The 57,671-nt window shown below is 64.9% G+C and carries 50 protein-coding genes and 1 pseudogene (1 of these 51 running past the window's edge); 19 read left to right on the top strand and 32 right to left on the bottom strand.

Annotation, left to right across the window (positions count from 1 at the left end):
• The 4 genes from ligA to ACLMAJ_RS16080 form a co-directional block, all read right to left on the bottom strand.
• Positions 1-682: the 5' portion of an NAD-dependent DNA ligase LigA gene (gene ligA / locus ACLMAJ_RS16095; RefSeq protein WP_412014501.1), read on the bottom strand. 1,442 nt of this gene lie to the left of the window's left edge; the window shows 682 of its 2,124 coding nt (coding positions 1-682); the start codon lies at positions 680-682; the stop codon falls past the left edge of the window.
• Between the two features lie 106 nt (positions 683-788).
• Positions 789-1,850, bottom strand: coding sequence for a methionine synthase (locus ACLMAJ_RS16090; RefSeq protein ID WP_412014791.1), 1,062 nt, complete (start codon positions 1,848-1,850; stop codon positions 789-791).
• Positions 1,851-1,970: 120 nt separating this feature from the next.
• The gene (gene mnmA / locus ACLMAJ_RS16085) at positions 1,971-3,086 is read right to left on the bottom strand and encodes a tRNA 2-thiouridine(34) synthase MnmA (RefSeq protein WP_412014500.1); all 1,116 of its coding nucleotides are present in this window, start codon (positions 3,084-3,086) and stop codon (positions 1,971-1,973) included.
• A 3-nt stretch (positions 3,087-3,089) separates the two neighbouring features.
• Positions 3,090-4,316, bottom strand: a complete 1,227-nt coding sequence (locus ACLMAJ_RS16080) for a cysteine desulfurase family protein (protein ID WP_412014499.1) — start codon at positions 4,314-4,316, stop codon at positions 3,090-3,092.
• Positions 4,317-5,069: 753 nt separating this feature from the next.
• Here ACLMAJ_RS16080 and ACLMAJ_RS16075 point away from each other — a divergent pair.
• Positions 5,070-5,423, top strand: coding sequence for a hypothetical protein (locus ACLMAJ_RS16075; protein ID WP_412014498.1), 354 nt, complete (start codon positions 5,070-5,072; stop codon positions 5,421-5,423).
• A 36-nt stretch (positions 5,424-5,459) separates the two neighbouring features.
• On the opposite strand, the gene ACLMAJ_RS16070 is transcribed toward ACLMAJ_RS16075, so the two are convergent.
• Positions 5,460-5,969, bottom strand: coding sequence for a hypothetical protein (locus tag ACLMAJ_RS16070; RefSeq protein WP_412014497.1), 510 nt, complete (start codon positions 5,967-5,969; stop codon positions 5,460-5,462).
• Positions 5,966-6,253: a hypothetical protein gene (locus ACLMAJ_RS16065; protein ID WP_412014496.1), complete on the bottom strand. Its 288-nt coding sequence runs from the start codon at positions 6,251-6,253 to the stop codon at positions 5,966-5,968. Before ACLMAJ_RS16065 ends, ACLMAJ_RS16070 begins: the two co-directional genes overlap by 4 nt.
• 517 nt (positions 6,254-6,770) lie before the next feature.
• Between ACLMAJ_RS16065 and ACLMAJ_RS16060 the strand changes: the two genes are divergently transcribed.
• Entirely contained in the window at positions 6,771-7,685 is a 915-nt protein-coding gene (locus ACLMAJ_RS16060) for a pentapeptide repeat-containing protein (protein ID WP_412014495.1), read from the top strand.
• Between the two features lie 965 nt (positions 7,686-8,650).
• Here the strand turns inward: ACLMAJ_RS16060 and ACLMAJ_RS16055 are convergent.
• A complete protein-coding gene (locus ACLMAJ_RS16055; RefSeq protein ID WP_412014494.1) occupies positions 8,651-9,097 on the bottom strand; it encodes a MarR family winged helix-turn-helix transcriptional regulator in 447 nt (148 codons plus the stop codon).
• A 145-nt stretch (positions 9,098-9,242) separates the two neighbouring features.
• Between ACLMAJ_RS16055 and ACLMAJ_RS16050 the strand changes: the two genes are divergently transcribed.
• On the top strand, positions 9,243-9,746 hold the full coding sequence (locus tag ACLMAJ_RS16050; protein WP_412014493.1) for an SPW repeat protein: 504 nt from the start codon (positions 9,243-9,245) through the stop codon (positions 9,744-9,746).
• Positions 9,747-10,128: 382 nt separating this feature from the next.
• On the top strand, positions 10,129-10,380 hold the full coding sequence (locus ACLMAJ_RS16045) for a hypothetical protein (protein WP_412014492.1): 252 nt from the start codon (positions 10,129-10,131) through the stop codon (positions 10,378-10,380).
• A 202-nt stretch (positions 10,381-10,582) separates the two neighbouring features.
• On the opposite strand, the gene ACLMAJ_RS16040 is transcribed toward ACLMAJ_RS16045, so the two are convergent.
• The 9 genes and pseudogenes from ACLMAJ_RS16040 to ACLMAJ_RS16000 all read right to left on the bottom strand — a co-directional run bounded on the left by ACLMAJ_RS16040 (position 10,583) and on the right by ACLMAJ_RS16000 (position 18,636).
• Positions 10,583-11,308, bottom strand: coding sequence for an aspartate/glutamate racemase family protein (locus ACLMAJ_RS16040; RefSeq protein WP_412014491.1), 726 nt, complete (start codon positions 11,306-11,308; stop codon positions 10,583-10,585).
• Positions 11,309-11,920: 612 nt separating this feature from the next.
• Positions 11,921-12,046 (bottom strand): hypothetical protein, encoded by a 126-nt coding sequence (locus tag ACLMAJ_RS16035; protein WP_412014490.1) that lies wholly within the window; start codon positions 12,044-12,046, stop codon positions 11,921-11,923.
• 12 nt (positions 12,047-12,058) lie between these two features.
• Positions 12,059-12,886 carry an alpha/beta fold hydrolase gene (locus ACLMAJ_RS16030; protein WP_412014489.1) on the bottom strand — a complete coding sequence of 276 codons (828 nt, stop codon included), beginning with the start codon at positions 12,884-12,886 and terminating at the stop codon, positions 12,059-12,061.
• A 50-nt stretch (positions 12,887-12,936) separates the two neighbouring features.
• Positions 12,937-13,302: pseudogene (locus ACLMAJ_RS16025) on the bottom strand (cupin domain-containing protein); the annotation flags it as partial.
• A gap of 8 nt (positions 13,303-13,310) precedes the next feature.
• Positions 13,311-14,303, bottom strand: coding sequence for an amidohydrolase family protein (locus ACLMAJ_RS16020; protein ID WP_412014488.1), 993 nt, complete (start codon positions 14,301-14,303; stop codon positions 13,311-13,313).
• A gap of 56 nt (positions 14,304-14,359) precedes the next feature.
• Entirely contained in the window at positions 14,360-14,842 is a 483-nt protein-coding gene (locus tag ACLMAJ_RS16015) for a (2Fe-2S)-binding protein (RefSeq protein WP_412014487.1), read from the bottom strand.
• Complete coding sequence (locus ACLMAJ_RS16010) at positions 14,839-15,768, bottom strand: FAD binding domain-containing protein (RefSeq protein WP_412014486.1); 930 nt, start codon at positions 15,766-15,768, stop codon at positions 14,839-14,841. The genes ACLMAJ_RS16015 and ACLMAJ_RS16010 overlap by 4 nt, the downstream gene beginning before the upstream one ends.
• Positions 15,765-18,080, bottom strand: a complete 2,316-nt coding sequence (locus ACLMAJ_RS16005) for a xanthine dehydrogenase family protein molybdopterin-binding subunit (protein ID WP_412014485.1) — start codon at positions 18,078-18,080, stop codon at positions 15,765-15,767. The genes ACLMAJ_RS16010 and ACLMAJ_RS16005 overlap by 4 nt, the downstream gene beginning before the upstream one ends.
• Before the next feature lie 397 nt (positions 18,081-18,477).
• Positions 18,478-18,636, bottom strand: a complete 159-nt coding sequence (locus ACLMAJ_RS16000; RefSeq protein ID WP_412014484.1) for a hypothetical protein — start codon at positions 18,634-18,636, stop codon at positions 18,478-18,480.
• A 27-nt stretch (positions 18,637-18,663) separates the two neighbouring features.
• Between ACLMAJ_RS16000 and ACLMAJ_RS15995 the strand changes: the two genes are divergently transcribed.
• A complete protein-coding gene (locus tag ACLMAJ_RS15995) occupies positions 18,664-19,236 on the top strand; it encodes a TetR/AcrR family transcriptional regulator (protein ID WP_412014483.1) in 573 nt (190 codons plus the stop codon).
• A 407-nt stretch (positions 19,237-19,643) separates the two neighbouring features.
• Here ACLMAJ_RS15995 and ACLMAJ_RS15990 read toward each other — a convergent pair whose 3' ends face one another.
• Positions 19,644-20,339: an MBL fold metallo-hydrolase gene (locus tag ACLMAJ_RS15990; RefSeq protein ID WP_412014482.1), complete on the bottom strand. Its 696-nt coding sequence runs from the start codon at positions 20,337-20,339 to the stop codon at positions 19,644-19,646.
• 791 nt (positions 20,340-21,130) lie between these two features.
• On the opposite strand from ACLMAJ_RS15990, the gene ACLMAJ_RS15985 reads away from it, so the two are divergent.
• The 3 genes from ACLMAJ_RS15985 (at position 21,131) to ACLMAJ_RS15975 (ending at position 25,655) form a co-directional block, all read left to right on the top strand.
• Entirely contained in the window at positions 21,131-21,640 is a 510-nt protein-coding gene (locus ACLMAJ_RS15985) for a hypothetical protein (RefSeq protein WP_412014481.1), read from the top strand.
• Positions 21,641-23,501: 1,861 nt separating this feature from the next.
• The gene (locus tag ACLMAJ_RS15980; protein WP_412014480.1) at positions 23,502-23,891 is read left to right on the top strand and encodes a hypothetical protein; all 390 of its coding nucleotides are present in this window, start codon (positions 23,502-23,504) and stop codon (positions 23,889-23,891) included.
• Between the two features lie 1,587 nt (positions 23,892-25,478).
• Positions 25,479-25,655, top strand: coding sequence for a hypothetical protein (locus tag ACLMAJ_RS15975; protein ID WP_412014479.1), 177 nt, complete (start codon positions 25,479-25,481; stop codon positions 25,653-25,655).
• A gap of 188 nt (positions 25,656-25,843) precedes the next feature.
• Here ACLMAJ_RS15975 and ACLMAJ_RS15970 read toward each other — a convergent pair whose 3' ends face one another.
• The 3 genes from ACLMAJ_RS15970 to ACLMAJ_RS15960 all read right to left on the bottom strand — a co-directional run bounded on the left by ACLMAJ_RS15970 (position 25,844) and on the right by ACLMAJ_RS15960 (position 27,797).
• Positions 25,844-26,422 carry a hypothetical protein gene (locus ACLMAJ_RS15970; RefSeq protein WP_412014478.1) on the bottom strand — a complete coding sequence of 193 codons (579 nt, stop codon included), beginning with the start codon at positions 26,420-26,422 and terminating at the stop codon, positions 25,844-25,846.
• A 196-nt stretch (positions 26,423-26,618) separates the two neighbouring features.
• Positions 26,619-27,383 (bottom strand): pentapeptide repeat-containing protein, encoded by a 765-nt coding sequence (locus tag ACLMAJ_RS15965; protein ID WP_412014790.1) that lies wholly within the window; start codon positions 27,381-27,383, stop codon positions 26,619-26,621.
• Positions 27,384-27,443: 60 nt separating this feature from the next.
• Entirely contained in the window at positions 27,444-27,797 is a 354-nt protein-coding gene (locus ACLMAJ_RS15960) for a hypothetical protein (protein ID WP_412014477.1), read from the bottom strand.
• A 576-nt stretch (positions 27,798-28,373) separates the two neighbouring features.
• Here ACLMAJ_RS15960 and ACLMAJ_RS15955 point away from each other — a divergent pair.
• Positions 28,374-28,895 carry a hypothetical protein gene (locus ACLMAJ_RS15955; RefSeq protein WP_412014476.1) on the top strand — a complete coding sequence of 174 codons (522 nt, stop codon included), beginning with the start codon at positions 28,374-28,376 and terminating at the stop codon, positions 28,893-28,895.
• Between the two features lie 116 nt (positions 28,896-29,011).
• Here the strand turns inward: ACLMAJ_RS15955 and ACLMAJ_RS15950 are convergent, their stop codons facing one another.
• The 4 genes from ACLMAJ_RS15950 to ACLMAJ_RS15935 all read right to left on the bottom strand — a co-directional run bounded on the left by ACLMAJ_RS15950 (position 29,012) and on the right by ACLMAJ_RS15935 (position 32,987).
• The gene (locus ACLMAJ_RS15950; RefSeq protein WP_412014475.1) at positions 29,012-29,572 is read right to left on the bottom strand and encodes a recombinase family protein; all 561 of its coding nucleotides are present in this window, start codon (positions 29,570-29,572) and stop codon (positions 29,012-29,014) included.
• 153 nt (positions 29,573-29,725) lie between these two features.
• Positions 29,726-31,621 carry an SEL1-like repeat protein gene (locus ACLMAJ_RS15945; RefSeq protein WP_412014474.1) on the bottom strand — a complete coding sequence of 632 codons (1,896 nt, stop codon included), beginning with the start codon at positions 31,619-31,621 and terminating at the stop codon, positions 29,726-29,728.
• A gap of 35 nt (positions 31,622-31,656) precedes the next feature.
• Complete coding sequence (locus tag ACLMAJ_RS15940; protein WP_412014473.1) at positions 31,657-32,121, bottom strand: hypothetical protein; 465 nt, start codon at positions 32,119-32,121, stop codon at positions 31,657-31,659.
• 461 nt (positions 32,122-32,582) lie between these two features.
• Entirely contained in the window at positions 32,583-32,987 is a 405-nt protein-coding gene (locus tag ACLMAJ_RS15935; protein WP_412014472.1) for a hypothetical protein, read from the bottom strand.
• Positions 32,988-33,309: 322 nt separating this feature from the next.
• On the opposite strand from ACLMAJ_RS15935, the gene ACLMAJ_RS15930 reads away from it, so the two are divergent.
• Positions 33,310-33,795 carry a hypothetical protein gene (locus ACLMAJ_RS15930; protein ID WP_412014471.1) on the top strand — a complete coding sequence of 162 codons (486 nt, stop codon included), beginning with the start codon at positions 33,310-33,312 and terminating at the stop codon, positions 33,793-33,795.
• A gap of 159 nt (positions 33,796-33,954) precedes the next feature.
• Here the strand turns inward: ACLMAJ_RS15930 and ACLMAJ_RS15925 are convergent, their stop codons facing one another.
• Together ACLMAJ_RS15925 and ACLMAJ_RS15920 are read right to left on the bottom strand one after the other, a co-directional pair.
• Positions 33,955-34,386, bottom strand: coding sequence for a hypothetical protein (locus tag ACLMAJ_RS15925; protein ID WP_412014470.1), 432 nt, complete (start codon positions 34,384-34,386; stop codon positions 33,955-33,957).
• 719 nt (positions 34,387-35,105) lie between these two features.
• On the bottom strand, positions 35,106-35,285 hold the full coding sequence (locus ACLMAJ_RS15920) for a hypothetical protein (protein WP_412014469.1): 180 nt from the start codon (positions 35,283-35,285) through the stop codon (positions 35,106-35,108).
• A 35-nt stretch (positions 35,286-35,320) separates the two neighbouring features.
• Here ACLMAJ_RS15920 and ACLMAJ_RS15915 point away from each other — a divergent pair, with 35 nt between their 5' ends.
• The 7 genes from ACLMAJ_RS15915 to ACLMAJ_RS15885 all read left to right on the top strand — a co-directional run bounded on the left by ACLMAJ_RS15915 (position 35,321) and on the right by ACLMAJ_RS15885 (position 49,164).
• Positions 35,321-35,686 (top strand): hypothetical protein, encoded by a 366-nt coding sequence (locus tag ACLMAJ_RS15915; protein ID WP_412014468.1) that lies wholly within the window; start codon positions 35,321-35,323, stop codon positions 35,684-35,686.
• Complete coding sequence (locus tag ACLMAJ_RS15910) at positions 35,683-35,916, top strand: hypothetical protein (RefSeq protein WP_412014467.1); 234 nt, start codon at positions 35,683-35,685, stop codon at positions 35,914-35,916. The genes ACLMAJ_RS15915 and ACLMAJ_RS15910 overlap by 4 nt, the downstream gene beginning before the upstream one ends.
• Before the next feature lie 147 nt (positions 35,917-36,063).
• Positions 36,064-37,479 (top strand): hypothetical protein, encoded by a 1,416-nt coding sequence (locus ACLMAJ_RS15905; RefSeq protein WP_412014466.1) that lies wholly within the window; start codon positions 36,064-36,066, stop codon positions 37,477-37,479.
• 2 nt (positions 37,480-37,481) lie between these two features.
• Positions 37,482-37,925 (top strand): YbaB/EbfC family nucleoid-associated protein, encoded by a 444-nt coding sequence (locus ACLMAJ_RS15900; RefSeq protein ID WP_412014465.1) that lies wholly within the window; start codon positions 37,482-37,484, stop codon positions 37,923-37,925.
• 78 nt (positions 37,926-38,003) lie between these two features.
• Complete coding sequence (locus tag ACLMAJ_RS15895) at positions 38,004-39,680, top strand: WXG100 family type VII secretion target (RefSeq protein ID WP_412014464.1); 1,677 nt, start codon at positions 38,004-38,006, stop codon at positions 39,678-39,680.
• Entirely contained in the window at positions 39,677-48,754 is a 9,078-nt protein-coding gene (locus ACLMAJ_RS15890; RefSeq protein WP_412014463.1) for a hypothetical protein, read from the top strand. The genes ACLMAJ_RS15895 and ACLMAJ_RS15890 overlap by 4 nt, the downstream gene beginning before the upstream one ends.
• A gap of 116 nt (positions 48,755-48,870) precedes the next feature.
• The gene (locus ACLMAJ_RS15885) at positions 48,871-49,164 is read left to right on the top strand and encodes a hypothetical protein (RefSeq protein ID WP_412014462.1); all 294 of its coding nucleotides are present in this window, start codon (positions 48,871-48,873) and stop codon (positions 49,162-49,164) included.
• Here ACLMAJ_RS15885 and ACLMAJ_RS15880 read toward each other — a convergent pair.
• The 3 genes from ACLMAJ_RS15880 to ACLMAJ_RS15870 form a co-directional block, all read right to left on the bottom strand.
• Positions 49,161-50,285 (bottom strand): lysophospholipid acyltransferase family protein, encoded by a 1,125-nt coding sequence (locus ACLMAJ_RS15880; RefSeq protein WP_412014461.1) that lies wholly within the window; start codon positions 50,283-50,285, stop codon positions 49,161-49,163. The genes ACLMAJ_RS15885 and ACLMAJ_RS15880 overlap by 4 nt on opposite strands.
• Positions 50,286-50,290: 5 nt before the next feature.
• Positions 50,291-51,118: a GNAT family N-acetyltransferase gene (locus tag ACLMAJ_RS15875; protein ID WP_412014460.1), complete on the bottom strand. Its 828-nt coding sequence runs from the start codon at positions 51,116-51,118 to the stop codon at positions 50,291-50,293.
• Between the two features lie 282 nt (positions 51,119-51,400).
• Complete coding sequence (locus ACLMAJ_RS15870; RefSeq protein WP_412014459.1) at positions 51,401-52,666, bottom strand: NAD(P)/FAD-dependent oxidoreductase; 1,266 nt, start codon at positions 52,664-52,666, stop codon at positions 51,401-51,403.
• Between the two features lie 111 nt (positions 52,667-52,777).
• Here ACLMAJ_RS15870 and ACLMAJ_RS15865 point away from each other — a divergent pair, with 111 nt between their 5' ends.
• Entirely contained in the window at positions 52,778-53,635 is an 858-nt protein-coding gene (locus tag ACLMAJ_RS15865) for a LysR family transcriptional regulator (RefSeq protein ID WP_412014458.1), read from the top strand.
• Between the two features lie 85 nt (positions 53,636-53,720).
• Here the strand turns inward: ACLMAJ_RS15865 and ACLMAJ_RS15860 are convergent, their stop codons facing one another.
• Genes ACLMAJ_RS15860 through ACLMAJ_RS15850 form a run of 3 tightly spaced genes read right to left on the bottom strand, consistent with a single transcriptional unit; the run spans position 53,721 to position 56,160 of the window.
• Positions 53,721-54,482, bottom strand: coding sequence for an ABC transporter permease (locus tag ACLMAJ_RS15860; protein ID WP_412014457.1), 762 nt, complete (start codon positions 54,480-54,482; stop codon positions 53,721-53,723).
• Positions 54,479-55,492 carry an ABC transporter ATP-binding protein gene (locus ACLMAJ_RS15855; protein ID WP_412014456.1) on the bottom strand — a complete coding sequence of 338 codons (1,014 nt, stop codon included), beginning with the start codon at positions 55,490-55,492 and terminating at the stop codon, positions 54,479-54,481. Before ACLMAJ_RS15855 ends, ACLMAJ_RS15860 begins: the two co-directional genes overlap by 4 nt.
• 56 nt (positions 55,493-55,548) lie before the next feature.
• Positions 55,549-56,160 (bottom strand): PadR family transcriptional regulator, encoded by a 612-nt coding sequence (locus ACLMAJ_RS15850; RefSeq protein ID WP_412014455.1) that lies wholly within the window; start codon positions 56,158-56,160, stop codon positions 55,549-55,551.
• A 277-nt stretch (positions 56,161-56,437) separates the two neighbouring features.
• On the opposite strand from ACLMAJ_RS15850, the gene ACLMAJ_RS15845 reads away from it, so the two are divergent.
• Positions 56,438-56,950: a GNAT family N-acetyltransferase gene (locus tag ACLMAJ_RS15845; RefSeq protein WP_412014454.1), complete on the top strand. Its 513-nt coding sequence runs from the start codon at positions 56,438-56,440 to the stop codon at positions 56,948-56,950.
• Positions 56,951-57,671: the final 721 nt, after the last annotated feature.

The raw sequence follows: 57,671 nt of genomic DNA, 5'->3' as shown, positions 1-57,671 counted from the left end.
CGGTCACCGCAGGATCCTTCTGCCGCAGCGATCCCGCCGCGGTGTTGCGCGGGTTCGCGTACGGCGGCTTGCCCTCCGCCACGATGGCGGCATTGAGCGTCTGGAAATCCTCCAGCCGGAAATACACCTCGCCGCGCACCTCGAGCAGGTCGGGAACCGGGAACTCGGCGCTCGACCGCAGCTCGCCGGGGATGTCCTCGATGGTGCGGGCGTTGAGCGTGACGTCCTCACCGGTGCGTCCATCACCACGAGTCGCACCACGCACCAGCCGCCCCTTCTCGTACACCAGGTTCAGGGCGACACCGTCGATCTTCACCTCGCACAGATAGTGCAGGTTCGGCCCGGTCTCGGCCTCCACCCGGCTCGCCCAGGTGCGCAGCTCATCGAAGTCGAACACGTTGTCCAGCGACAGCATCCGCTCGAGGTGGTCGACCGCGGTGAAATCCGTCGCGAACCCGCCGCCGACCAGCTGGGTCGGCGAATCGGGTGTACGCAGATCGGGATGGCGCTCCTCCAACGCCTGCAACTGCCGCAACAAAGCGTCGAACTCGCCGTCGGTGATGATCGGCGCATCCCGCACGTAGTAGCGGAACTGGTGCTCGCGAACCTCATCTGCAAGCCGCTGCCACTCCACCCGCTGCTCCGCCGCCGCCGGGACCGCCACATCGTCGCTGTCGTTCACGCAACGCACATTAGCCGAGCCCACCGACATCTCGATGGCACGTTCCCGCACGTCGCCGCCCCGATCGCAGGATTTTCGATGAACGTCCGGCACGTGGCACACCGGGTCAGTCGAAGGTCAGCGATTCCGGTTCTTCGGCGTAGGCGCGGGCCACTTCGGCGGACAAGCGGAGCGCTTTGCGTGCCCACTCGAGCGGAGCACCCGCCAAGCCGCAAGCGGGGCTGACCACTATCTGATCGGCGAGGGTCTTACGCGTGAAGCCGAGCCGGTCGACGAGGCGGACGCCGGGTTCGGCGAAATTACGCCAGGTGACCGGATCGGAGGGAGCCGCCGATGGCACCAGTCCGAGCACCAATCGCTTTCCGGTGTCGAGGATTTCGCCGATCTGGTCGAGTTCGCGAGTGCCGATGGTCGCCATATCGAAGCCGATGGCCGCGGCGGCGCTGCCGCGCAGGAAGGCCAGTGCGGGCGGTGCGGCGCAGCTGTGCAGCAATACCGGTGCGGATTGTGCGGTGATCACGGCATCCAGCACCGCGAGTGCCTCGGGTTCCGGCATCGCGCGAACGGTATTCAGGATGCTCGGTCCGCTCAGCGAACCCTCCAACACCACGTTCAACGACGGTTCGTCCAGTTGCAGAACCACTTCCGCGCCGAGCCGCTTGCGGACCTCGGCCACATGCTGGGCGAGTCCCTCGGCCAGCGATTCCGAAACATCGCGCACCGCACCGGGATCGGTGAGGATGCGGTGTCCGCCGGGTAGCTCGACCTGGGCTGCGAGGGTCAGTGGTCCGGTGGCCTGCACCTTGACCATGCGGCCGGTCCCCGCCGAACCCGATGTCTCCCAAGCTTCTTCGAGCGCGTCGAGATCCGCCCTGAGCAGGTCCTTGGCGCGACGGGACGCGGCTCCCGGTCGCGCGGCCAGCCGATAGCCACGGGTGGTGGTATCGAATCGCATATCGACGAGCAGGGCGGAAACCCGGCCGAGCATGTCCGATCCGACGCCGCGGCCAGGCAACTCCACCAGATGCGCGAGGTCGGGCAACTCACCGATGATGGTGGCCGCTGCCTCGCGCGGATCGGTACCAGGCCATGAGCCGACAGCCGTCGCGATGCCGCCGGGGATGCGCACCGGTCGCTTCGCGTCGACTTCGCCTGTTTTCTGGGCGATCTCGCTCACCGTGCCACCTCTGTACAAGGCTCGCGCCTCATCGTGTGTTGCACCCCGACGCATGCCTGGGTGACGAAAAGGATGCCTGTGCATGTCGCCGGTGCGGTGCACCGGCGACGGTCACCGCGTCGCGCTCGCGCCGCTCACCACGTCGGACTCGTCGCGAACCGTGCCGGAGATAGTGCCACTGCCGATCACCTGATCGCCCTCGGTATCGGGCTGGTACAGCACGACGGCCTGACCGCGGGCTACACCGGTGAGCGGCTCGCGCAGGCGCACCGTCAGACCGTCGCCGACGGCTTCGGCGATCGCGGGCGCCATGCCGCCGTGGGCACGCACCTGCACAACGCACTCGATCGGCCCGACCGGCGCAGCACCCGAAGTCCAGATCGCGCGATCGGCCTGAACGCCCCAGACCTGAAGGTCCTCGGCCGAGCCGACGCGCACAGTGCCCGAGCCGGGATCAATATCGGTGACGTAGCGCGGCTTGCCGTCGGCGGCGGGACCCGGCAGACCGAGACCCTTGCGCTGGCCGATCGTAAACCCGTGCACGCCTTCGTGGTTCGCGAGTACCTGGCCGTCATTGTCGACGACGGCACCGGGCCGGATGCCGATCTTGGCGCCGAGGAACGCGCGCGTGTCACCGGAGGGGATGAAGCAGATGTCGTGACTGTCGGGCTTGTTCGCCACCGCGAGGCCACGCTCGGCGGCTTCTTCGCGGATCTGCGGCTTGGGCGTATCGCCCACCGGGAACATAGCCCGCGAAAGCTGTTGCGCGGTCAACACGGCCAGCACGTAGGACTGATCCTTGTCGGCGTCGACAGCACGGCGCAACACACCGTCCTCGAGCCGCGCGTAGTGCCCGGTGACCACGGCGTCGAAGCCGAGCGCCTCCGCGCGGTCCGCGAGCGCGGAGAACTTGATCTTCTCGTTGCAGCGCAGGCACGGATTCGGCGTCTCGCCCGCCGCGTAGGCCGCGACGAAATCGTCGATCACGTCTTCCTTGAAGCGATCGGCGAAATCCCAGACGTAGAAAGGGATTCCGAGCACGTCGGCGGCGCGTCGCGCGTCACCGGCGTCCTCCTTCGAGCAGCAGCCGCGCGCACCGGTGCGCAGCGTGCCCGGTGTCGCCGACAGCGCGAGATGCACACCGACCACCTCGTGACCAGCGTCGACAGCACGTGCCGCCGCCACAGCCGAATCCACGCCACCACTCATTGCGGCAAGTACTCGCATAAGTCAGACACCTCCCTTCGCACCGGCCAGGCCCGCGGCCCTTGCTCGCTGCACCACCTGGGGCAATACCGTCATCAACGCGTCCACATCGGCGCGGGTCGAGGTGTGCCCCAACGAAAATCGCAATGAACCACGCGCCTGCCACGGCTCGATGCCCATGGCGATCAGCACATGACTCGGCGTGGCGACGCCCGCGTTGCACGCCGACCCGGTCGAGCACTCGATCCCCGCCGCGTCCAGCAGCATCAGCAACGAATCGCCCTCGCATCCGGGGAAAGTGACGTGTACGTTGCCCGGCAGTCGTTGGTCGCCTTCTGGACCGTTGAGCACCATATCGGGCACGATGTCGCGGATCCGTTCGATCAGATCGTCACGCAGTCCGGTCAGCTCGACGGTGCGGGTCGGCAACTCGGCGACGGTCTCGCGCAGTGCGGTGGCCAGGCCGACGGCCGAAGCGGTATCGGAGGTGCCCGAACGCAGGTCCCGTTCATGCCCACCGCCGTGCAGCAACGGCACACACGGCACCTGCCTGCCGAGCAGCAGCACCCCGACCCCGTGCGGGCCACCGACCTTGTGTCCGGCGAAACTTGCCGCCGAGAGCCCGCTCGCGGCGAAGTCGATGGGTAGCTGGGCCGCGGCCTGGATGGCATCACTGTGGATGGGCACACCGAATTCCTGTGCCACAGAGACCAATTCGCGGATCGGCTGGATAGTCCCGACCTCGTTGTTCGCCCACATGACGGTGACGACCGCGACTTCGTCGACATATTCGGCCAGCGCGGCTCGCAGCGCGCGCGGCGACACCACGCCGTCGGCGTCCACCGGCAGCCAGGTCACCTGTGCGCCCTCGTGCCGCTCCAGCCACTCGACCGTATCGATGACCGCGTGATGCTCGGTCGAGCCCGCGATAATGCGCGTCCGGCGCGGATCGGCATCGCGGCGGGCCCAATAGATGCCCTTGATCGCCAGATTATCGCTCTCGGTGCCACCCGAAGTGAAGATCACCTCGGAGGGCCGTGCGCCGAGATTCGCGGCGATCGACTCGCGCGCCTCCTCCAGCACACGACGGGCCGCACGCCCCGAACCGTGCAGCGACGACGCATTTCCCACAAGTCCGAGGACAGCCGTCATCGCCTCGATCGCGGCGGGCAACATCGGTGTGGTCGCCGCATGATCGAGGTAGACCGTGTTGGGCGCACCGTTGAGCGGACCCGAAAAACCCGACTTCATGACCGACAAAGCCTATACCACCGCTGACCTGGTCATCTTCTGGGTCCACCCATGCTTTCTACGATTTGCACACGATCCACAACCCGAGTGTCGGTGCCGAATATTCCCCGACGCGGTCCACCAAGGGGTCTACGACCAGGCCACAGAGGCACGGAGTTAGCGCGTCGGAACCGCCACTTCGCCTCGACGCGGCTCATCCGAGGTATCGACCGGAACGGATCCGCCGTCTTCGAACTCACGGCGACAGCGGCTGGAACACACCTGCCCGTGCACGGTCTCCGCCTACCGAATCGGACTACAGCGTTCCACTGCGTCGAACGCTGGCGCCGCGCGAAATCGACGGCCAACAAACCTGACTCCACTCGCAACGCTGCGGGGCGATCTGACCGGATCCGCACCCGGGTTCGTCTGGATTACCTGAATCCCGTAGCAGCGCCAGCCGGGCCTGATTCTTCGGGTATCAGTGGCGGCATCATCAACCTGTTCCAGCGCTTCCCAATGCGGATATCGGAGTAACCGCAGCTGTGAGGGCTATCTATCGGTGACGCCGGGTCCAAGGAGACGCCACCGACAGATCACCCCTACCAGGAGATATGCCGAACTTCGTTGGATTCTCGGCGAGTACCAGCGGAACCCCGCCTTCATGGTCATGGGCTCGAGTATCCACCGGTGCACCGACTGGCAACACGGAACACACGGCCGGACAAGGTGATTCGCCGCGTTCACGACGCGGCTTCCGGCACGATGGGAGGGATGACAACCGAACAGAATTCCGCACCCACCTCTCTCGTGGGACCGGTTCGATACGACCTTCATGTGTTCGTTCCGGCGGACGAAGAGCGCGACGACGGTGTCGACTTCACCGTCAATGCGCTGTCTGTGCCCCGTGTCGACGACGAACTCACCTTCGAAAGCGACGATTCCTTACTGGTGGTCAAGGTGGCGCATGTGAATCACTGGTTCTTCTCGACGAAGGACGAGCCACCCCGGCGCACGATCAGTATGGTCGCCCACTCGTACCCCAAGTTCGACGATCTCGTCAGAAGGCTGCGGAAAGACACCGAAATCGACCGATGGATCTCTTCGTTCACGATGCTCGAAAGATAGGTCTGATCCGTACATCTGATGGGTGGGCCATTTAGGCTAACCGGTCCCGGAGCCGTCGCCGGTAGGCGCGTTGTCGGCAGGCGTTGGTGCAGTCTGTCGCGGGCGACCTATCCCGTCGAGGCCGTAGACGCGGCCAGTCGGCATCTCACACGGGCACGCTGTACAGACCCTGAAGCCAAGTGGCTCGGTGTAGCCGTGCCAGTCGCACCAGATCAATCCGTCCGACCTGTGTTTGGCACCTATGCCGAGACGGATCTGCGCCAGCTTGCGCGCCACTTCCATACGTGCGGGCAGGACAGGGCCAGTGAACTCGAGACGGTCAGCCACCATCTTGAGCCATTCGAGCGCTACCGTGCCGTGGACAAGATCACTGTGGGCCAGGCCGTCAACCCAACAGCTCAGCTGTTCGATAGTCGGCGGCCCGAGGCCCTCGCTCCATTGCGCGCTGTTGAACGCCTCGGTGGCTGCTGCGTGGAACTCGATGATGTCGACGTTGTCGGCGGCGAGCTCCTCGATGCGGTCGCGGCGGACAGGACGGCGAGTCACAGTGCCTCCTCGGGCCGGTCCGTCTCCTCTACAGGTGCGGTTGCCTGGTCGCCGCCGCCTTGAATCGCTGGGCCTCCGGAGCTTTTGCGGAACCCGAAAGCTTGAGCAAAAGACGCGAAGACCGCAGGGATATCCTGCTTCTCCGCTCGGAGCAGGGCAACAGCGGTTATCCCGACCACGGCGAGGACAAGGATCAGCAACGGCCACAGACCCGCCGCCAGGAGCGACGAGACGACCGAAAGCCCTCGGCGCGGCGCCGAGGGCTTGGTGGGTGAATCAGTCATAGGGGTGACGCCGCAGGACTGGGCGATCTCGGCCATGGTGAAAGCCCTCTGTCGATATCCGAACTCGACTGCACTGATGTCCGCACTCCCAGCACACCCGGTAGCCACGTGAATTGATCAGGTAGTTGCGTCGTTCAGCCGGGCTCGGCACTGCCTAGGTTTGGTGAAGTCGACTTTTCCAGATTCCGCGCCACTGCTCCTCACGCCCCACAATGGCCGGGACCGACGGTACTGGTTGTGGTCGGCGCGGCATCGGCCCGGCCGCGAGGCTCCGCCGGGACGCGCTGAGATCCCGCTTTTCACGCCCACCCATCGAGTTCCTCGGAGTTGCCTATGAGTCCGATTCAGCCGCCCCCACTGGCGACAACAGCAAATCCAGCGCTCAACGATCAGCCCGAATCGGGCTAATTCACCTGTAACAGAACATATTTCGTGCGATTCTGGAAGTGTGAGCGGGCGTACGCGCAAGGTCAAGTCAATCGCCCTTGGGTGCGCAGTCGCAACTGTGCTGTCAGCAGTGACCGCCCTCGTGATCTTCGGGCCGCTGATTCTAGTCGATGTGGACGGCGTTGCCGCTCACCCCTCAGCACAAGAGGTGCTACAAGCACGGTCTACGGCCCGCACCACCATCGTGCAGACACTCGGTGGCCTGATCGTCGTCTTCGGTGCCTACATGACGTGGCGGCAGTTTCTCCTGAGCAGTCGCAAAACCGAGGAGGAAATCCGGCTCAGCGAGCTGGGCCGATTGACTGAACGCATGACCCAGGCCGTAGGACAGCTCGGAAGCCCTGAACCGGCAGTCCGAGTCGGTGGCGTATATGCACTAGGCCGGATAGCCGATGAATCCGAGCACGATCGGGAACCGATCCGGCAAATTCTGGCAGCATATGTCCGTACCCACGCTGCGGTCGAGCAACGGCCGGTCCGACTGGTCGATCGGCTGGTGGTTCGGCGACCCGACGTCCAGGCAGCACTGACAGTCCTGGGGCGTGGTAATCCAACTCCGAATCGCGTCTCCTGGCTGTCGTTGGAACTCACCGGAACCGACCTCCGCCGAGCAGAGTTGACCAACAGTGACCTCCGGCGGACCCGGTTTGTGGACTGCCTACTCACTAGAGCAGACATGGAGGGCGCGGACCTACGAGGGTGCGATTTGCGACGCGCCGACCTCGGAACGCCGGGAGACGACCTCGCGGCCTTACGAAACGCTCGCGCCAACATGCTGACCTGGTGGCCAGACGGATTCGAACCCGCTGCCGCTGGCGTGCTAATCGACCCCGGTCTGGCCGGAGCGGACCTCTGCTCCGCAGACCTACGGGGCCGGAACCTCGTTGGTATCGATCTCTCCGGTGCGATCACTAACACCTATACGATCTGGCCATCAGGATTCGACTGGCGCGCCGCTGGAGTCGTGGAGTTCGACGGCGCCTGACCCTCGCCATTCGTTGTGCAGCAACAATGTTCGGTGGCCCTGCCCGTCGCTTTCACTGTCGATGTCGCGATCACCGTAATCCGCGTTCCGCGTAATTCGGTTCGGCTAGAGCATCGGCACACCCACTCACCTGCACGTTTGCCGAGTCTGCCCGAAATTCCCGGGTCTGGCCCGTGGGGCCCATCCGGATCGAGGACATCTGATGCTCATCCCCACCACGCAGATATCTCAGGCACCGGCACCGGCACCGGCCCGAAAGCTCGCGAGGGTCTTGAGCTCGATGAGGTACTCAATGCGGGCGGCTACGCCCGGATGAGCGGCTGACGCCAAAAGATCACCGGCTCCCGGACGAGATCCACGAGTGCAAGGTTCGCATGGCTCCGCTGCCCAGCGGCGCGATTTCCCAGTGCCTGTCGAGGATCGTTCTTCGTTTTACCGACGCCGACCTCATCTCATCGAAACCCCAGGTCGTTCGAACTTCGGGTGTTGATCAATCGTGTCGAAAACCGCTGCTGGACAGTTCTTGCACCGAATTTGTCGGTGCCCCAGGCCATTCTGTTGCCGTACGGCATCGACAACCAGGGGGCAGTGCTATGTGGGATACAGCGGGCGAGGATGGGCTGGACTACGTCAATAGGCACTTCGTGCATCAGGTCTGTATGCGGCCGGGCGAGGTGAGCGACTCGCCGGTCTGGAAACACCTACATCAAGCCGCTGGTGGATCCGTTCAGCGATGAACGCAGCGATTTCCGGTATTGCGATGAGGACGAGTTCCACGAGCTCATCTGGCAGGTGTGGTCCGACGCGGGCGTCGACAATGACGCTGTCGTACTCGACAATCAGGTCGTACTCCGCCATGTTGCCGATGGCGCGTCGTGCGCTTGCACAGGGTTCCGCGAGAGACCACGTAGCAATGGCCGCTGCCGTCGACGGCTCGTGCGGCTTGTCCCCGGACCGGACAGCGCTCATCCCGCTTGCGGCATGACCGAAGTGTCGTCGAGGGCACCGACCAGCGGGGTCAGTCGCTGGAGTTCTTCCTGATGCACCGCACTGAGCGAGGCTAGGGTTTCCTTGCCCGCCTCGGTCAACATGAGGCGCACGACGCGGCGGTCCTTGCCCTGCTCCCGCTTGCGGGCGACGAGTCCGAGCTGCTCGGTGCGATCGATCAGTTGCACCACGCTGTGGTGGCGGGCGCACAAGTATCCGGCGACCTCACCGATGCTCGGCCCGTCCGGATCGCAATGCCCCCGAATCGTCAGCAGCAACTGGTGTTGGGTGTCGGTGAGCCCCACTTCGGCTGCTCGGTGCTCACTCCACCGCAGGAGCTGGCGAAGCCCGACTCGAAGCGCCAGCAGTCTCGAGTACTCCTGGTCGGTGAGGTGTTCAGGCGATGGCATCGACCCCTGCATCATGAAGTGATAATATCACGGCATGATATATGAGTAAGTGGCGATCAGGACGAGAAGCATTCCGCGGCCGATCGCGGCCGCCCCCGCTGAGAGGGCTTCGGCTCGACAGGGCTTTGATTCGCCACTATGTCTGAAGGTGGTGGAGAACATGAGTAGTGAAACCATGATGAGCCGGCATCCCGACATCGTGGAGTTGCGGGAGAAGTACGAACGCGCCTCGGAGGCGCCGGACGCTCAGGCGGTCACCGGCCTGCTGTTTTTGACCGGGCTATACATCGCGATTTCCCCGTGGGTTGTCGGGTTCAACGGGCTTTCGACCTTGACCGTCAACAATCTCATCGTCGGTATCGCTCTGGCGATGCTGGCACTGGGGTTCGCATCGGTGTACGGCCGGACCCACGGCATCGTCTGGGCTGCTCCATTGATCGGCCTCTGGATGATCCTGGCCCCCTGGGTCGTCAGCGGCGACGTCGATACCACATCGACGATCTGGAACAACGTCATCGCCGGCGCACTCGCCGTGCTGCTCGGCCTGGGCGCAATGTTCCTCGGTATGAGCCGGACCGGACGAGTCACCGGCGCGGCGCCTTCAGCAAGGGAGACTCGAACCCACCGGTCGTCCGGGCTTCCGCCGGAGACTTCCTCGCAGTGAAAACCGCACTCGGAAGGACACTACCGCCGATCGGTCGCAGCTGATCGGTTGAAGCTGAGGACAGCTCGGCCCGTGGGATGACGGGTGCGGGTGGAAGCAGTCCTGACAACGACGGGTCGGGCCAGTACTGCCAGATGGTCCGGGTCCGGCAAGCGAGACGGAAAGGCGTACGTGAGGAACCAGCGGCTGAAAGCCCCTCAAGAGAGCCACCAGCTCGAACCTGGCGGATATGGGCTGGATAGCAGCGCGCACCCGAAAAGCGTTGGCTTACGGGGAACTCCTGGATCGGGTGATGTCGCCGGTCGGGAGGCCACGGTGAAGGTCTGCGGCGTAACCGTGGCGATGCTGCAGGGGCATAGCTGCACTAGGAGCTGATCCATCATTGCTCGAACCGATTTTGGAAGGAGTCAGCGAGTACCGCGAACTGCGTGATTTGAGCGACTTGGATCGAGTGATCGGTACCGCCACCGAAATCACGGATGTGCCAACCTGGTTCCCGACTGCGACGGTGGCGCGCGCGATCCGGTCCCGCCACCGCGACCCATTGCCCAACGATCGCAGACGTTCCGGAGACACCAGCGAAACCTTGCGACTTGCCACCCAGCTTCTCGACATCGACTCGCGCGACACGTAGTCCGCGCGGGACACGGACCTAATTATCCTGTGGCCCAGGGCATTTCAGCCCTGGGCCAGACGACACTTGTAGGGTCTCAAAAATCTTGGCATCCGTCGGCTGGCTGACCTGGCCGTTTCGGGTTTGTCTCATGTAGCGGCGAGCGGTGCTTGTCTCAGTCTGATGGCATTTCCTTCGTGGGGTCCGCGTTGGGCGGCGTGATTCAGTCGATGGCGCCGCCATACCAGGTCGGAAGCGGGCGTGCCCCGATGGCGACCTGGTGGGCGGCCGCAGCAAGCAGGCGAGTGGAATCCAGTGTGGGCAAAGGCGATACGTCCGGCTTCACCAACAGCGGTATCTCGGTACAAACCAGGGCGACGGCGTCACAGCCTAGACTGTGCAGGCGGTTGATGATATCGAGGTAGCGCTGCCGGGATGCGGCCGTGAACACTCCTTGGCACAGTTCGGTGAAGATGATGTCGTTGATCAGGCGGCGCTCGTCGGAGTCCGGGATCTCGGCGTCGATTCCCTTGGCCGCAAAGACGCGCGGGTAGATCGGGCCGGTCATCGTGTACTTGGTACCCAGCACGCCGACCCGGCGATAACCTTCTGCGGCCGCCTTTTCCGCGACGATTTCGGCGATGTGCAGACCCGGCAGAGCCAGGTCTTCGCCATCGGACTCCAGCGCCATATGTGCAGTGTTGTCGGGGCAGACGAAGAATTCGGCTCCGGCGTTGGCGAGGCGATCGACGCTGGTGGCCAGGATCTTTCGAATCGCGCCGTGATCACGGGCCTCCCACGCGGGCATGCTGCGGCCCATCGCGATGCAATCCAGGGTCACATCGGCGTGCTCGTGCGTTCCGAGATCGCGGGCACCCTCCTGCGACAGCGTCCGCAAGCAGAGCGCCGCGCCTTCGATACTGTGCGCCAAGATACCAACATGCCTCATCACGCTGCTCCTTGTTCGCGCCGATTCATGCCGTCCATCTTCGGCGGAGATCATCCATTCCGAGCCGGTTTCGACAAGACCCGTCGGTCGCCCGTCTCCACCGAACCGGCGGCGGTCTCATGCTGGGTCACGGGGCGCCAGGCGCGGTAAGGCCGCCGAGGAGAGCGATAAGGGCGAGACCGATCTCGAGGTAGCGAGCCGAGTCGAGCATCGGCGGGTCGCCCAGGCGGCAGGAAGTTCTCGACGCTGATGCCGACCGCGACCGCGATCATGGTCAGGTAGATCCAGCGTAGTGGGGATCCCTTGACGAATGGTCAGCCACAGCAGCCCACTCACGACGGCCCGGCGCTCGTGCCTGCCGAAACGGAACGCGACCTGGACTGCATCGACAGTGGCCGACCGTCGAGACCTCGATGCCCGCCACGCTCACCAACCGGATCCTCCTGCCCTGCACCGTAACTGGCGAGGACCATCCACCTACCGGTCAGCGGAGGGAGCGGAATCTCCAGTCATGGCCAACTGGCCAAGTCGTGGCCAATCATTCTGAGATTTGGCAACGACTTTTGAGACCCTACAGTTGTGTAGGGTCTCAAAATTCGTGGCATCCGTCAGCTAATCGGTGGGGGTGCCGGTGTCGGGTCCCGGTGCGACGGCGGCGAACTGCATCATCGGCGACATCCATGCTCGGTGAGCGAATGTGACGTCACGCAACGTCAAGGGCGAGAACAGGTGTGCCATGGCGCCGCCTCCTTAGGCCTCGAGGAAAGCGAGCAGGTCGGCGTTGATGACGTCGGCGTGCGTCGTGGGCATGCCGTGCGGGAAATTGTCACCGTAGGTCTTCAGTGTGCCGTTCACCAGCAGCTCAGCCGACTTCGGACCGGAGGCCACGTAGGGCACGATCTGGTCGTCGACGCTGTGCATCACCAGGGTGGGGATGGTGATCTTCTTCAGGTCTTCGGTGAAGTCGGTTTGCGAGAACGCTACGATGCCGTCGTAGTGCGACAGCGCGTCGCCCATCATGCCTTGGCGCCACCAGTTCTCGATGATCGCCTCCGACGATTCCACCCCGGGCTTGTCGAAGTTGTAGAACGGGCCCGCGGGCAGCGCTCTGTAGAACTCCGAGCGGTTGGCCGCCAGCTGGGCCTGAAGGTCGTCGAACACGCCCTTGGGCAGGCCTTCGGGGTTGGAGTCGGTTTGAACCATCAACGGGGGCACCGCACTGATGAGCGTGGCCTTGGCGGCGCGCTGTTCGCCGTGGCGGGCCAGGAAGCGGACCACTTCGCCGCCGCCGGTGGAGTGCCCGACGTGGATAGCGTCGTGCAGGTCAAGGTGCTCGACCAGGGCGGCCAGGTCGTCGGCGTAGTGGTCCAGGTCGTGGCCGCCGGGGGTTTGGGTGGATCGGCCATGGCCGCGGCGGTCGTGGGCGATGACGCGGTAGCCGTGGGCCAGGAAGTACAGCATCTGGGTGTCCCAGTCGTCGGAGGACAGTGGCCAGCCGTGGCTGAACACGATGGGTTGTCCTGTGCCCCAATCCTTGTAGAAGATGTCAGTGCCGTCGTGGGTGGTGATGGTCGCCATGGTCGTGCTCCCTTGAATGGTCGGAGTGGTCGGATCGGGGATTGGGCGGGTCAGACTTGGCCGACGCCGAGTGCGTCGACAGGGTTGGTGCGACCGACGACCAGGGGGTCGGCGGGGGCGAACGGAAACGTCGGCAGGTCGTCGATGTGGGTGTTGAACGCCGGGGCCAGGACTTCGCGGGTGTAGGCGCGGTAGCCGATGTCGGCGGGGAACGGCTGATCAAAGAAGTTCAGCATGTGCCAGTCACCGGTGCCGATGTTCTCGATGTGGTGCGGGTAGGCCGTCGGGATGAAGTACGTGTCGCCAGCGGTCATGTTCCAGGTATCCAGCGTGCCATCGGGATTCATGATCGTCATGCGTGCCTCGCCGTAGTGGACGTAGCCCATAGCACCGGTGATCGGATGCCAATGCGGTTCGAAGGTGTTCACGGGCCCTGGGCGGTGGACGGACTCCCGACGAAGGCGCGGCCGTTGGCTTCGAGGGTGCGGGCGTCGATGCCATTGGCGAGCAGGAATCCGGCGGGGTCGGGCTGAGCCATGTCGAAGGGGTAGTCGCTGCCGCACAGGATGCGGTCCGCCGATGCGGTGGCGACCAGCAGCTCGAGCACGTCGGGGTCGTAGACGATCGTGTCGAAGTACAACTTCGCGAACGACTCGGCCGGCGACCGCTCGCTGCGGTGTCGTACGTCGGGCCGTGCGTGCCAGCCGTGGGTCCACCGGCCGAGCAGCGCCGGGGAGCAGCCCCCGCCGTGCACGAAACAGATGCGCAGGTCCGGCAGTTCCTCCATGACGCCGCCGAGGAGTACCGACGCTGCCGCGGTGGTGGTCTCCACCGGGTTGCCGATCAGGTTGACCAGGTAATGGTCCTTCCACTCCGGCCGGGGCAGCTGCATCGGGTGCAGGAGGACAGACAGGTCCAGCTCCACGGCGACGCGGAGCACGTCGCGCATGACGCCGTTGCCGAAGGACTTCCCGTCGACCACCGGCGGGACGGCGACACCCACGACCCCTGCCATGCCTTGGAGGCGGGTCATCTCCCGCCGGGCGGCGTCCGCGTCGTCCAGCCGGACCAGTCCGAGCCCGAGCAGCATCCCGTCCGACCCGGCTACAGCATGGGCGAGCTGGTCGTTGTAGGACCCGATGTACTCGTCGGCCCGGGACGGCTCGTGGACGGGGAACGCGAAAGGGGGAGCCGAGATAACCCGTACCCCGATACCCGCCTGCCGGGTGTCGGCGACGATCGTCGCGATGTCGGTCATCGCTTTGGTGGGGAAGGACAGTTCGACTTCGCCGAGGAACATTTTCCCGCCGCGATCGCTCATGCCCCCGAAGGTGTTGCCCGGCGGCAGCGACAGCAGATCGTGGGGGAGCCAGTGTGCGTGCACGTCGATGATTCCCTCACGGATGTTTCCGGTCACCGCGGTCTCCTTGTCCTGGGCCGTCGTCCTCGGGGCGGGCGCGCCGCGCGGGAGTGTCAGGTTGTGGCCTCCTGCTGTTCCTGGGCAGCGCGGGTGATCGCGCGGCGGATCGGTTCGTAGCCGGTGCAGCGGCAGAGGTTGGACCTGACGATGTCCTTGATCCGCTCCTGGTCGCCGGCGATGGTCGGGTCGGCCTCCAGTTCCCCGGTGGCCACCATGAGGAACCCGGCAGTGCAGAAGCCGCACTGCAGCGCGCGTTCGGCGGAGAACGCTTTCTGCAGCGCGCTGGGTTCGCCGTCCGGGCCAGCCAGACCCTCGACCGTCCGGACCACCTTGCCGTCGCACTGCACCGCGAACATCAAGCAGGCGCGGACCGTCTCGCCGTCCACCAGCACGCTGCAGGCCCCGCAGACGCCGTGTTCGCAGCCCAGGTGCGTCCCGGTCAGCCGGCAGTCGTCGCGCAGCACGTCGGCGAGGATGCGCCGAGGTTCCACGTCGAGCGGGAAGTCCTCACCATTGACGTTGAGGGTGATCTTCATCGGCTGTCTCCCCGCAGCGAGCTGGCGCGCGACCGCTGATCCGCCGCCGCTTGGCACAGTGTTCTGGCCACCACGGTCGCGATGGTGTGCTTGCGGTACTCGATGTCGGCGTACGGCTCGGCGATCGGTGCCGCGTCCTGCTCCGCCGCGGCGCGGCCGGCGCGGGCGAAGGGGTGGTCCGCGGGCAGTCGGTAGCCGTCCGACAGCGGGCCGACCTCGACGCCGATCAGCGCGGCCTCGGCGGCGTGTGCCCGCAGCGGCCGGTCGGCGCAGTTGACGAGTCCGATCCTGGCCCGCTCGATCATGCCGTCGCCTACGTTCAGCGTCGCCCCGACGGCGACCTGCGCGAAGCAGAAGTGTGTGCGCCGGTGTTCGATGAAGCCGACGCCGGTGCCGCCGCTGAGCAGCGGCCATCGCACGGCGGTGATCACCTCGTGCGGCTGCCGGGCCGTCTGGAGCGGCCCTTTGAAGAAGTCGCGGGCGGCGACCTGACGTGTGCCGCGCGGACCCGCCAGCTCGATGTCGGCGTCCAGCGCCACGGCGAGCCCGCACCATTCCGATGCGGGGTGGGCCCAGCCGAAACTGCCCGCCATGGTGCCGCGGTTGCGGATGGGCGGATGCGCGATGTTGACGACGGCGAGCGCGAACAGGTCACCGAGCGGGCCCGGCACAGCGTGCGGGTTCTCGAAGACGCGATGCCGGATCAGGGACCCGACCCGCAGGACGCTGTCACGCACCTCCATCTGGTCGAGTTCCGCGATCTGGTTGATGTCGACCACGACGTCGGGGCTGAGACGCTCCAGGTGCATCTCCAGGATCAGGCTCTGCCCGCCCGCGAGCACCTTGGCGTTGGGTCCGTTGCTGAGCACGTCGACGACTTCGGGCACCGTCCGCGCCATGACGTAGTCGAATGCCGCGGGCTTCACATGGCTTCCTCGAGTTTCGGGGCGCGGGCCGCGCGCCAGACCACGTCGGGGGTGAGCGGCATTTGCAGCAGGTCGGGATCGGCGACCTGCAGAGCGTCGATCACAGCGTTGACGACAGCCGCCGGGGTGCCGATGCAGCCGGACTCGCCGGCGCCCTTGGCACCCAGCGGCGAGGCCGGGCTGGGAGTGCAGGTGTCCTTGACCTCGATCGGCGGGACCTCGTTGAACGTCGGCAGCAGGTAGTCCAGCAGACCGTTGCCGAGCATGGGGGTGCCGGCGTCGTCGTAGGGGATCGCCTCATACAGGGCCTGCCCGATGCCCTGCAGGCAGGACCCGAAGGCCTGCCCGTACACGACCCCGGGGTCGAGCACTACCCCGCAGTCGTCCACCATGACCACCTGTAGCAGGCTCACGGTGCCGAGTTCGGCGTCGACCTCGGCCACCACGACGTGGCAGCCGAACGGGAAGGCCATCCCGGTCTCGAACTTCTCCTCCACCTTCAGCGGCTGGGCTGTCTTGACCAGTTCACGCAGGTCCAGTGACTTGGAACCGTCCTCGGTGTGCTGCACGGAGCCGTCGGACCACATCACCTGCTCCACCGGTACATCCCACGCCGCGGCGGCGCGCTTCCGGGCCTCGTCGATGACCCGTCGGGAGCAGTGCTGCAGCAACGCGCCGACCACCTGCGCCGTTCGGCTGGCGAACGATCCGAGGCCGTGGGGCTGTTCGCCGGTGTCGCCCTCGATCAGCCGGACGCGTCGTTCATCGATGCCGAGGGTCTTGGCCACCAGCGCGGGGAAGACCGTCTCATGGCTCTGGCCGCTGGACGCGGCGCCGCAGCGGGCGGTGACGGTCCCATCCTGGTGGACCTCGATGCTGCCGAACTCGAAGAGGCCGCCCGGTTCACCGCCGGAGCGTTCCACATAGCACGACAGGCCGATCCCGATCGGCTTGGCGGTCGGGTCCTTCCGCCGCCTGGCCTGCTCGGCCCGCCACTTGTCGTAATCGACGGCCTCCAGGGCCAGTTCGAGCGCTCGCGCGTACTCCCCGCTGTCATACTTCCGGCCGGTGGGGGTCTCGTACGGGAAGCTCTCGGGCGTGATGAAGTTTCGCCGCCGCAGCTCGGCCGGGTCCATCTTCAGCCGGCGGGCCATCGTGTCCATCGACCGCTCCAGGGCGATCACCGCCTCCGGGCGGCCGGCACCCCGGTAGGGGTAGGTGAGCATGGTGTTGGTCAGCACCGACCGGAGCGTCGCGTGCACCTTGGGAGTGGCATACGGGCCGGTCGCCATCCAGGCGGTCTGCATCGGCAACCCAACCCCGAGGTGCGGGTAAGCACCGACGTCGGCCTCCAGGTTCAACTCGTAGGCCAGCAGCCGCCCGTCGGCGTCGGCGGCGAGCCGGGCGTGCTGGTCCTGCCCCCGGCCGCGTGTCGCGACCAGCATCGATTCGAGCCGGTCCTCGATCCACCGGACCGGTCGCTCGAGCTTCATCGCCAGGTAGGCGACCACGACGAACTCCGGGAAGGACGCGCTCTTGGAGCCGAACGCTCCCCCGGTGTCGGGGACCACCACCCGGATCTGGTCCTCCGTCCATCCGAGCAGCGCGGCCAGTTCGCGACGCAGGCGGTGCGGCATCTGGTGCCCGGCGTAGACCGTCATCCGGTCCTCATCGGGGACGACCAGGATTGTCCGGCACTCCATCGGTGTGGGTATGAGCAGGTTCTGCCGGTAGCGGCCCTCCACCACGGTGGCCGCGTCACGCCAGACGGAGTCCTCGATCGGCTGCCCTGCCTCGCCTTCCAGGGCGACGTTGCTCAGCCCCTCGAAGAGGGAGATCGCGTCCGCCGCCGCGGCGACGGACGGCGTCACCATCGCGCGCAGCGGTTCGACCTCGAAGGTGACCTTCGCCGCCCCGTCCTCGGCCTGGTAGCGGTCCTCCCCCAAGACCACCGCGACCGCTTCCCCCGCGTAGCGCACCCGCTCCTTGACCAGCGCCGGCCACTCTCGGCCGGCCGCCGCCTCGTTGGAGGAGAGCTTGGCGAGCATGGTGTGCGGGACGGGCGGCAGGTCCTGGAGAGTGGCCGCCGCATGCGCGCACGCCGGCATGTCCGCGAGATCGACGGCCGTGTAGGCGCCCACTACGCCCGGTACCGAACCGGCCGCCCCGCAATTCACGGACTTCAGCGTGCCGTGCCCGATCTTGCTTCGGACGAATACCGCGTCCAGGCAGCCCGGCACCTGGATGTCGGCGACGTAGCGGCCCTTTCCCGTCGTCAGCCGCTCGTCCTCGCGACGTGTCCATTGATACACGACTGGCACCTCCGCGCCTCGCGTCCTTCTGCAAACGACAGTGTGCTGGGGATCTGCGGCTGGTCGCAGAGGGATGACTTCGCCACGCTGCCCGACAGATCAGCGCCCCGAGTGCAGCGCCGCAATCACCCATGCTAAGCGCCGCCGCCCCGGGACCACGTTCGAGTGGGTTCGCGTGGCGCGTCGCGTTCCCGACCGGTCTCGCTCTCGGCGGCGGCCGAAGATGTCGCTCCATACGGTATGCGGGCGATCGGGGATACGGGCTGCGCGCGCATCTTCTCGAGGCCGCGGAATCCTGCGCAGTGCCGCCTTTCCGCCGGCGGCCATAGGTTCCACCCAACGCGTGCATGTGGCATTGCGGTATGGCCGCGCGGGTGACTGTCTGCTGTAGCGGTCTTCAGTCGCGGACGCCGGTGGCGCGTTTGATCAGGGCGTCGAAGGCGCGGTCGGGCAGGAGCCATTTCAGGAAGATCAGGGGTCGAGCGCCGAAGCCGACGGTGTAGCGGGTTTTGGGGCGCCGCGCGGTGACGGCTTTGCCGATCGCGTCGGCGATCACCTGTTGCAAGTGTCCGTGGGAGAGTTCATGACCGAGGCCAAGGCACCGCGTGCCGACGCGATCCGCAACCGCCGCAAGATCCTGTCCGCCGCGCGAGCGCAGATCACCGCGCACGGGCCCGAGGTAGGAATGAACGAGATCGCCGCGGCGGCAGGAGTGGCCGTGGGCACCCTGTACCGGCACTTTCCCACCAAGGCCGACCTGGTCGCGGCCATCGTGGCCGAATACGTCGCCCAGGTCGCCGACGATGCCGAGGCCGCCTGCGAGCGCGTCGCCGCAGGCGCAGACGCCACCGGCGAGATCACGGCGTTCCTGCGGCGGGTCGTGGAAATCTCGGCTACCAACCATGCGGCCAAAGCGGCCGCGCAGGCTCTCGGCGCCGATCCTCGAGTGCAGGCCGACGAACATCGCGCCAGCACCGCGCTGGCCACCCTCATCCGCGCCGGGCAGGACGACAGGAACATCCACCCCGATGTAACCGTCGACGACATCTACCTGTTGTTCTCCACCGCGCCTACCGACCGGCCCCCCGCCGCCCGCGACCGCTGGCTCACCCTGGTCCTGCCCGGCCTGGCCACTCACGCCCGCACAGTGAACTGATTAGAACGAGGTGTCGCGCACCCGTAGCGGCCGGTACCCGGTCAGGCCGAGCGCGCCGATCTCGGCATCGACGGCAACGCTCCACCTGCCAACCTGAACTCTCCTGCCCCGGAACACAACTGGCGAAATCATCCGCCAATCGGCCCGAGGAGGAAGCCGACCGCCAGCTGACTGACCTTACCGTTTCCGGTTTGTCTCAGGCCGTGGCGGGCGTTGCCAGTCTCAATTCGGTGGCATTTCCTAACGCTTCGTCCGTGGTCACGACATACCGCCGCGAACGGCGCTGCTGCTCGCCAACCTCGGCCGGGTGATCGCTCGATACGCGGCATAGACGGATATTGCCGCTGACTGCAGCCCGGGTGGTGGCGGAAGGGCACGCGCTTGGCGCAGCTGTGGCGTAGCCGACGTCAGCGTTCCGACCGCCGACTCCGCCATGCCCGCAATGCCTCTCCCGTCAGCACGTCACCGTGGCCGACACAGACGACGCCGACATCCAATTCGGTGAGCCGGTGGGCCGCTGCATCGACGGCGGTGCTGTCGAGGTTGAACACACCCGGCATGGTGGTACCACGAACGTTGGCCAGCGTGTCGCCGGTGAACAGCACACGGTGACACGGCAGATGCAACGCCAGGCTGCCTGCGGTATGACCGGGGATAGCCAGAACCTCGGCGCCGCCACCGAAGTCGAGCACCTCACCACCATGCAGCTCGCGGTGGACCGGGGCCGGGCGCGGAGCCGGGCCCGGCTTCAGGGCGTCGGCGATCGGGCGTTCCCAGTCGCGCAGCACCGGAGCCGGCTGCGGACGTTCACCCCGCACGATATCGGCATCGGCGAGATGGACCCAGATCTCGGCTCCCCACTCGGCAAGATCGGCCGCCGAACCGATGTGATCGTCGTGGGCATGGGTGAGAATCACCCGCCGCACCTGACTCGGGGCGAAACCCAATACACGAAGCCCTTTTTCGATCTCACCGACCGCACCAGGCAGACCACTGTCGATCAGCGTCACCTCCTCTCCGTCGTTCCACACATAGATATTGAGGTCATTCACCTCGGAAAACCGCAGCACTCCCAGCTGCGGCAACACAGATACGATCTCCACCAAGCGAACCTATCGAAGACGAGCTGGTCTTCCCCACTCGATCTGCTCTGAGCAGAACAACACGTCGACAGCGGACAACATCGGACTCCCAGATCACCCGCCCAGGGCACCCGGTGCAGACGAATACCGCAGCACGCTGCGGTATTGCCCGCTCATCGGCTAGCTACAGAGCAGTCGGACCGCCACGCTTCGAGCCGATCGCGACAAGCAATGCCGACGAACCGCCAGCGCGGTCGACGGAGGTTGCTTCGATCGGGAGGAGCCAGCAAGTGCTATCAGCTCGATGACCTAGGCGACGTGCTCGGCGAATCGTTCTCGGTCGACGGGAGGTCCATCGGTGATTCCTCGTCGATAAATAAAGGCGAATGCGCCGACACACCCGCTGCCGCGGTGTGAGGGCAGGCGATCCATGGCCAGGGCCACGCGACCGGTAGGTCGCGGATTCGATGAACCCGTACAGCTCTCCCGACTTCGTCTCAGAAGTTCAAGCCCATTCCCCTGGGCCTACGAGGGGACAGGACTACACACGACGACCAAACTTGTTGTAGCACTTCATTGCTGGTCACGCCGTGGAACGATTTCGTGAGTGAAGATCGGCGCGCTGCTCGGGTTCCTATGGCGCTAACGTTGCCATGGCGTGCCGTGAACAGACTGATTCCTGCGCCTCGTGCACAGGGTCAATAGGCGCTCGCGGCGCCGTCAATCCGTCAATCCGTCAATCGCACAAAGGGATTCCCATGCCCATCGAACCAGACGAACACCTCGGCACACGCGGGCAAGCCAATGCTGTGGTGCACGCTCTGATCACCAGCGTTGTCAGTGTGTTCGCACTGATAGTCGTCGTCGTGCTCGTCTCAAAGGCGCTCGGCCTGGGTGAGCAAGAGTCGGAATCGACTTCGGCGCATACAACGAGCAGTTCAGCCTCCGCCGCGCCGGCAACCACACCGGCCAATGCGCCGGCGTCGCTGTCGGATCCGCGATGCGTGCCAGCGTCGGACAATGTTGTCGCGCAGGTACAAGCGGGCCTCACCATGGATGGCTACAGGCTCATCAACGCCACGGTGATCATTGAAGGTCGTCTCACGTTCTTCGGTGCGACGACCCTCGACGCATCCGGACAGATGGAAGAGCGGTCGGACGTGTGGATCCTGCGCGACCACGTCGTCTACGCCTCCACCGGTGGCGCACGCAGCAACTCGCAATTCCCGAAAGCCTCGTCGTCACCGCTGAGTATTTCGCCAGGAGACGAGCGGGTGCGAGCCGTGGATGCCTGTGTAGTGGATGCGACGCGCAGAAGCTGATGCACCTCTAGGCGCGACGAACCGGGAAAGCTCGCAGCGAGGGGTAGACCGCGAATCGGAGTCGTCCGCCAACCGATTGGGGGACGACAGGCAGTCGGTCGGCCACGGTATCGACGGTTCGTGGTCGACGGCGGAAGGCAAGTTGGGACTGATCGCCGCTGAGGGCATTGGTCACTTCGTAGCTCGCGGTGAGGTCGATGCCGGTCATATCGGATGCTTCCGAATCTGGGTGTGCGGGTGGATGGCTGGAATGCGGTTAGATGTGCCCGGCCCGGGTTCCCGCGTGTGGGGCGGGTGTTCCTGGGCCGGGGTTTGTCATGCGGTGTGTACGGCTGCCACGGCGGCGCGGGCGATGGCGGCGGCGGGGTCGGCGGGGTTGGTGAGTTCGTGCACGGTCGCGCCGGTCACTCCATCGACCCTGACGCGTCGCAGGCGATCCCGATCCGAAGGGTGGTCGATCGACGAAGACACCTGGAACTATCTGAGCTACCAGGAAAGCGGAAGCTGTGCCAGCTCGGTGTCGACTGTCACTGCGGTGCCGGGGCCATCAGCGGGCGGCGTTGCCATCCGAATCGGTAACTTCGCGCCCTGATCTGCGCAATTTTCGGAGGTCGGCCACCTCTGCGCCGTCCTGAGTACGCAGTAGCGAAGCTGGCCCGTGCCGAATTCACCCTGTTCGCTATTTCGTCGAGATCGTCATCGAACAAATCGGCGTAGTAATCCAGTGCCGTACTGGGCTTGTCGTGCCCGAGCATCCGACGCACGCCGAGCACGGGAGCGCCTTCCGAGACCGCCAAGGATGCGGCCGTGGAACACCGGAGTTCTCAGACGCTCACTCAGATGCACCAGACGAAACTGCCGAGGGGGAAACACCACGTAGCTGATCCGAATGATCCGTCGACCGGAGCGATAGAGAACGACGGAGGCGCCGCGGCAGTCGAATCGGCAGTGGCTGCGGGCGCAGCGAAGACGAGCAAAGGCGCGGCAACAACGGTCGCGACTAGGGTTTTGACGATATTGCTGGACATTTCGCTTCCTTACAACGAGCTTTTGACGTCCGCGTAGTAGGCCGCGCTGCCGAGCTACCGGACTGGGGCTGCGAGTGCGTTACGTGCCGAATCGACTTTGCGACACGCGATTCACTTGGTGAAGTACATGATGCGTTCCGATAGGAACGCGCATTCAGGTCGGCCGACAGTTGCAACATCGACCGGACCGAACAAGACGTCATTGGCACCGCGGAAGGCGTCAATAACAGCTTACCGCTGGCTACCAGACGATTCAGCCGGAACGCGAACATTTAGAAGATAACTTTCCTGTTTAAGTGAGCGTCTGAGAACTGCGTCAGGTGCGGGCGACAGCAAACCTCGAAAGCCCAGGTGGGGATGGTGAAGTCAACGACGCCACCATCCACCAACCTCGGCAACTAGGACATAGTGCGCTCTCCTGAAGCGCGTCGCAGGGTCGAATCCTGCCGAGTACCGGCACCTGCAACTCTCCCTGAAACATGAACCACGACAATGGAATTGGTCGGTAGTGTCGTTGCACTTTGCCATCTCTCGACTCCCTGCCTGCTGCTAGAACACACTCGCAGAACTTTCCAGCTGTCTTGAATCAAGACTTTGGCCGGACCCGGCTGGTCGCCGGGTTGACGCCACGGCTGGCGAGATCAACTGAGACTGCTCGGTAGTGCCGATGACCGAATGGCATGGGCCCAGCACCGCCCGGGCAGGGCCACTAAATCCTGGTGGGCTTCAACCGGCCTGCGCGTAATGGCCTTCACCTGTTGCACCGCATCGCCGCGTTGTCGACTTCCTGCGATCCGGTCTGACCGCGTCCCTGGGCAGCGAAGGCCGTATCCATGGACTGCGCACCATACATCCACGAGGCCGTCCTTCCGACTGGGATCGTCTCGAGTCGCGGCGACGGCAATGCAAGCGTCATTGCCGTCGATCTCGAGCAGCTCGATGTGAGGCTGACACTGCAGCAGGCCGACAAGCTGGGCATCTGGAGAGCGACAACCGATTCACCCTCGGCCCAGCCCACAGCTGTCTGCGATCTCGCCACGATCGGAGTGGCCTTGATGACCGCAGCGTTGGAGTACGTCAACGCGGTGGTCGAACTGGTCCTGTTCCATCGCCCGACCGACGACTCGACAGCACACCCGATTCTCGGCTGCTCATCACCCGACTTCCCCGTCCCTGCCCCGCGCTCAACAGAATTACTGATCAGGCGGTTCTTCGGTTGGTGATGTCCGCGTCCGAGGAACGGTCAATCCTCGGTACGGGCCGACCCCGTAACAAACCTGAGTGTCTCCTCGACCAAAGCGCGTATTTCTACGATTTGCAGACGAGATCGGACGGGAACGCACAGGAACAGACGGGCAGCTTCAGGACTATCAAATAGCCATCTACCTGCGGTCACGGGAAGAGTCGGGCAACCTGCGGAAACGCTGTGCCGACTTCATGACCGACAAAGCCTATACCACCGCTGACCTGGTCATCTTCTGGGTCCACCCATGCTTTCTACGATTTGCACACGATCCACAACCCGAGTGTCGGTGCCGAATATTCCCCGACGCGGTCCACCAAGGGGTCTACGACCAGGCCACAGAGGCACGGAGTTAGCGCGTCGGAACCGCCACTTCGCCTCGACGCGGCTCATCCGAGGTATCGACCGGAACGGATCCGCCGTCTTCGAACTCACGGCGACAGCGGATGGAACACACCTGCCCGTGCACGGTCTCCGCCTACCGAATCGGACTACAGCGTTCCACTGCGTCGAACGCTGGCGCCGCGCGAAATCGACGGCCAACAAACCTGACTCCACTCGCAACGCTGCGGGGCGATCTGACCGGATCCGCACCCGGGTTCGTCTGGATTACCTGAATCCCGTAGCAGCGCCAGCCGGGCCTGGCGGCATCATCAACCTGTTCCAGCGCTTCCCAATGCGGCCGCACAATGAAGGTGGCATATGGCTGACCACTACATCTGTGCCATCAGCGATGCCCGAGTAGTGGTTTGGTACGTGAACCTTTTCGACGAATGGTGCCAGTGTGGAGGCCACCGGGTTTGCAACGACCATCGGATTCCGTCCAACTCCTCCATGCCGATCTCCAGATCGATGAGGTCTGCACCTGTGAAGTCGTTGAAGACCCTGCACACCCCACCTGATTCGCAAGTTCCCTGGTCGCCAGAGATATGTGGCTTATGTGAGCTGTAGTGAGCTCGGCGGAGAATGGCGTCGGAACCGTTGTCTCGGTGTTGAGATCGACCACGTTGCGGAGTCGCTGCGCCGACTTCGCAACGTGGTCGGCGAGGTCGGCGAGGTCGGCAAGCATTTTCTGGATGGAGGGGAGTTCGTCTGTTTGCTGCGCAATATAGAGGCTCATGAGCGGCCTGGCGTGAACTCCGCGGACCAAATCGTTCACGACACACGGCGAACCGATAGCGCTGGTCTCGAAACCTTGGTTTCGAGACAGGATCCGGCGACACCCTTGCCTCCGAAGGACTCCCAGCTCACGAAGTCCCGAAACCTTGTCTCGAAGCTGCCGAGCAACGCGCGAGGCGCCCGCCGAAAACGCCGGTTCGGGCGGGCGCCTCATCATGCTCGGGCCGGGTCGGCGGGCAGAGCGGAGGGGTCGCGTAGTACTCGCCGAAAATCGGGCGGATATCGGAGTAACCGCAGCTGAGGGCGCTATCGGTCGTGACGCCGGGCCCGAAGAGGCACCACCGATAGATCACCCCACTAGGGGATGTGCCGAACTTCGTTGGACTCTCGGCGATTACTACCGGAACCCCAACAGCTCGGCGTCAGTGAGCGGTCGATCCGGAACATCGTGGCGGAACCGCGAACCGACTACGAAGCCCGGACACGTGCCAAAGAACAACGCGCCCAAGAGCTGCGTGCCGCCGGGATGAAGTACCGACAGATCTCCGCCGAGATGGGGATCTCGATCGGATCGGTTTCGGTACTGCTACATCCGCGGCGAGCCGACATCGCGCATGCCAGCTGAGGCTATGAAATGCTTCGGGTTGCCGACTGCATCAAAATGGTGATCCGGCCTCGAAAATGACAGTTTTCTGACCGCCGATAAGTGAACATTTTCGACGGCGAAGCTCCTACAAGAATGGGCGCGCAGGTCTTCCATCGGATCGTCACTCAAGGGCAATGAGCAGCACGGATTCGCCGAACGCAGGGAGTCTATGACTCGAAGGTGATATCGAAATGCGCGCCCAACCGATTGAGTGCCTCCGGGTCGCCGAAAACGGCTCCCCCGCTGACATCTTCGTTTTCGGCGTCCACGGAACAGAATTGTTCGACAGCGCCGGTGGAAAGCGTGGTGAGGGAGGTGGCGAAGACGAGAGTGGCCTCGAAGTCTTCCTCCTTGTCGCCAGGGTAAACCCGCCAGGACTTGGTGACGCCGTTGCAGTCGAAGTGGAGCTTCCAGTTCGCGTCGGTCTCGACCAGCCGGACGTTGGTGATGGCCACCATACCGCGGCTGCAAGCGGCGATCGATTGCAGTTCAGCCTTGTACCATTCCCGCCGCTCGTCGTCGGTGCACTCGTCGATGCCGCGAAATGTCTTGTAGTCGAGGGTGTATCGGATTCCGACCTCGCTGAGCAACTCAAGCACGGCACTCTGCTCGGTGTCCCCGTAGTAGCTCAGTGGCTCGTCGAGCGATTCCATCAGCAAGGTGTGCTGCGTGGGTGTGTCCAGGTCGACAAGACCGAGTTCGATGATCAGGTCAACGACCTCGCGGACGGTGCGTTCGGACTCCATCGAGCCTTCCTCAGGGTCTTTTGTTTTGGTCGGTCAAAGCGAAAGCAGAGGGTATCGACCCATGGGTCGATACCCATACCGCAGTTATTCCCTTTTCTGGGGGGCCAGCTCCGTTTGGCGTCGGTCAGCATTCGAAGGTACTGCGAGTGTCGAGAACCGATCAATTCTCAACACCCAATGCCTCCTTGGCCGCTGGTCACGGTGTCGGTACCGCAGGCGGCCAATCTTGGGGTTCGACATTCGCTGGTTTGCTGGCACCGTCCTCGCGCCAATCGAATTCCGGTGTCGGCGGCCCCCACTGTCTCGGCTCGGTGAAAACGACTCGCCCGGAACCGAAGTCGGTAGCGGCGAAACTGGTCCGGCCCGCGAACGTAACTTTGTCGAAATCGGTGTAGCCGCGGAACGTGGCCCCGCCGAACCCAGTGTCGCCGCTGAACGTAGCCCCGCTGAACTCGGCGTCGCCGCTGAATATGGCGGCCGCGAACTCGGTGTAGCCGCGGAACGTGGCCCCGCCGAACCTCGTGTAGTCGCTGAACGTAGCCCCGCCGAACCTGGTGTCGCCGCTGAACGTAGCCATGCCGAACCTAGTGTCGCCGCTGAACGTAGCCCCGTCGAACCTGGTGTTGCCGCTGAACGTGGCCCCGTCGAACCTGGTGTCGCCGCTGAACGTAGCCCCGCCGAACCTGGTGTAGTCGCCGAACGTAGCCCCGCTGAACCTCGTGTAGTCGCGGAAAATGGTCGCGTCGAACCTGGTGTCGCCGCTGAACGTAGCCCCGCCGAACCTGGTGTAGTCGCCGAACGTAGCCCCGCTGAACCTCGTGTAGTCGCGGAAAATAGCCCCGCTGAACTCGGTGTTGCCGCTGAACGTAGCGCCGTCGAACCGGGTGTTGCCGCTGAACGTGGCCCCGCCGAAACGAACAGTGCCGCGGAATGTGGTCTTGCTGAAGTCGAGGTTCTCCAGATAGATCGTGCGGAAGTCGAAGTCGCTGGCCGACCAACTGTATTCGGCCTCAGGTCGCAGTTAATCGGCGATGACGCGGAAAATGGTCGCGCGGACCTCGTGGTCGTTCTGCCGGTACTCGAAATGCTGTTCGTTCTCCGACCCAAATTGTTCTGGGTCGCGGTGCTTGCAAATGTTTTTGGTTTGGTGGTTGCGACCGAGCTCGGGACTATAGGGCAGACGGAGATAGCCGCACAGTACGTCGATGCACTGCTGGCGGCGCAGCCCATCGGATTCGTCGGCAACACCGGCCATCGCGTACACCCCGGCGATTCGGACCGCGACATCGGTCGCGCCGAGCTGCGTGGCAGCGGCACCGAAGCGATCCACGAACCGGCTCTGCTCCACATCCCGCTGGCGGCGGTAAGCGATCACCAACGCGACCTATTCGACACGCACATGGAGTTGGCGCGGCCGGAACGACAAACCGAAGCCTGCTGCCCCGGCACTTCGAGCACCGGTGTCGGAGAATCGTTCGGTTCTCCGACACCCTGCCACCGTTGAGTGCTGCGGTCTGGAAGCCCAGGTCGGCCGAACCGGGCATGTGTCGATAAAACGTGTCGAAAGTATTGGTGTCCAATAATTCTTGTCGGCCCTTTCTACGACAGTTCTCGGCATGGCCACGCCACACGCACAGACGCCAGTTTCGCGCAGGCGTGCTTACGAGAGCCGTTCAAGCCCCTGCGTGACCGGCCCGAGCCGCTCCGGCGTCGCCCGGACCGGCATCAGCCACACCCGCCGCGGATCCACCCGCACGTTCCGGGGCGGGCTCAAGTGCCGGTGGCCGCATAGCGCTCATCGCTCATCGCACTCACCCGGTCTATGCGATCGACGCCGGCGACACGCACCTCGCGCCGCGAGTGTCGGGATTCCGGAGCGCGGTCCCCGACACAGAACTAAACTCGCCGGCAGCAGGGAGTTTGGACCCGGAGCGCCGAGAGGGGCACCAGGATGACCAAAATCTCCGGATTCGAATGCCGGATCGTCACCGGCGATGTCGACGGTGCCGGCACAGATGGCCGCGTCTACCTCGGCCTCGCAGGACGCGAGTTCGGCGTCAACTCACGCTTAGACGACTTCGAACGCGGCTCCGACCGGAGCTATGTCTTCGGCCTAGCCCCCGCCAAACAACTCGACCAGGGCATCCAGTGGGAAAACCGTGTCCGCGCCTGGGACAGATATGTGTACGGATCGAGTGTCGAAGATGGGAACGACCCGCGTGTCGGCTTCAAACTCGACACCGCGAACCTGTCCCAGAGCCCGGCCTACATCCGCTTTGAGACGGCAGGCTCCAACCACAGTTGGAATCTTGCCGACGTCTGGGTGATCGTCTATACAGGTACCGACCGCGACTACACGCTGCTGGGCGACCACTTCCTGGCCGCGGCCGTCTTCCACAAACCGGATGGCCTCAAAAACCTATGGTTCGGTGACAATTACGGCAAAATGCTCTTCTTGACGAGAAACGCATAGTCACCTGTCGAGACTCGGCGATCGCAATCGACGTCACCGATCCACGTCCTCCAGGGCGGCGCGCCCGAGCCGACGAGCAGTAGTGGCCCAAGGTGTGCCGGTGATCGGGTGAGAGTTCAGGCGGTGGCTGCCGCTGCCCGCAGGTAGGAGTAAACGGTTTCGCGGCTGACGCCGAACTCCTTGGCCAGCGCGGCTTTCGACACTCCGCCGGCCGCGCGGGCGCGCAGTTGGGTGGCATGCTCGGGAGTGAGGGCGGGTTTGCGGCCGGTGTAGGCGCCGCGGGCCTTCGCCGCGGCGATGCCCTCGCGCTGGCGCTCGAGGATGAGGGCGCGTTCGAACTCGGCGAAAGCGCCCATCACGCTCAGCAGCAGGTTCGCCATCGGTGAGTCCTCCCCGGTGAAGGTCAGCGACTCCTTCACGAACTCCACCCGCACCCCCTTGCCGGTCAAGGTGCGCACCAGACGCCGCAGATCATCCAGATTGCGGGCCAGGCGATCCATGGAGTGCACGATCACGGTGTCGCCGTTGCGGACGAACGCGATCAGCTCGTCCAGCTGTGGGCGTGCGATGTCTTTCCCGAAGGCCTTGTCGGTGAAGGTGCGCTCGACCTCGATCCCGTCAAGCTGCCGCACGGTGTTCTGATCGACCGTGCTCACCCTGATATAGCCAACGCGCATAACCGACCCTCCCGAGACCCAATGCGTCAAGTTAAAGTCTAAAAATCAGGCGGACATGTGTCAAGAAATGCAGAAACAGACTCTATTCTGACGCTTTTCGGGCCGGTCACCGCCGTGGCGTTGGGGTTGTACCCCAACTTGACAACAGCTTCGCTACTGATCACCGGCGGCCTTGCGGTACCAGGACTCCGCCTCCACGACCGCACCCCGATCATGGAGCAGGTTCCCGAGGTTGACCATCGCGAGGGGGTGGTCTAGGTCGGCGACCTTGCGGTACCAAGACTCAGCCTCCGCCAGGTCGCCCCGACCCCGGAGCAGGCTCCCGAGGTTGTACATCGCGTCGGGGTGGTCGAGGTCGGCGGCCTTGCGGTACCAGGACTCAGCCTCCACCAGGTCACCCCGACCTTGGAGCAGGAACCCGAGGTTGTACATCACGGCGGGGTCGGCGAGGTCGGTGGCGGCGGCCTTGCGGTACCAAGACTCAGCCTCCACCAAGTCACCCCGACCCTGGAGCAGGCTCCCGAGGTTGTGCATCGCGGCGGGGTCGGGGTGGTCGGTGGCGGCGGCCTTGCGGTACCAAGACTCAGCCTCTACCAGGTCACCCCGATCATGGAGCAGGAACGCGAGGTTGACCATTGCGACGGGGTGGTCGAGGTCGACGGCCTTGCGGTACCAGGACTCAGCCTCCACCAGGTCACCCCGACCTTGGAGCAGGAACCCGCGGTTGACCATCGCGTCGGGGTGGTCGAGGTCGGCGGCCTTGCGGTACCAGGACTCAGCCTCCACCAGGTCACCCCGATCGTGGAGCAGCCTCCCGAGGCTGTACATCGCAGTGGGGTGGTCGGTGGCGGCGGCTTTGCCGAACAGTGTGATCGCGGCGGGTGTGTTGTCTCGTTGGTAGGCGGCGGACGCGACCGCGCTCAGGGTGTCGGGGTCAGCGTTGTGGGTTGCGGTGTGCCAGAACGTTTCCGGGATAGGTCGTGGTGTGCGGTGGTCTTGTCCGTCGTCGGCTGCGACGAGGTAGTCGAACGCGCGGTACCCGCGGGTCTGTTCGTCGAGGTAGCTGGTGTGCAGTGCCGCCGCCCGCCCTGCCCCTTCCGGGGGTGTGCGTGCGGCCTCGATCGCAGCGCGGACCTTCGCACCGGTGGTGTCGATTTCTGGTCGCTTCACGCGGATGCTGTCCACTACGAGCTCGGTCAGGGTGGGTTCGGGGATGTGGTCTGTCCGTCCGATCCGCGCCCAATCGATGGCCACCTCGATCACCGTGCGCTGCACCGGGTCGGCGGCTTTGGCGTCGTCGTAGCGTTGCAGCAACTCCGGTGCGCCGGCCAGGATCTCCCCCAGCCCATGGCCACCGAAATTCATGTCGGGGTAGGTGCGGGCCGCGGCGGCCTGCTCGTCGGGATCCTCGCTGGTGGAGGCCAGGTCGATGATCAGGGCCTGATCGAGCAGCCGGAGGGTGTCACGCTGGAGTTCACCCTCACCACGCAGCCGAGCCCGCATCTCCGACCGCAACGTCGCCACCACCACGGTGCGACCGGGGCGTGCGGTGAGGCGTGCCAGCAACGCTGGAGTGAGCGGCTCGGCGGCGTTCAGGTAGTCGTGCAGGTCATCGAGCCACACCACGATCAGGTCATCCGTGGTGGCGAGCCGGGGATGAGTGGCGAGCTCACCCACACACCCCAGCTCCGGCCACAACACTTTCGCCGCCGAGTCGCAGGTGCGGATCGCCTCGAACAAGGTGCGCGTTTTTCCCGCTTTCGACGGCCCGACCACGATCACCAACTGGGCACCGCCCAGCGCGGCCGCCAACCCGGCATCGACCCTATTACGGGTCCGTGCCACATACCGGTCGTGGTGGCCTTCACGCTGGGCGCTGCCGAACGCCGAGCTCGTGGCGCCCAATAGGTAGGGGTTCACCTGCGCGACCGTCGGCAGATCGCCGGGACCGAACCACCGGACGAGCGCATGTAGCGGTCGCGGGGACCCGGGCCCCGGACCGTTGATGAAATCGCCGTGGAAGGTGTTCCCGGAAAAGAGAGTGATCACACTCGGCAGGGTGGGACGCGCGGAGGTGCCGGGTTTCAGGTCCGCGCCGTGGTGGGGTCCGGGGACCCCGGCCCTCCGGCTTCCACCCCGCTGATCTTCGCCTCGCCCGCGATCGTCGTGCCGGTGACCCGGACCCCGTCACCGGTGGACTTGATATCGGAGATCTCCAACGCAGCGGCCACGAGATCGCGCACGTCCACACCGACCACCACGTGCGGGTGATGGTGTTGCACCGCTTCCAGGAGCGCGGCCGCGGCCGCGGCCAACTCGGTGTCACCGGCGGCGCCCGCGTCCTCGAGATCCTCAGCCAACGATTCCTTCTTGGCTTCGGACTCTGGTCGGCGTTCCACCGCTGTCACGTCCACATCGCGGTATTTGCCCGAGATCAGGTTCTTCAACCCCGCATACGCGTCTTTCACCGCCTGGGTCGCTGTGTCAGCTACCCCTGCCACCGCCCCCGCGGCAATCGCTGAAACCACTACCGCTGTCACAGGATCCATCCCCCGATCCTGCCAGAGTCCTTATCTGCGATAGCTCCTTAGCGTGACTCTTCTTGCGAATGTTCCCAGACTCCCAAGAAGTTGATGTTCCGCTGCGTGCCGGGGAGAGATGGGCCAGTACGGTCGGTGCCTTCGCGCTGCCGACGACACTTGAGCGGGCATGACTGACCTCATGGAGTCGAGACACCCTCCCGCGTAGCCGAATTCGAACCGAACGGCTGCGCGCAGATCGGAGAGCCCGGAACATGAGAAATGTCGACTTGAGGGGGATACGAGGAGCCCTGGCTAGAGGGATCTCGTTACGGTTTACTCACCGGTCGGGTCAGGGCGAGTCGGGTTTGGTGGATCTAAGCGGTGGTAAGCGCTGGGAAGCCAATGTGCAACAAAGTCCCAGCGGGGTGTTCCCCCGACCACGAAATCAAGCTGCGCCAGTGTCCCATCGAGCGAATGCCGCGCGGCGTTCACGAACGCGATCTGGGCTTGGTAAGCGTCGAATGGACTTGCTCGTACTCGGCAGCGACCTTTGGCTCGCGAGCGATCAAGATGAGCAACTCTTCGATCGCGGCACGGATAGGCAGTGTCGCTGCACTAACATCCGTAGGAGCCACCAGGCTGAGCGCCGCCAGGGAGGCATTGAACGATTCCCAATCGGCGGTACTACGCCGATTGGCCGCATACGCCTCGCGAAGGTCGATTTCGACCTTGCCGTACTCCTGGAGAAAGGTGGAGTACGCGACCGACTGCCTATCTCGCATCAGGTGACGATCCTGGCTCTGACGGCTCACCCGACCGCCAGCGAATATGCCCGCCAATGCCGTGACAGCTGCCAGTCCGGACGTGGCCAAGACTGTCCAGAGATCCGCCAACTGACGCCCCACTCAAATCGAGACCTATTGAACACCAACGATACTCGCCCACCGTGGTGACCATTGATCGAGGTGCGCTCATCCTCGGTGCCCGGACGAGGATTTAGCGCTCATGGCAGTCGTAGGTGGTGCCGCTCCAGGAGCCGATCGCGCGCTAGCGCAGCAGTCAGACCCTAGGGAACCTGTCTCACCAAGGCTGGAAAGGAGAGGGCTGTCGAAACGTATCTCAGGCCGCCCCTGCGCAGGGAGCGCTGCTGCAGTTCGCCGATAGACTCCGGGTGTCGGTGGAGGGTTCGCCGAGAATGACGCGAGGGGGAGGCAAGTGACCGCAGCGCTGTTGGCGGCGATTGCAGGCATCGTCGGCATCACAATCGGGCGGCTCTGGGATACACGCGCCGAGTCTTCTCGATGGCGGCGAGACCAAACGACGACCAGCTATCAGCGTGTGGTCGAACAGTTCCAAGTGACATATGAAGTCATCCGGACGATCGCTTTGGCCGAGCCCCACACCGACTCGTTCCAAGCTTTGGTCCATGAGGCGCGTATCGACGCGTTCAAGCCGTGGGACAGCGCCTTCGCCGCGGTATGGCTGCATGGATCCGCCAATGTCGTTGCTTCCGCCACAGCGTTGGATCGAGCCATCACCAAGCTGTGTTCGGATGCCCAAGAGCGTCAGTTCACCGTTGAGGACTGGAACCAGGCCCGGGTACCCGTGCGTGAAGCATTCGAGCGCTTCATCGATTCGGCTCGCCGTCAGCTGGGCCTTCCACGTGCACCCGTCAGGTTCTTCGCGGAGCTGTCCAACTGATCCGTAGCCAGCGGTAAGCGGACCCCCTGCGAGCCGAGCGATCCCCGGCCGCCGGGCTGTAGAGGCGGTACCCGCCTGCGACAAGGGCGCCGCCGGGCCGGACTCAGCGGCATGTGAACCTTATCGGTGGTCAGACAAGCGGCCTTGGTGGCTGTGTGATCAGGACATAGCCGCTTTCGGCACCTGACCATCCGGAATACCCTGGGGTGCCTCCTTTTTCGAATCGACCGGTTCCAGGGGGCTGAGTGTGGTCTTCAAGCGTTCGGTGTCGAGGTAGGTGACCTTGCGTGTGAGCAGCTCGCTGTGCCAGCGGTCTTCCGCCACGTTTTTGGCGATCATGCTGTGCGCGAGGCCGAGGGTTTCCAGTTCTTTCAGCCCGCGCTGCCAGGTGTCGTCTTTGATGGCGTGATTCTTGCGATCGGTGACTGAGACGTGGACACGGTCAGTGTCTCTGCCCATGGTGATCAGCCGCAGGATCAGGTAGACGAACAGGGCTCGGGCGGACATCACGTTGATCCAGCCATGCGACCACAACTCGATGGGGATGGTGATGTACGGCGCCGCGGTCCGCGCGCCACATCCATCAAACACACAACCAAAACGGGGGGTTTACGGGGGGCAGGACCAGAAATAGCAGGTCAGGCCCAGTCATTGACTGGGCCTGACCTGCTATTTCTGTGGAGCTAAGGGGACTCGAACCCCTGACCCCCACTCAGCAGTTCAAGTGTCTATGACCACCGCCGGGCCAGCCTACAGCTGGTAGTCGGCTTCAATCCTCAACTGACCGCGCGAAAACCGCAGGTCGTCGCCGTTCCCAAGTTCGATGTGCCCCGCCGAGGGCACGAACCTGCGACACCACTTCAGGACCAGCATTCATCCGAGATTCCTGGTTCTCGCCTCGCCTGAAGTCCGGACGTTGGCGCACCTGGATCCCGCCATCCCGTTCATGCGCTACCGGCCACCAAAGCGCGTATTTCTACGATTTTTCTACGATTTGCAGACGGGATCGGACGGGAAAGCACAGGAACAGACGGGCAGCTTCAGGACTATCAAATAGCCATCTACCTGCGGGAACAGGGAAATCACGGGAAGAGTCGGGCAACGTCGGCAACCTGCGGAAACGCTGTGCCGACTTCATGACCAATAAAGCCTATCCCAGCCTTGACCTGCACATCTTGGGGATATCCCCCCGTTGTCTACGATCCACAACCCAGCGGCGGCCCTACGGTATTCCCAGAGCCCGCTCCGCGGCACCTTCCCCGACGGTCAGCGCCGCGGCATGTTCGCCGAGCTGTGCTGCCCGACCTCAGCTATCGCGGCGGTGGATCTTGCGCAACGGCAGTCGCGGCGTCGACGAAGTCTCGGATGACGCCGCGGTGGTCGTCCTTGCGCCAGGCGATGGCCATGACGCTCGGCCCGAGGCCGTTGACGGGTATCGCGCCGAGTCCGGGCCGCCGATAGATCGCGGCGTTGCCCCCGGAGAGCAACACGATGCCGCTGAAGACTGCTCCCGGCCGCGACCGCGGTGATCGCCCTGATAGGTGCCGGATGCGCCGACAACCACCCATCGCAAGCCGCGGCCTCCGCGAGCGAAACCGGTGCGGCCGCGACGCCTGATCAGCAGGATGATGGACACCGCAGGCTCAACCAGCTCGTCGGCGAATGGTCCGGCGCGAAGTCGACCTTCGTCGCGGGCGGCACCGCGAACAACCCGGTGAAGCACGACATCGTTTCGCGCTGGCACTGGATCACCGAGACCGGCAGCAATTTCCTTCAGGAAGAGGCCGAAAGCAACGTCGGGAGTGAGCCCTACTACCGACTCGGCCTGCTCGGCTATTCCCCACCGACGATCGTTATGAGTGGACGACCGTTGACAGCATCACGCCCATGACGATGGGATACCGCAGTACGCCGAAAAGCGGTGGCAGCGCGGATATCTCGATGAACGGCGAGTTCACCGACCCTGGTGTCCTCGGACCGGAGTTCGTCGGCAAGACGATCCCGATGCGCACGCTGATCGAACTGGATACACCCGACAACGCTGTGATGGAGATCTACTTCTACCCGCCAGGGCGACCGGAACTGCTCGCCGACCGTGTGGTGCTCACCCGGCAGAAATAGCTACAGCCCGGGTGGGTCCTGCACAAGCGTCGGCACTGTCTCTCTTCCCACCCCTGGGATGCGGTTCAGCGGCGCGCGGATATCGATCCCGCAACAATAGAAGCCCCGGTGGATTCGGATATTGCGCACCCGAATGAGGAGGATCGCTTGGCGGAGGAAGCGCGCCGATCGACCGCCGAGCATCATCTGGCCGACGCCCTGGCCGCGTTCGGGCCGATGGGTTGGCAGCGGGTGGATGCGGTATTCGCGGTCACCGTGGCGGCCGAGGTCGGCCACCTCGTGTACTCCACAGGCGAGCAGATGATTTCGAGGTCACCACCGGAGTCGATGTTTGTCCTCGTCCGGGAGCAACGGGCGCTCGCGGCGCAGTCGAGTACCGGACCGTGGTGGCGAATGTTGTTGGTGCTGACCGACTCCGGTGCGATCGATATCGATTGCGACTACGGCGAGCGACCCTTCCCGCCCGGGCAACTGTTCGCGCCCGAGGCGTATCGCGCCGACCTCGAGACATATCCACGCGCCAGGGTGCCGGTGTGGCTGGCCGCGTACATCGGTCACCGCGACCGGCAACGGCGCACGCCGCGGCAAGCGGCGGCCCAAGCGCGCGCCGACCGGGTCGGCCAAGTGTGGGCCAGGCTGGCGGAGTACGAATTCCCACCGTTTCCGGTGATGTGGGCGCGCTGGGCGACGATTGCTGCGGCATTCGTCGCCGCCGAGTCGGATCGGGGTCCGCGCATGCTGCCATGGACCGGCGTATTCGAAGGCGCCGCACTCGATGGATCGACGTTGCACGCGCTCCCGGCCGGGCGGGCAGTGCTGTCGGGCGGGGTATGGAACGCCCCAGCCTTGGAGGCGGCCTACAACAACGGCGCGCCGATGCCGGATCTCTATGCGGGCGCACCGGATTGGGTCGCGGACCCGGTGCTCGATCCGCGCGCCGCATCCGGTTTGCTGTCGTTCTGCTACTGGTGGTACGAGGGGCATTGGTACCGCGGGGCGTCGCCGTCGGCACAGGAGTGCGCCATGGCCGTTCCGGGAGTGTGGACCAGGGACACGGTGCTGGATATCGTCGTCGGCCTGATCGGCAACGAACCGAATCACGATGCGCTACAGGCGATCGACAGACTGCTATCCGCCGCCGAGGTGGGCGCGGTGACGCATCGGGCGCTGGTCGATGTGTTCGGCACGGACGGACGCTTCGATATCGATGGCGCGCTGTTCCATTACTCGCTCGCCGGTTTGGCGCCGCCGGAGCCGGAGCCCCGACCAGCGGGCGAGGCGATCTCCCAGGTGCGCGACTACATCACCGGGCGCGGACTCGACACCACGGGATATCCGCTGGAGCACCTGGTCGCCGAACGGTTCAGCGTCGGCTGGATGGTGCACGTGCCGGTGCCCGAGGGGGACACCGCGATCGGCCGGGCGATCTTCTACCTCGGCGACGACGGTCTGCTGGAACAGTCATCGTCGTCCATCCCCGCTCCGGACTACATCGCCGAGTTCGAACAGCATTTCGCCGAACGCCACAGCGTGATCGGTATGGGCGAGACTCGGGAGAGGTAGCCATGGACCGATGGGAACGAGAAGGGTTGCGCTCCGCCAACTTCGGGATGCGCAACCAGGTCGACCACATCCTCGATACGCTCGCCGAACAACGCGCGCGTCTCTGTGAGGTTCAGCAGCAGCTGGACACGGTACGGTGCACCGCGACTTCGACGGACGGCCTGGTGGAGGTGACCGTCGACTCGGCCGGTGCGCTCACCGACGTACGGTTCACACAGGATGCCCTGCGCAGCACTGTCGAACAGCTGGGCAGGTCCGTCACCGAAGCCGGACGGGCGGCGGTCCGGCGCGCACACGAGCAGACCAAAGAGATCATCGCCCCGGTCGCCGCGGTCGCCGATGCGATGCCAGATCTGGCTGATCTGGTAACCGGAGCACCGAGCCTGCGAGAGCCGCTCGAGTTCGAAACCACTACCGACAGAACCATTCCCAGCGATAGTAATTGATGACGTCGAGCCGGTAGGATCTTCTGGCAGGAAGTCGCCTTCTCGATTCCACCGGTTCGGGTTGAAGGGTTACCCAGTATGGGTGAGTCGTTCGAGATCGATCCCGATCTCGTCCACACGCTGATTACCGAGCTCGCCACCATCGCCGACTCCGCACACCAGGATCTGGTCGAACTCCAGGATGCCCTGGCTCGCGAGGGCAAAGCCTGGGGTGACGACGAGCCGGGGCGGCAATTCGGCGACACCTATGAGCCGGCGGCGGAGAAGAGCCTCGAGGGTTACCAGAATCTGGTCGATAATCTGCGCGGTTTGGGTAAAGGGATTGCCGAGGCCGCCGATACGTTCAGGGACCAGGACGCGGACATCGCCCAACAGATCCGCGCGCCAGTCCAGCCGGGACTCACCTCGTACCCGTTGATATCCATCCAGCCGGATCGGGTTGGGGGTGGCGGCGATACGCCCCTATCCAGTGTGCCCCCAACCGATTTCGGCTCGAGCGCCGTAAGCGGGGACCGAACGCCGACTCCGGCGGGCGGCAGTGCTCCTACACCGTCTACCCAGGCAGACGGCCCCCCGAGTACCTATCCGGGCCCACAAGCCACCGACCGCAGCCCATTCGGCAGCCCATACCAGCAGTCGCCGAACGCCGATCCCCTCGTACCGGAGCCCTCGCAGGTCACACTGCCCCACAACAGCATGGGCACCCCGCCCGACGACGGTGCGAATGCCGTGCCGCTGCCGATCGCGAGCAACTCACCCCAGGTTGCTCCCACCACACCGCCCGCCGCCGCCACGGCCACACCGCGGCCGCCGGTTTCCGCGCCCCCCGGGACCTCCCCGGGCACGCCGTGGTCGAGAACTACACGTCCGCCGGTTGTGCAGCCGAGTCCATCCGGCACACCATGGGCGGGTGCCGGCGCCAATAATCGCCGACCGGGACAAGTCTTTCCGCCGTCGCCGACCGGTGCCAACCCAGCTCCGGCAAAGGCCGCCCCGCCGAGTCGAGATAAGAAGTCCCGCAAGAAGAAACGTAAATACGCCGACACGGCGGCTGCTCCGGTAGCAATCGACGCCGCGGCCCAAGAGGCCGCGCAAGCCCTTGCCGCTCGACACGGATTGCGGATCGCCGGATTCGATACCTCGAGCATCGGGGCGGACCTGGTCGTCCAGATGGCCGGGGCCGTAGACGATATTCTCGCCAAATACCCCTTCATCACCCTCGGCGGGATCGAGATCGCCGAACTCGGTGGCGGCGAAATATCCCGAGTAGCCCGAGATCGAGCCGATGGAGCGACGGGCGGCCGACCGTGGATCCTGCTCGACCGCACCCTTGTATCGAATCCGGCCAGAATCGCCGAAATTGTCTATGCCGCAATACAATCCGGAGATTCGGTGGCCGGGTCCGAGGAACGGCCGATGTATTCGACCATCGTCGGTGACCTCGGCCGGATCATGGAAGGGTCTGCGGGCAGGCAAACGAGGCGGCTGGCTCAGCGGTCCTTGATCACCGAATATCAGCGCATCAATGGCCCATGGGGCGGGGACGAGACACTGGCACGCGTCGTCGGTGGCTACCGGCGGTGGCGAGATCAGTTGAGCTGCCGCACCATCGTCGACGGACGCTTCCAGCCGCGCACGGCGTTGGTGGCGGCGTTCGCCGAGGTGGAGTTGTGTGGCGATGAGGCATGCGGTCCGGCGCGGGTGCTGTACCGACTGTTGGTGGAGAGCGCGAGAGGGCGGTCTGTGCCCCGGTGAATGACGACATCCCGGCCGGTTTCCCGGACTGGCTGACCCGCTGGGTAATCGGTCACTACCTGGAGGGTATCCCCAAGGACATCCGCAGCGCCGCCGATGCCTGGGCCCAAGCGGCCGAACGACTCGCCGTGACACTGGATGACCTGGAAAGACTCGCGGTAAGCCGAGCGGCCACCGCCATCCAGGGCCGCACCGGCGACGCGATCCGCAAACACGTCGACACCGAAATCCGCAATACCCGATCCCAAATCGAAGTCTCCAACGCTGTCGCCACCCTGCTCTACGACATCGCCAACTCGATCGAACTCCAGCAATACATCGTCAAGGGCATCGCGGCAGCGCTGCTCGCCAACGTCCTCATCAACATCGCCGCCCCGATGAAGAACATCAGCGACCGTATCAGCGCCGACATCGCCGCCAACACCGCCACCCGCGACGCATGTACCTGGATCCTCCAACGCGTTACCCTCTTCGCCGAACAATTCCCGAACATGGCACTCGCCCTGCGTGCCACCATCACCGGCGCGCTGTTCATGGGTGTCCCCATCGCCGGAGCCCAGTACGCCCAAATCGTCCAGGGTGAAGGCAAACCCACACACCGAACCCACATGAACTGGGGTGAAGTCGGGGCGGCCTCCCTCATCGGCAGTGTCGCCGGACTTGCCGGCTTCGCTGGCTTCCGTATCGCCGTACCCACCCTGACCGGCCTCGGCGCCGAGCGCACCCTGGCCAACGTGCTCGCTATCCCGATCGCGGGCGCCGCGGGCGGCGTCGGCGCCGCCTACTTCACAGAATCGTTCACCGGTCAGTCGGTCAACAAGGCCGAAGCGATCGGAATGGGCGTAGCCGGCAGCGCCGTCATGGGCCTCGGCGCGGTCATCCGCGCCGCTCGCGCCTCCTCCGCCGCCACCACACCCCACGAACTACCGTCCCGACTCGCTTCCGAACCTGTCGCCCGCACCGAGCACAGCCTGCCCGGCCGGAAAGCCGAGCACAGCCTGCCCGGCCAGAAATCAGCTCACGCCAATGACGGTCACGCGCCCCGACCACACGAAGAAACCATCGCCGAAATCAACCAGATCGGCGAAAGGGCAGTTGTCCGCCCCGACGACTACACCGGCCCCGGGCGCGAAGCAGCGATCAAATATGCCAACGAACGCGCCGAAACATCCAGTGGTCTCGGCAGATACAAAGAAGTCAGCATCGCCGATCTGCAACGCATGGCCGACGCCGAGGCCCTCCACCAACTCACCGGCGGCAGCCATGGCGAACGGGGAAGTTCACCCAATCCGGGAACCACCCGACCACCGGATTCGCCGCACAGCCCACCTTCATCACCCGCGTCCCCCGGAAACGCGCCGACCACAGCACGCGACTCGCGCGCCTGGGACGCGATATTCACCCAAACCCACCAGGGCGTCGGCGCATCCACGCGCACCGACGGCGCCGTTGCTCCGACCGGCCTGTCCCCGTCGCCCAGCCACCACATCCCCAAAGCCGAATTCCACAACAGCCAACCCGGTTCCGGCCAGATGAGTCTCTCCGGCATCGTCATCCACGCCGACCCGCATGCCGCCGGCGGCGCGAGCAACCAGGCACCAGGGTCGGTACTGACGTTGAATCCCCCTAGCCACGCGGACAAAAGCACTCACATAGCCACCACAGCAGACCTCGGCCCCACCGGTAATCGTCTGACAATCACCGTGGAACCGACCGTCTCGCAAGAGGGTCCACTGCCCGCCAACAGGGGCGGCGGGCCACGCGCGACCGGGTCAGGAGGTGGGCACGCCGAACCACTATCCGCCGACGGCGAACCGCCCCTCGTCGACGTCGGCTCCATCGACAACCTCAACCCATCGACGGGTAACACCCCTGCCGCACCGACGAGCCCGGGAAAGCCAGGAACCCCCGCGTCGGCGCCACACGCCACAGCCAATGCCACTCCACACGTAATACCCGATACGAAACCGACTGCCACACAGACGAACCCGGAAGCCGGTCCCACTGTCACCGCGCCCGCAACCGGCAAACCGCCCGCCATTGCACAAGCCAACCCACCACAGCTCCAAGCCGTCACCCCGACGGCGACCGCGCACGCGTACGGCGCGGGCGCCACTGCCCCGGCAGGCTCTGCGCCACCCGTTGTTCCCCCCATCGCCCCGAATCACACCACCGGCCCGAATACGCCTGCCGCACAATCCGGTTCACTACCAACGTCCTCGGGAACAGTCGCTGTTCCGACAACACATCCGGCCGGGCCGAACAACGCCCTACCGATAGCAGGTGCCGCGGCGGCAGCCGCCGCAGCACACCCTGGCAATGTCCAGAACAGCCCTGCTGTACAAGCGATCTCACCGGAGCCAGCCGCCGGTTCCGTGGCACCGAACGTGTCTGCACCCCGCAATGCCAATGATGTTTCGTGGACTTCGCCACCATCCCCCGCGACGTCGGCAGAGCAGGCCGACGACCGCGACCCCGGCAATCCCGAAGAGTTCCCCGATCGCATCGGAACGGTCGTCGAGAGCCCGATGCCCGCCCTCGTACCCGCCCAACCTCAGGTGGATGAGTTCCCGGACAAAAGACCCGAGGAGTTCGTCAAACCTCCTGGCACAACCTACAACCCCCGCCCCGGCGAACCGGAACCACCAGACGGCCCATCGAAAAGCACGATTCCGATCATCGAACACCCCTCCACCGAGGCCCTCCCGAAGAGCATCCCCGCCGTACCCCTCCCCGACCGACCGCAGACACCGAGCCGCGACACCCCGCTGCCCGGCGACAGCCCCACCCGAGACCGACAAAACCCCTCACCCGCCGCCAACCCGGTGCTTCCCCAACACCACCCGAACACGGTGACACCACACCTGCCCGCCGAATCCGACCGACCCAACGAAATCGACCCCCTTCCCAAATACGCCACCTATCCCGACCCGCGAACTCCCGGTGCACCACAACCGATTCCGAACGCCGACACCCCATTCGACCCCCACAGCACCAGCTACCTACCCGACCCCGCCATCCGCCCCACCACCGGCGGACTCCCGCCCACAGCACCCGCTGAACCGCCACCATCGGTAACACCGGTCCGCCCGTCCCCCATGATGGGCGGCAACGGGCCCGAGAATCCACGCAAGAAGCAGCCACCCGAAACACCTCCGACGCCGCAGCCACTCGCAACGCCTCCGTCTGCACAGCCACCTCCTTGCAAGCGTCCTCGTAAAAGGCCGCAGCCCCAATCGCTCCCACCTGTCATGGGGTCGACGAACGTCCCCGAGCCAGCACCGCATCCCGGGCAGCCGGAGCCCTCCGGCGACCGTGCGCAGAGCGAGCCCGATCAGGACTCGGGTCAGATGGCGCAGGCGCGCAACGCTATTCGCGAATCGCTCGATACCGACGCGGACGTCGCGGCCGCCGAAGCGATGATCGAGGCCCTGCTGCGGACTGCGGAAGGTACTGCGGTCATCTCGTGGCGGCACAGCGGGACGGGACCCACACGCGCGTTGCGGGTCGAGGTGGTCGACCAGAGTCAGATGCCGTCGGTACGTGATTTGCCGGACGAGGACACCGGGCTGGTCGAGTCGACCGATTCGGGTCGAGTCACCGAACTACTGGACACTTCGCGGGAGTGGGGCTTTCGGCTGGATACGGTGAACGGGAGCCGGACGAGATGGTTCGAAATCGCCACATCCACCGGGCAACCCGATCCGTCGCAAGCGACGCCCGAACCTGTTTTCAGGTTGCCACTCCCGCGCGGGCAGATTGAACACAACGTGCAGCGGGCGCGGAACGAGGTCGCCGAGTTCCTGCGACGGGCTACTCGACTGGACGAGGGCACAATCGCATCCGCTGTGCTCGCCGTATCGGAATTCGCGGGCAACGCGGCGACATACGCTGACGAAAGCGGTGCTGAGATATCCGTCAGCTTCGGCGAAGGTCGCGTACAGATCGGGGTCACCGACGGGTCTCGGGGGCTGCCGACATCACGACCCGAAGGCCACGTCGATCGATCCGACCAGGTCGAAGCGTCGCCCACGGTCGATAAGGCCGAACAGAACCGGCTCTTGGCCGAATTCGACACAGCAGCCTCGGAATCCGACGGCTTCGACCTGTCCGCCGCCGATCCGGCTCCGTCCGAACCGGGCCGCCCCGCACAGCCGGAGCCCGCTGAACCGGCTCCATCGGAAACCGAAGAACCGGCTCCTTTCTCTATGCGTGACCGCGCCGTCGGCGAGCACGGACGCGGCTTCGCGATCGTCATGGCCGAAGCGGTAGCGTACGGCGTCGATCTGGCGCCGAATGGACAAGCCGGCAAGAAAGTCTGGGTCGAGTACAGACTGCCTCCGACACCGGCCGGAGCCCATCCGGATGAGACAGCCGCAGCGGCGGTACGGAGCCTGCTCGCGAATGCGGGAGATCTCGATCCCGACCTCACCCTCGTATTCCATCCCGCTTCCACATCCGAAGGCCTGGGTACACCGGAGCACGTCGCGACCGTCGCGGCAGCCGTCGGCGACATGATGCGGGAGCGAGGGTGGCGGGATCCGAATCAGATCGAGGCGGCGACCGAGCTGGTCCGCCAGGCCGGGCTCAACGCGATTGCGTATATGGAGCGCTATGCCGACCTGATGCGGGAGGCCGATGTCAGGCAATCCGAACTGGACACGGCCCTGCGCGATATGACTGCGAGCCTGACACTGCGGATGTGCACGGACGCAAATTCCCGATCGCTGCATGTGTCGGTCGAGGTGAATCAACACCGTCCCGAGCGAGATCCCCGCATCGTAACGTTGACGTGGCCTGCGCCGCTGTTCAGCCATGACCAGATCGGAGCAGCGGTACGGGCACCGCTGGGCTCGGCCACCGAATCGAATGTCGAGCAGTGGGGTGAGGTTTGGGCCCGATTCGACGAGCCGAGTTCCGACAAGAGTGATATCGCCGTCACCGAGCCGCCGCCGCATACAGATCTGCACGCGAAGGCTCGGATCGTCCGAAAGCTGTACGTCGAACACCACATTCGTGTGCTGGGGTGGGAAAATCCGGATGTCCCTGTGTGGGCCGTCGATTCCGTCGACCGCGCGCTGCGAGACCGGATGGCCGAACTCGGCGGCCGGTTCGCCCTGCGGCACGTACGGTTCGGCGAGATCAACGCGGAATATGGTCTGACCGAGTCGTTCGGAACCACGACTTCCGATGCCAAGGATCATTACTCGTGCATCACACTCTCCACCGGAATGTTCACCGATCCGGAGGTGGCGCGACGATGGGAGCAGCGCCAATCGAGCCACTTTCTTGCGCGGTCGCCCGAGGACATGGTCTATCAAACGACCCATCACGAGTTCCTCCATGTGGTGGCCGGCGATAGCGACTGGATGCTCCATGACGAGGCGCCGGCGATGCTGCGGGCGGCCTACCGGCTTTACGCCGCCGAGGGCCTGCTGCCTGGTATTGGATTCGACGAATGGCTGGCCTTACTCCCCGACTACGTGTTCGTGAATGCCAATCCCCGGACCCAGACGTTCGACCCGGTCGAGGGGATGCCGGAGGGGGCAAGAGCTGGTGCGGTCGAATCATCGTTGCCGCTGACCGACCCGGCACGGATATTGCACTGGCTGACAGTGACCCGTGATGGGTCCTCACCGGCGCAGACCTTCGCGCGGTGGGCGAAGATGCAGGCCGCCGGTGATCTGGACGGACGGGAATTGTCGCTGCTTTTGCAGGATTTCGCGGACGTAACCGGACGCGCCGACATCGTGACAACTGCCCATCCGCGCGCAGGGCGCACGACCGGCGACGTGCTGGAGGCCGTAACCGGCGGGCAATTACAACCTTTCACCAGTACCGGCGAGATCCATGCCCAGTTGCGGAATTGGTTGAGGTCGTTGGCCAGCGAAGCCGACAGGCACAGTCACGGTATGTCGGCGCTCGTAGTCGAGCCGCCGAGTCCGGGGCAACCCGACGGCCGCGCCTACTTGCTGGTCCGGCGCGTCACCGGCGAGGAGAGTGTCCGGATCGAGCTGCGAAATCCGGCCACAGGTGTGCTGCTTGCCAATCACGTGCCGACAATCGGATCGCCAGAACTGCCCGGTGCGCTGGCAATGTTCTTCGACCCGTCCGGTGCGCCGGTGCGGCCCGAGACCGTTGGCGCTGGGCAGACGCGGCGCCGCGAGGCGAGGGGAGCGATGCCCATGGGAGCAGCCGAGATCGCGGCCGCGCTCGGCATCGGCGAGCGACAGGCACAAGACTTGGCGGACCCAGCAGTCAAGCTGCCACCCGGCGGTCTGCCGCTCGGCGTGATCACCAGGTTCGGCCCCGGGGATGCCGGACACCCGAACGATCCAGGGCCGAACCAACCGCCCGACCACACGGCGGCACCGCTCACCCCGCCGACGACAGCGGCCGACGCACCTCCGGTAGGCAGCCGGGAATGGCTGGCCGCGCAGTTGCGGCAGGCCGCGAACGGGGTTCAGGAACGGGCTTGGAACACGTTGGTGGAGCAGACGGCCAATATGCCGTTCGGTGTCGAGGAGGTGCTCTCCGGGGAGTACCGGCGCTATCTCGACGACCCGGATAAGTTGGCGGAATTCACAGCGGCGACATCCGGCCTCGGGTTCACCGAGCGCCTGTCGTTGGTCGCGGTACTCGAACAGGCGGCGGCCAAGCATCGCGCGGCCGGTTTGCCGATCAGCGTCAGCTCGGGCAGTCACACCGCGAACGTGATACCGGTCATCGCCGCCCCAGAGAATCTCGACCCCGTCGCAGCCGGATTGCTCATCGCGGACGTCATCGAAGCACAGCTACTCGGCAAACAAGCGATCTGGGCCAGCGGAAAGCTGCATGCCGACTTCCACGAATTCGATCGTTGGGCACTGACATCCGCGCAAGGTTCAAAACCGCCGGGGCTCAGCCCGAAGATCGTGATGAATTGCATCAAGTTGCCGCTGTATGCCAGCGCTCTCGGGCACGTCATCGATCACAGCTACCTCCAGTCGTACATCCGATTCGAATCGTGGAATAACGCAACTGTTGCGGCGGCGGATGGCCCGGACTTCACATGGCTCGACGGCACGGAGATCTACGAAGAAGAGATCGAGCAACACAGCAGGCTCTGTCGTCTGGCCCTCGCGCCACACGACACCCGCGAATATCGCGCCGACGATCCGAACACCCCGCTGCCCAACCGTGGCGACTTGGTCTATGTCTATGAATTGAGCCACGTAGCGGTCGCCACCGGCGAATTGGGGCCCGACGGCTCTCCGGCGCTATTCACCTTCTGGCCATACACGTCTTGGCCGAGGGCGGAGACCGTCCGGATATCGACCGTCAATGCCGAGCTCGCGGCGCTTACCGACGCCAAGATGCAGTCCACAGCTAGGAACGATCCGGTCAAGGTCACATTCGGACCCGGCCCGTGGGGGCGCGGCGGCACGAAATACCAGCCCGAGCTCGAGGAGTGGCTGCGAAGGCACCCCAGCGCGACCCCAGCCGAGCCGGAGACACCCACCAACGAGACCGGCGCGCCTCCACCGCAAACCAAGGCATCAAGCCCATGGAGCAACCCCAGGTCCTCGACTACGCACACCCGATCCGCTGCACCCGAAAACAACGCGCCACCGTCTCATGGCGCACAACAGGGTGCTCGCCCCGCCGCACAGGCCGAGGGCAATCGGACCAGTGGACCGACACCCTGGAACCGAGCCGCCCCTGGGCCGACACCAGGTGCGCCGCCGACGCCGACGGCGCACACCGATAGCCGCAGCCCCGCTGGCCCTCCTGCCGGACGCGACACCCCCGCCTTTGCCGACAGCGCGGCCGTCGAGCTCAGCGTCGAGCCCGATGCGGACTTGATCCGGCACGTGCTGCCCGCCGAGGTGCACACCACAGAAATCGTCGGGCACGAGCACCGTCCCACGCTGAACCTGCGGCGCTGCATCGAGCGAGCGCTAGGAGATGTCGGACTGGCGGACGTCTCCATCCCGATAGGACCGAACGGCGAGCCGCGATGGCCGAGCGAGCTGGTCATGGCTACCACTCAGACGACCGATTACACAGGCGTCGCCATCACCACAGCGGGAACGATTCGAGCCATCGGTCTCGACGCCAAGAATCATGTCGCCGTGCCACCCGATCGGATGCTCAATACGACTCTCCCGCAAGAACGTTCCCGCATGCGCGCCCTGACCGACACGCACCCCACAGTGCATTGGGACCAGGTACATGCCTCCGTCAAAGACAACGTCCTCGACCTGTGCTTCCGTTTGACCGGACATCCCCTGCGACACAACCAGGTGGAGGTCGTACTCGCCCCTGGCGCCGATGTCGAGACCGGCACCTTCGAGGCGCGACTCCCAGTCGGCGCACCAGCAGTATCCGATCCTTCGCTATCGACACTATCTGGCGGCTTCCACATCCATGACGGCATGGTGGTCACGGGAATCACGCTGCGACACCCGGGCGACGCGGTCGAGGGCGAACGTGGTGAGACCGGCGGAGATCAGCGCGAGAATCCGGGGCTGGTGGGGGAAGAACCGCACCCGGCACCATTTGTACTGGATGTCGACCAGGGACGTTCGGCCCGCGGCGACTCGAATACAGCCATACCCTGGCGGTCATCCCCGCAGGGCATTATCGGGCCCGACGGATTGAACCCCGCCATCTTTCATCACCACCACCGAACAGTGAATCGGGCGACCCCGAACAAAATAGGCAAAAGCACAATGTGCCCGAGCCTTCGGCGGAATCCCCAGATGCTCCGGAGCCTTCCACCACGGCGAATACTTCCAGTGTCGAACCAACAGGAGGCGACACGTTCGCACTGGGTGGCTTGGCCGGCGGCGGCGCGCTGGCGCTATGGGGACACCAGCCTGCCTCCGCATCTCTCGCCGTCGGCTTCGGCGCCCTCACGGCCTGGTCCGTCCTGCAGCGCCTCTTCGGACGTGATAGGGCCCGGAAACTGCTGGACTCCATCAACCAAACAGCCGAAGCGACCTGGGCGCTCGGCCTCAACGAGGGAATCAAACCCAAACGACGACAAAAGAACTGGACTGACCTCAGGGACGCCATCGCCACCCAACTGATCGAAACCCATCTCGACCCTGACACCGACGACCCGCTCGCCCACGTCCTCGACAAGGTCGAGAATCCCGGAAACAAGGTCGACACCGTCGTCATCCTCGTCGACTACGGCAAGCACATGCACTCCTACACCGTCACCAATGTCGGCGGCCGCATCGTCATCTTCGACACCAACATCGCCAACCACGACGACAACGACCCCGACGACCCCGAACGCATCCCCCGCGTCCGCACCCGCGAGGAATGGCAACAGTCCCACCCCCGCGACATCGAAAAGGCGTACATCGCCGAACTCGCCATCGACGACGACAACAACCTCACCAACCTCCACCCCATCCGGCCCAACCAAGCGACCCCACGCAAAAAGGGCAAACTCAAAGGCTTACCCGACAACAACGACGATGCTGCTTAGCCGCCGGACGGATCTTCGCGGCGGCGCGTGAGCTCGGCTACTCCGGCGCCACGTTCGCGAGAGCCGGTGGCCGCCCTCTCGCGCGCATCGGTCGCTGTTCCGGAGACTGTCGCGTCGCCGCGGCGACCGGAGCTACGCCGGAATGGACGCAGCCGTCGCGCCGGTCGCGCCGCCACCTCCGGCATATCCGCCGCAAGCTCCGGATCCTGCACCCGGGTAGCACCCGCCTCGATCCATTCCCGGACAGCAAGCACACCGTGGCGCGACTGTTCGGTCCCGCGCACTGCCAGTTCGCAGCGACGGGCCAGATCGCGCCGGTCGATGCTCGGGTGCTCCAATGGCTCGAGTACCACCTCGACCACCATCCCCTTGGACCTGAGTACTCGCTTCGCGGAACTGCCGAAGGTGTCCGCGCCGACGAATCCGGGGACCGTGCACTGCGTACCGTCGCTGTTCACATACCGCAGGCGCACCGGCTGCACCGAGGTGCCGGTGTCCACCGCGGCCTGAAAAAGCGCGGGCCGCAAGGTGCCGTAGGCACGACCGCACCAGGTGGTCCCCTCGGGGAAGACCGCGACTCGGTCACCGGCCGCGAGCCGTTCGCCGAGGCGGGCGACCACGCCGGGCAGTTCGCGCAGCCGCTCGCGTTCGATCGGGATGACACGCATCAGCTTCGCCAGGCCGCCGAGTACCGGCCAATCGACCATGTCCGCACGCGCCACGAATCCGAGCGGCTGCACCGCGGCCAGCACGACCACGTCGGTCCAGCCGATGTGACCGGCGACGATCAGCACGCCCTCGCCGGAGTCGGCGAACCGCACGTCCGACGACGCGACGCCCGCACCGGAGGTGGTCACCCGATTGTCGACAACACGCAATTGCATGCCGAGACAGCTCAACACCATTCGCGCGTAACGCCGCTGGAGATACTCGCGCCTACCGCGCGGGGTGATGACGTTCGCGACCGGAAAACTGACAAGCAACCCGGCGGCGCCGAGCAGCCTGGCAATGACCCGGCCGGTCCCTACCTCATCGATCTGCTCGATGCAGCCGGGCCCGCATGGGCTCGACGGCATCCACGCGTGCGCGGTGCTCTGTGCGGGCGGCGCGTCGAACACCATTTACCTCACCGTCCCCCGTCGAGTGCGTTCGCGGCGTCTTGTAGTCGGTTCAGGTAACGGGTGTTGATGGTGTCCAGGCCGAGCAGCGCGACGAAGTCGGCGACCGCGAAATCGGGATCGTGGGCGGGCTCGCCGCAGATCTCCGCGCCGAGACGCAGGTAGCCGCGCAGCAGAGGCGGCAGCTTGGGCCGCGACGGCGGCTCCATTTCGTCGAGGGAGAGTCCGTCGACGACCACCGGTCGGTAGGGCAGCACCCGCCGCTCCGGATCGGATCCGTGCCTACCCAGCAGCATGTCCCTGACTCCACGCACGTTCACCCCTGCCGGGTCGGCTGGGGTGTCCTGCATCGGCACCGACACACAGCCCATCACCCATTCGTATCCGGTGAGCTGGATGTAGTGCAGGATGCCCGCCCACATGAGGGTGAGCACTGAGCCGTTGCGGTGATCGGGGACCACGCAGGCGCGGCCCATCTCCACAATCCGGTTACCGTCGGGATCGAGCTGGGTGAGATCGAATTCGGTGGCCGTGTAGTAGCCGCCCGCCGCAATCACCTTGTCCGGCGGCAGCATTCGGTAGCAGCCGACGAACTGCTCGGTCACCTCGTCGTGGACGAGCAGGTGATCGCAGTGCTCGTCGAATCGGTCGGCGTCCAGACCGGTCCCGTTGTCGGGGATCTGAAAGCCTGGTTCGCTCGCGAACACGCCGTAGCGCAACCGCTGCGCCGCTACGCGATGCTCGGCGTCGGACGAGACAACCAGCGAATACCGGGACCGCTCCATCCCGGATTCCGTCTGTCGAGCCGGTGCAGTCAACACGGACGAAATAGTCATATCCGTGATGAAGCCAGTCCGAAACTGCGGCCGAGCAACCTCGAAGTGTCGCGTCGATGCAGACCAGATGAACGAGACGACGAGCTCGACCGCCTCCCCGCGTCTTCAGGCCAAACTCAGGCGCGGGAATAGTGACGTTGGCGGCCAGCGGTGGCTTGGTAGATCAGCTAGCCGGTACCCGGTGAGTTACCCATGTCCTCACGAAATCACGGGTGGCACTCCACTCGAAGATGACGAACCGCGCTCCTTCCTCGTGTCAGGAGCGCGATTCTCACGGATAACTCAGGCGGCGGTACGTACCGGAATTCGCACCGGCGTCTGCTCCACCTCGTCGAAGCCGGGACGGCCCGAGCCGATAAACGCGACGAGCCACGAGGCCACCGCCGCGAACCGGTTGCGGAAGCCGACCAGGTACAGCAGGTGCACCGCGAGCCACATGAACCAGGCGATCACACCGCGGAAGGTGATGCGGTCGTTCAGCTTCACCACAGCGCTGAACCTGCTGATCACCGCCATGCTGCCCTTGTCCCAGTACTTGAACGTGGTTCCGGGCCGCTTCTTGCGGCGGATGATGTCGGCAGCGTGCCTGCCCTCCTGCATGGCGACCGGCGACTGCCCCGGGTAACCGTTGAGCGAGGTCATGTCACCGATGGCGTAGATGTCGGCGTGCCCGCCGACGGTGAGGTCGGGGTTGATCAAAAGCCTTCCGGCCCGGTCGGTCTCGACGCCGGTGGCCTCGGCGAGGACGGTCGCGAATCCGCCGACCTGCACCCCCGCCGACCAGACGACGGTTTCCGCCGCGATCCGGCGCTCGACGCCATCGGTGTCCTTGACCGTCACCTTGCCGAGCTCGATGTCGGTTACGAAGGTGCCGAGCATGACCTCGACACCGCTTTTGGTGAGCGACTTCTTCGCGTATTCGGAGAGCCCACCGCCGAAGGGCGGAAGCACCTCACCCGCGCCCTCCACCAGGGTGACCGAAACTTCCTGGTGGTAATACCTTTTCGCGAGTTCCTTCAGCTGGCCCGCGACCTCGACACCGGTCGCGCCCGCGCCGACGACGACGAAGCTGAGCAGCCTGCGCCGTGTTTCCTCATCCGCACCCTCGGCCTCGGCGAAGACCCGTTCGATCTGGGCGCGAAGCAGTTTCGCGTCGTCGATGGTCTTGAGCGAGAAAGTCTTGTCGGCGAAGTCGTCGCGCCCGAAGTAGGACTGCGAAGCGCCGGTGGCGGCGATCAGCGAGCCGTAGCGCAGCTGCCGACGCACCCCCTCGTGCTCATAGGTGAGCACCGCGGTGGCAGGCTCGACGCCGACTACCTTGCCGAGTCGGACGTCGGCTTCCCTGTGTCGCCGCAGCACCGTGGCGATCGGCGGCGCGATCTCATCGGAAGCCAGCACACCCGTCGCGACCTGATAGAGCAGTGGCTGGAAGAGATGCTCCGGCGTGCTCGAGATGAGTACGTAGTTGATACCCGATTTTGCCAACTGCTTAGCGGCGGCAAGCCCACCAAATCCCGATCCAACGATGACTACATCTGCGTGTTCCATGTCAGCCTCCTTCTCTCATTACCAACCGTCATTCGAAGCGCAGATATTTCACGTGTTCAGGCGCATAATGAATATGACTCTTATCTTGATCGCTCATGAATTGGAGATGACGTGGAGCTTCGCCAGCTCACCTACTTCGTCGCTGTCTGCGAGGAACTCAGTTTCAGCAAAGCGGCCATCCGCTGTTACATCTCCCAGTCGGCGATCAGCCATCAGATCGCCCGGCTCGAGCGCGACCTCGGCGTGCAGCTCTTCGAGCGCTCGACCAGGGCCGTCGTGCCGACCGACGCGACCATGCGGCTACTTCCCCTTGCTAAACAGATGCTGAGCCTGGAGTCCGCGATCCGTGCCACGGTGCGCACATCGGGCCACCGCATCCGGCTGGCCGCCAACATGTCCTTCGCCACCCGATCGCTGTCCGCGATCGCGGGCGCTCGCGCCGCCCACCCCGACGCCGAGATCGAGTTCGTCATCAAACCGTTCCGCCAGCGGATCACCGCGGTGGCCGACGGTGACTGTGATATGGCGCTCATCCGCGGCAGCGTCGACCAACCCGGGCTGGCCGTCGAGCAACTCTGGGTCGAGGATCTGGTGATCGCCACCTCGAGCGGACATCCACTGGCCACACGCGAGGAAGTCACACTCGCCGAGCTGAGCCCCTATCCACTGCTGCTGCCACCTGAGCAGGAACAGGTCTTGCTGCACACCATCATTCGAACGGCGTTCGCCGACTTGACGACCGGCCCGACCTTCGGGCCACCGATCCCGCCCGACCACACCGCGACCATGGAACTGATCAACCGCACCGACGCATGGACAGTGCTCTACGCCGACAGCCCTACCGAAGGATTGGTAGTGCTACAGCTGACCGAGCACCTCCTACGCATTCCGGTATCGGCAGTTCTGCGCAGCGATGCCCGCCGCTCCCCCACGCTCACCACGCTGCTCACCGCTCTGCACCGCCGCTGACTCCATTCACCAGGAATAACGTTCGGACGCGACAGTGACTTCAGGCGGACGCACCTGTGGCGCGTCTGCGCCGCTACTCAGTGGATCAGGCATTCTCCCGAGCGAAGCTGCGGGCACCGATCACCATCAACACCACCGCGACCAGCACAGTGACTCCACTACCGAGGTAGACCTCCGACGTATCGAAGTCGCCGCGGAACATCGCCCGCGCCGCATCGACGGTGTGCGAGAACGGATTTGCCTTGGCGATATTCTGCAACCATGTCGGCCCGAGACTCATCGGCAGCAGAATCCCCGAAAGCAGCATCAACGGAACAGTGATGGCGTTGAGCACCGATGCCAAGGTGTCCTCCGCGCGGGCCCATAGGCCGAGCGCATAGGACGCCGAGGCGAGTCCTGCGGCCATCACCGCGATCAACAGCACCGACGCGAACGATCCCAGTGCGTCGGGCCGCAATCCGAAGGCCAGCATCGCCACCGCGACCAGGACCAACGCCTGCACGATCAGCACGACCATGTCCTTAAGGACGCGCCCGAGCAGCAGCGCACCCCTACTCGCCGGAGTGACCCGCTGCCGCTCCACGACACCCGCGCGCAAGTCCATCACGATGGAGAAGCCCGTGAACATGGCGCCGAAGAGCCCGATCTGGATAACGAGCGCCGGTGTCAGCACCTTCCACGGGTCGGTGTCGGGACCGAGTGTGGCCGCGATGCCCTTGACCAGCGGACCGAACAGCACCAGGTACAGGATCGGCTGCGACAGACCGATCAGTACCCAGACCGGGTTGCGCAGATTCGAGCGGAGTTGGGACCAGAAGATCAATCCGGTTTCGCGCATGAACCTCATGACCGATTCCCTTCGCGCAGTGAACGTCCCGTGATGGTGAGGAAGACATCGTCGAGGCTCGGGCGCTTGACGGTGAGTGCGCCGGGGGTGATGCCGTGCGTGTCGAGGGCGTGCAGCAGCGGGACGACCGCGGCGTCGCCCCGTTCGACGGTGAGGTGCAGGATCGCGATTCCGGCGCGGTCCCCTTCGGCACGCACCAGCGAGCGCACATCTAGTACCGATCGGGCGATTTCGAGCGCGAGATCTGCTCTGTCATCGGCGATTTCGAGGCTGACGACATCACCGGAGATGCGCCGCTTGAGCTCGTCGGGTGCGCCCTCGGCGACGATGCCGCCGTGATCCATGACCAGCACACGATCACACAGCGCATCGGCCTCCTCCAGATAGTGAGTGGTGAGCACGATGGTCGTGCCCTGCTCGCGCAGGCGACGGATGTGCTCCCAGAGGTTTGCCCTGCTCTGCGGGTCGAGGCCGCTGGTCGGCTCGTCGAGGTAGATCAGCTTCGGCCCGTGCACCATGCCGAGCGCGATGTCGACCCTGCGACGTTGGCCGCCGGAGAGCTGCCCGCACTTGCGTCGTTCGAGCCCGTCGAGTTCGAGCGCCGCGATCAACTCTGCCGCACTGCGGGTCGCTGCCGGCTTGGTCAATCCGAACAGCCTTGCCTGTAGCACTAATTCGTCGATGACCAGCTCACTGTCGTTGGTCATGCCACCCTGGGCGACGTAGCCGATCCGCGAGCGCACGGCGCGCGACTCGGTGCGCAGATCCGCATCGGCGATGGTCGCCGCGCCCGCGGTGGGTGTGATCAGGGTGCTGAGCATCCGCAAGGTCGTGGTCTTGCCCGCACCGTTGGGTCCTAGTAGGCCGAGGACCTCGCCCTCGTGGACGTCGAAGTCGACGCCCGTAACTGCTTGCACGGGAACAGCTTTGGTTTGAAAGGTGCGGGACAGCCCGCGAACTCGGACCACCGAGGTCGCGGTGCGGTCACGCACCACATCGATCGTTTCCATACCGGCAACGGTAGGAACGATCGACTAAATAGTCAAGCTTTACTATTCATGATTGATCATTTGATGGCGTCGGGACCACCGTTCGCCCGCGTCGACCAGACGTCCAGCTGACCGCTCTCGATACGCTCCAATGTCTTTCGCGACCAGGTCAGATCCGCCCTGACATGATCGGCCGCCAACCGCATCGCGTCCGCAACGTGATACGGCTCGAACTCCGTCGGATCACCGGTGCCGTCGACGATTCGATGCTCCTCGCGCTCCAGAAAGACCAGATCCGACTCGTACTTCAAAATCCGTCCGCGCATCGCGGCGACGACTTCGTCCTTCGGCAGATACGGCATCAACGCCACCGCGGCGTAGTACGGATTCTTCGGCTGCTCCGAGGTCCATATCGCCTCGCGCAGCATGTCCCTGAACGACTTCTCCCCCTCGGTGGTCATCCGATAGGTGGTCCGCTCCGGCCGCGCGCCCTCCTGACCCACCCCCTCCACCGCGATGAGACCGTCGCGCTGCAACGTGTTCAGCGCCCCATACACCGAACCGGGCTTCACATTCGCCCACTCGTCCGCATGCCAGGACAACAACTCCCGCCGAACGTCATAACCGTGCACCGGCTGGAACAGCCGCACGATGGCGAGCACCAGCATCCGCGTCGTAGGAACAGCCATATTCGCAGGTTATCGCATGCGTGGATGACCTGAGCACAGGCGGTGAGCGGCGAAGGTGGACATGGGTTTCCGGGTCGCGCGGCAGCCAAGGGCGAATTGAAATGCTTTGCCCGCCCGTGCGAACGTTGCTATCGTCACGCCAGCGCGAAATGCGCGTGAGCACGTGACAAGGAGGGTGATGAATATGGCCGCCGTCGGCCTTTATCAGCATGTCCTTGTCCGGCCCGCGCGATAGCGGAGCGCGGTCCGGAGTCTTCCGAACAATCAGGAGTGACTCGTGACTTCCTCTTCACAACCAGCCCGGATCGATCTGACCACCGACCGCCTCGTTCTCCAGCTTTGGACGATGTCCGACGCCACCGCCGTCCTCGGCAACACTGGATCGGCGCAATGGGCCGCCGACTTTCCTACCGAAGGCGACCGCGTCATCGCAGGCCTGTTCGACCAGCACCCCACGTGGCTCGGCGAATATGGCCACCGCCTGATCATCGAACGTGACAGTAGTTTGGTGGTGGGCTCGATCGGCCTGTTCTGGCCGCCAAGCGAGGGCGCCCTGGAAATCGGTTACGGCATTGTGGCTTCCCGCCGCGGCCGTGGATACGCCTCTGAGGCCTGCGGTGCATTATCGGAGTTCGCGCTCACCGCACCCGGCGTCCATACCGTGTTCGCCAATGTCGAGCTGACCAATCCTGGCTCTGTCCGCGTGTTGGAGAAGGCGGGCTTCCATCGATGGGCCACTGAGGAGAACGCGGCTCGATTCCGGATCACGAGACCAGACCGCATTCGGTGACCTGATGGGGGCCGGGGAAATACTCGGCCCCCATCAGTCGGCTCATGCCGATCGGTGGCGATACTCTCGCTGCAATTCACCTCGCCACGGCCGTGTACTACTCGCTGAAGATCCCAGGACGCTCGGGGCGGAGCGTGGGCACCCGCCTTTCGACAGAAAGGGTTCGAGAACGTCACCACAGCCAGTCCTCGCGCTGGATGCTGCGTGCCTGCCTGCACGGGGTGCGGAAGAGAAGGTCGGGGACCTCACCCGACATGCTCAGCACCGCTCGGTTATCCGCTGGGAAGTGAGATCTGCTCCCGGGCGGGGAACGCTGCGGAAGTGTTGGCTGGCATCTTTGGGGGCGTTTGGTGACGTTGGAGTGGTTGGGCTGCGGTTTGGGGTGGTGGTCGCGCAAAGACTCATCTGGAGTACTGCCCCGGGCGGGTTGGGTTCGTCGGGCTGGTGTTGGGTTCGTCGAGATGGTGTTGGGTTCGCCGGGCTGGTGTTGGGTTCGCCGGGCTGGTATTCGGTTCGTCGAGCTGGCATTCGGTTCGTCGAGCTGGCATTCGGTTCGTCGAGCTGGCATTCGGTTCGTCGAGCTGGCATTCGGTTCGTCGAGCTGCGGTTTGGGGTGGTGGTCATGCACAGACTCATCTGGATTACTGCCCCGGAATGGGTTGGCGTTCAGTGGTTTTACCGGAAGTGGTGCTGGGCGCGTCAGGTGCGGTACCCGGCCTTC

Source organism: Nocardia arseniciresistens, assembly GCF_046764875.1.
GTDB classification, from domain to species: domain Bacteria; phylum Actinomycetota; class Actinomycetes; order Mycobacteriales; family Mycobacteriaceae; genus Nocardia; species Nocardia arseniciresistens.
Note: the sequence above shows the minus strand (reverse complement) of the source record. Positions and strands in the feature narration are given on the sequence as shown.

Excerpts from the sequence above, each read along its gene's own strand:
- mnmA (WP_412014500.1), bottom strand. The coding sequence starts at position 3,086 with ATGCGAGTACTTGCCGCAATGAGTGGTGGCGTGGATTCGGCTGTGGCG.
- ACLMAJ_RS16080 (WP_412014499.1), bottom strand. The coding sequence starts at position 4,316 with ATGAAGTCGGGTTTTTCGGGTCCGCTCAACGGTGCGCCCAACACGGTC.
- ACLMAJ_RS16075 (WP_412014498.1), top strand. The coding sequence starts at position 5,070 with ATGACAACCGAACAGAATTCCGCACCCACCTCTCTCGTGGGACCGGTT.
- ACLMAJ_RS16065 (WP_412014496.1), bottom strand. The coding sequence starts at position 6,253 with ATGACTGATTCACCCACCAAGCCCTCGGCGCCGCGCCGAGGGCTTTCG.
- ACLMAJ_RS16055 (WP_412014494.1), bottom strand. The coding sequence starts at position 9,097 with ATGATGCAGGGGTCGATGCCATCGCCTGAACACCTCACCGACCAGGAG.
- ACLMAJ_RS16050 (WP_412014493.1), top strand. The coding sequence starts at position 9,243 with ATGAGTAGTGAAACCATGATGAGCCGGCATCCCGACATCGTGGAGTTG.
- ACLMAJ_RS16040 (WP_412014491.1), bottom strand. The coding sequence starts at position 11,308 with ATGAGGCATGTTGGTATCTTGGCGCACAGTATCGAAGGCGCGGCGCTC.
- ACLMAJ_RS16035 (WP_412014490.1), bottom strand. The coding sequence starts at position 12,046 with ATGGCACACCTGTTCTCGCCCTTGACGTTGCGTGACGTCACATTCGCT.
- ACLMAJ_RS16030 (WP_412014489.1), bottom strand. The coding sequence starts at position 12,886 with ATGGCGACCATCACCACCCACGACGGCACTGACATCTTCTACAAGGAT.
- ACLMAJ_RS16015 (WP_412014487.1), bottom strand. The coding sequence starts at position 14,842 with ATGAAGATCACCCTCAACGTCAATGGTGAGGACTTCCCGCTCGACGTG.
- ACLMAJ_RS15995 (WP_412014483.1), top strand. The coding sequence starts at position 18,664 with ATGACCGAGGCCAAGGCACCGCGTGCCGACGCGATCCGCAACCGCCGC.
- ACLMAJ_RS15980 (WP_412014480.1), top strand. The coding sequence starts at position 23,502 with ATGGACTGCGCACCATACATCCACGAGGCCGTCCTTCCGACTGGGATC.
- ACLMAJ_RS15970 (WP_412014478.1), bottom strand. The coding sequence starts at position 26,422 with ATGGAGTCCGAACGCACCGTCCGCGAGGTCGTTGACCTGATCATCGAA.
- ACLMAJ_RS15955 (WP_412014476.1), top strand. The coding sequence starts at position 28,374 with ATGACCAAAATCTCCGGATTCGAATGCCGGATCGTCACCGGCGATGTC.
- ACLMAJ_RS15950 (WP_412014475.1), bottom strand. The coding sequence starts at position 29,572 with ATGCGCGTTGGCTATATCAGGGTGAGCACGGTCGATCAGAACACCGTG.
- ACLMAJ_RS15940 (WP_412014473.1), bottom strand. The coding sequence starts at position 32,121 with ATGGATCCTGTGACAGCGGTAGTGGTTTCAGCGATTGCCGCGGGGGCG.
- ACLMAJ_RS15910 (WP_412014467.1), top strand. The coding sequence starts at position 35,683 with ATGACGATGGGATACCGCAGTACGCCGAAAAGCGGTGGCAGCGCGGAT.
- ACLMAJ_RS15900 (WP_412014465.1), top strand. The coding sequence starts at position 37,482 with ATGGACCGATGGGAACGAGAAGGGTTGCGCTCCGCCAACTTCGGGATG.
- ACLMAJ_RS15895 (WP_412014464.1), top strand. The coding sequence starts at position 38,004 with ATGGGTGAGTCGTTCGAGATCGATCCCGATCTCGTCCACACGCTGATT.
- ACLMAJ_RS15885 (WP_412014462.1), top strand. The coding sequence starts at position 48,871 with ATGCACTCCTACACCGTCACCAATGTCGGCGGCCGCATCGTCATCTTC.
- ACLMAJ_RS15880 (WP_412014461.1), bottom strand. The coding sequence starts at position 50,285 with ATGGTGTTCGACGCGCCGCCCGCACAGAGCACCGCGCACGCGTGGATG.
- ACLMAJ_RS15875 (WP_412014460.1), bottom strand. The coding sequence starts at position 51,118 with ATGACTATTTCGTCCGTGTTGACTGCACCGGCTCGACAGACGGAATCC.
- ACLMAJ_RS15870 (WP_412014459.1), bottom strand. The coding sequence starts at position 52,666 with ATGGAACACGCAGATGTAGTCATCGTTGGATCGGGATTTGGTGGGCTT.
- ACLMAJ_RS15860 (WP_412014457.1), bottom strand. The coding sequence starts at position 54,482 with ATGAGGTTCATGCGCGAAACCGGATTGATCTTCTGGTCCCAACTCCGC.
- ACLMAJ_RS15855 (WP_412014456.1), bottom strand. The coding sequence starts at position 55,492 with ATGGAAACGATCGATGTGGTGCGTGACCGCACCGCGACCTCGGTGGTC.
- ACLMAJ_RS15850 (WP_412014455.1), bottom strand. The coding sequence starts at position 56,160 with ATGGCTGTTCCTACGACGCGGATGCTGGTGCTCGCCATCGTGCGGCTG.